The sequence below is a fragment of the Actinomadura sp. HBU206391 genome (genome assembly GCF_014323665.1).
GTDB lineage: Bacteria > Actinomycetota > Actinomycetes > Streptosporangiales > Streptosporangiaceae > Actinomadura_C.
Map to the genome: position 1 here is coordinate 1 of NZ_JABVEB010000047.1, position 40,518 is coordinate 40,518.

Annotated in this window: 38 protein-coding genes; 18 read left to right on the forward strand and 20 right to left on the reverse strand. The window is 70.6% G+C overall.

The window, feature by feature from the left end; genetic code table 11:
- The first annotated feature begins 106 nt into the window (after nucleotides 1-106).
- Complete coding sequence (locus tag HKK72_RS16855) at nucleotides 107-607, forward strand: Rv3654c family TadE-like protein (RefSeq protein WP_187235325.1); 501 nt, start codon at nucleotides 107-109, stop codon at nucleotides 605-607.
- Between the two features lie 239 nt (nucleotides 608-846).
- Nucleotides 847-2,166, forward strand: coding sequence for a hypothetical protein (locus HKK72_RS16860; RefSeq protein WP_187235326.1), 1,320 nt, complete (start codon nucleotides 847-849; stop codon nucleotides 2,164-2,166).
- 80 nt (nucleotides 2,167-2,246) lie between these two features.
- Here HKK72_RS16860 and HKK72_RS16865 read toward each other — a convergent pair whose 3' ends face one another.
- Nucleotides 2,247-2,621 (reverse strand): hypothetical protein, encoded by a 375-nt coding sequence (locus tag HKK72_RS16865; protein ID WP_187235327.1) that lies wholly within the window; start codon nucleotides 2,619-2,621, stop codon nucleotides 2,247-2,249.
- Between the two features lie 132 nt (nucleotides 2,622-2,753).
- Entirely contained in the window at nucleotides 2,754-5,141 is a 2,388-nt protein-coding gene (locus tag HKK72_RS16870) for a DEAD/DEAH box helicase (RefSeq protein WP_315987297.1), read from the reverse strand.
- 215 nt (nucleotides 5,142-5,356) lie between these two features.
- On the opposite strand from HKK72_RS16870, the gene HKK72_RS16875 reads away from it, so the two are divergent.
- The 5 genes from HKK72_RS16875 (at nucleotide 5,357) to HKK72_RS42185 (ending at nucleotide 12,044) form a co-directional block, all read left to right on the forward strand.
- Complete coding sequence (locus HKK72_RS16875) at nucleotides 5,357-5,710, forward strand: STAS domain-containing protein (RefSeq protein ID WP_187235329.1); 354 nt, start codon at nucleotides 5,357-5,359, stop codon at nucleotides 5,708-5,710.
- Nucleotides 5,711-5,746: 36 nt separating this feature from the next.
- On the forward strand, nucleotides 5,747-6,202 hold the full coding sequence (locus HKK72_RS16880; protein ID WP_187235330.1) for an ATP-binding protein: 456 nt from the start codon (nucleotides 5,747-5,749) through the stop codon (nucleotides 6,200-6,202).
- A 323-nt stretch (nucleotides 6,203-6,525) separates the two neighbouring features.
- The gene (locus HKK72_RS16885) at nucleotides 6,526-8,997 is read left to right on the forward strand and encodes a sodium-translocating pyrophosphatase (protein WP_187235331.1); all 2,472 of its coding nucleotides are present in this window, start codon (nucleotides 6,526-6,528) and stop codon (nucleotides 8,995-8,997) included.
- Nucleotides 8,998-9,271: 274 nt separating this feature from the next.
- The gene (locus tag HKK72_RS16890) at nucleotides 9,272-9,745 is read left to right on the forward strand and encodes a SixA phosphatase family protein (protein ID WP_187235332.1); all 474 of its coding nucleotides are present in this window, start codon (nucleotides 9,272-9,274) and stop codon (nucleotides 9,743-9,745) included.
- Between the two features lie 85 nt (nucleotides 9,746-9,830).
- Nucleotides 9,831-12,044: an FUSC family protein gene (locus tag HKK72_RS42185; protein ID WP_187235333.1), complete on the forward strand. Its 2,214-nt coding sequence runs from the start codon at nucleotides 9,831-9,833 to the stop codon at nucleotides 12,042-12,044.
- On the opposite strand, the gene HKK72_RS16900 is transcribed toward HKK72_RS42185, so the two are convergent.
- The 16 genes from HKK72_RS16900 to HKK72_RS16970 form a co-directional block, all read right to left on the reverse strand.
- Nucleotides 12,019-13,233, reverse strand: coding sequence for an ROK family transcriptional regulator (locus HKK72_RS16900; protein WP_187235360.1), 1,215 nt, complete (start codon nucleotides 13,231-13,233; stop codon nucleotides 12,019-12,021). The genes HKK72_RS42185 and HKK72_RS16900 overlap by 26 nt on opposite strands.
- A gap of 34 nt (nucleotides 13,234-13,267) precedes the next feature.
- Entirely contained in the window at nucleotides 13,268-14,518 is a 1,251-nt protein-coding gene (locus tag HKK72_RS16905) for a sugar ABC transporter permease (protein WP_187235334.1), read from the reverse strand.
- A complete protein-coding gene (locus HKK72_RS16910; protein ID WP_187235335.1) occupies nucleotides 14,515-15,300 on the reverse strand; it encodes an ATP-binding cassette domain-containing protein in 786 nt (261 codons plus the stop codon). Before HKK72_RS16910 ends, HKK72_RS16905 begins: the two co-directional genes overlap by 4 nt.
- Before the next feature lie 73 nt (nucleotides 15,301-15,373).
- Complete coding sequence (locus tag HKK72_RS16915; RefSeq protein ID WP_187235336.1) at nucleotides 15,374-16,480, reverse strand: sugar ABC transporter substrate-binding protein; 1,107 nt, start codon at nucleotides 16,478-16,480, stop codon at nucleotides 15,374-15,376.
- A 488-nt stretch (nucleotides 16,481-16,968) separates the two neighbouring features.
- Complete coding sequence (gene serB / locus HKK72_RS16920) at nucleotides 16,969-18,201, reverse strand: phosphoserine phosphatase SerB (protein WP_187235337.1); 1,233 nt, start codon at nucleotides 18,199-18,201, stop codon at nucleotides 16,969-16,971.
- Nucleotides 18,202-18,337: 136 nt separating this feature from the next.
- On the reverse strand, nucleotides 18,338-19,378 hold the full coding sequence (locus tag HKK72_RS16925; protein ID WP_187235338.1) for an S-adenosylmethionine:tRNA ribosyltransferase-isomerase: 1,041 nt from the start codon (nucleotides 19,376-19,378) through the stop codon (nucleotides 18,338-18,340).
- The gene (locus HKK72_RS16930; RefSeq protein WP_187235339.1) at nucleotides 19,371-20,780 is read right to left on the reverse strand and encodes an MFS transporter; all 1,410 of its coding nucleotides are present in this window, start codon (nucleotides 20,778-20,780) and stop codon (nucleotides 19,371-19,373) included. Before HKK72_RS16930 ends, HKK72_RS16925 begins: the two co-directional genes overlap by 8 nt.
- Nucleotides 20,777-21,478, reverse strand: a complete 702-nt coding sequence (locus tag HKK72_RS16935) for an SDR family oxidoreductase (protein WP_187235340.1) — start codon at nucleotides 21,476-21,478, stop codon at nucleotides 20,777-20,779. The genes HKK72_RS16930 and HKK72_RS16935 overlap by 4 nt, the downstream gene beginning before the upstream one ends.
- 141 nt (nucleotides 21,479-21,619) lie before the next feature.
- Nucleotides 21,620-22,201, reverse strand: coding sequence for a Clp protease N-terminal domain-containing protein (locus HKK72_RS16940; protein WP_261986896.1), 582 nt, complete (start codon nucleotides 22,199-22,201; stop codon nucleotides 21,620-21,622).
- A gap of 2 nt (nucleotides 22,202-22,203) precedes the next feature.
- The gene (locus tag HKK72_RS16945) at nucleotides 22,204-22,431 is read right to left on the reverse strand and encodes a hypothetical protein (RefSeq protein WP_187235342.1); all 228 of its coding nucleotides are present in this window, start codon (nucleotides 22,429-22,431) and stop codon (nucleotides 22,204-22,206) included.
- Between the two features lie 65 nt (nucleotides 22,432-22,496).
- Nucleotides 22,497-22,871 carry a hypothetical protein gene (locus HKK72_RS16950; RefSeq protein ID WP_261986893.1) on the reverse strand — a complete coding sequence of 125 codons (375 nt, stop codon included), beginning with the start codon at nucleotides 22,869-22,871 and terminating at the stop codon, nucleotides 22,497-22,499.
- 64 nt (nucleotides 22,872-22,935) lie between these two features.
- A complete protein-coding gene (locus HKK72_RS41045; RefSeq protein WP_261986894.1) occupies nucleotides 22,936-23,094 on the reverse strand; it encodes a hypothetical protein in 159 nt (52 codons plus the stop codon).
- A gap of 127 nt (nucleotides 23,095-23,221) precedes the next feature.
- On the reverse strand, nucleotides 23,222-23,974 hold the full coding sequence (locus tag HKK72_RS16955) for a PP2C family protein-serine/threonine phosphatase (RefSeq protein ID WP_187235344.1): 753 nt from the start codon (nucleotides 23,972-23,974) through the stop codon (nucleotides 23,222-23,224).
- A gap of 36 nt (nucleotides 23,975-24,010) precedes the next feature.
- Nucleotides 24,011-24,655 (reverse strand): response regulator, encoded by a 645-nt coding sequence (locus HKK72_RS16960; protein ID WP_187235345.1) that lies wholly within the window; start codon nucleotides 24,653-24,655, stop codon nucleotides 24,011-24,013.
- Complete coding sequence (locus HKK72_RS16965; RefSeq protein ID WP_315987298.1) at nucleotides 24,652-25,791, reverse strand: GAF domain-containing sensor histidine kinase; 1,140 nt, start codon at nucleotides 25,789-25,791, stop codon at nucleotides 24,652-24,654. Before HKK72_RS16965 ends, HKK72_RS16960 begins: the two co-directional genes overlap by 4 nt.
- Before the next feature lie 76 nt (nucleotides 25,792-25,867).
- Complete coding sequence (locus HKK72_RS16970; protein ID WP_187235346.1) at nucleotides 25,868-26,641, reverse strand: hypothetical protein; 774 nt, start codon at nucleotides 26,639-26,641, stop codon at nucleotides 25,868-25,870.
- Between the two features lie 71 nt (nucleotides 26,642-26,712).
- On the opposite strand from HKK72_RS16970, the gene HKK72_RS16975 reads away from it, so the two are divergent.
- From HKK72_RS16975 to HKK72_RS16995, 5 genes are all read left to right on the forward strand, one after another.
- On the forward strand, nucleotides 26,713-27,501 hold the full coding sequence (locus HKK72_RS16975; RefSeq protein ID WP_187235347.1) for an ABC transporter ATP-binding protein: 789 nt from the start codon (nucleotides 26,713-26,715) through the stop codon (nucleotides 27,499-27,501).
- Nucleotides 27,502-27,630: 129 nt separating this feature from the next.
- Nucleotides 27,631-28,386: a sulfite exporter TauE/SafE family protein gene (locus HKK72_RS16980; RefSeq protein WP_187235348.1), complete on the forward strand. Its 756-nt coding sequence runs from the start codon at nucleotides 27,631-27,633 to the stop codon at nucleotides 28,384-28,386.
- Nucleotides 28,387-28,475: 89 nt separating this feature from the next.
- Nucleotides 28,476-28,733, forward strand: coding sequence for a hypothetical protein (locus HKK72_RS16985; RefSeq protein ID WP_187235349.1), 258 nt, complete (start codon nucleotides 28,476-28,478; stop codon nucleotides 28,731-28,733).
- Between the two features lie 221 nt (nucleotides 28,734-28,954).
- Entirely contained in the window at nucleotides 28,955-29,485 is a 531-nt protein-coding gene (locus tag HKK72_RS16990) for a DivIVA domain-containing protein (protein ID WP_187235350.1), read from the forward strand.
- A 58-nt stretch (nucleotides 29,486-29,543) separates the two neighbouring features.
- Complete coding sequence (locus HKK72_RS16995) at nucleotides 29,544-30,920, forward strand: hypothetical protein (RefSeq protein WP_187235351.1); 1,377 nt, start codon at nucleotides 29,544-29,546, stop codon at nucleotides 30,918-30,920.
- A 103-nt stretch (nucleotides 30,921-31,023) separates the two neighbouring features.
- On the opposite strand, the gene HKK72_RS17000 is transcribed toward HKK72_RS16995, so the two are convergent.
- Nucleotides 31,024-31,956: a Rieske 2Fe-2S domain-containing protein gene (locus HKK72_RS17000; RefSeq protein ID WP_187235352.1), complete on the reverse strand. Its 933-nt coding sequence runs from the start codon at nucleotides 31,954-31,956 to the stop codon at nucleotides 31,024-31,026.
- A gap of 232 nt (nucleotides 31,957-32,188) precedes the next feature.
- Between HKK72_RS17000 and HKK72_RS17005 the strand changes: the two genes are divergently transcribed.
- The 6 genes from HKK72_RS17005 (at nucleotide 32,189) to HKK72_RS17030 (ending at nucleotide 39,792) form a co-directional block, all read left to right on the forward strand.
- A complete protein-coding gene (locus HKK72_RS17005; RefSeq protein ID WP_187235353.1) occupies nucleotides 32,189-34,474 on the forward strand; it encodes a molybdopterin-dependent oxidoreductase in 2,286 nt (761 codons plus the stop codon).
- A gap of 118 nt (nucleotides 34,475-34,592) precedes the next feature.
- Nucleotides 34,593-35,024 (forward strand): NfeD family protein, encoded by a 432-nt coding sequence (locus HKK72_RS17010; protein ID WP_187235354.1) that lies wholly within the window; start codon nucleotides 34,593-34,595, stop codon nucleotides 35,022-35,024.
- A gap of 2 nt (nucleotides 35,025-35,026) precedes the next feature.
- Nucleotides 35,027-36,232 carry an SPFH domain-containing protein gene (locus HKK72_RS17015; protein WP_187235355.1) on the forward strand — a complete coding sequence of 402 codons (1,206 nt, stop codon included), beginning with the start codon at nucleotides 35,027-35,029 and terminating at the stop codon, nucleotides 36,230-36,232.
- 147 nt (nucleotides 36,233-36,379) lie between these two features.
- On the forward strand, nucleotides 36,380-36,868 hold the full coding sequence (locus HKK72_RS17020; protein ID WP_187235356.1) for a Fur family transcriptional regulator: 489 nt from the start codon (nucleotides 36,380-36,382) through the stop codon (nucleotides 36,866-36,868).
- A 19-nt stretch (nucleotides 36,869-36,887) separates the two neighbouring features.
- Nucleotides 36,888-38,330, forward strand: coding sequence for a catalase (locus HKK72_RS17025; RefSeq protein ID WP_187235357.1), 1,443 nt, complete (start codon nucleotides 36,888-36,890; stop codon nucleotides 38,328-38,330).
- Nucleotides 38,331-38,517: 187 nt separating this feature from the next.
- Nucleotides 38,518-39,792 (forward strand): hypothetical protein, encoded by a 1,275-nt coding sequence (locus HKK72_RS17030; protein WP_187235358.1) that lies wholly within the window; start codon nucleotides 38,518-38,520, stop codon nucleotides 39,790-39,792.
- A gap of 42 nt (nucleotides 39,793-39,834) precedes the next feature.
- Here HKK72_RS17030 and HKK72_RS17035 read toward each other — a convergent pair.
- On the reverse strand, nucleotides 39,835-40,518 hold a 684-nt coding region (locus HKK72_RS17035), incomplete at its 5' end, for a CapA family protein (protein ID WP_187235359.1).

The window sequence follows — 40,518 nt, forward strand, 5'->3', positions numbered from 1 at the left end:
CGCGGGTCGAGGTCGCCGTCGCCGTCGAGGCACCCGCCGGTGGTCTGCCGGCGATCACCCTGCGGGCGCACGCGCTGGCCGCGACCGAGCCGGGGGTCGACGGGCCATGACGTACGCCGTCCACGGGACCGGACGTGATCGGGCGACGGCGGGCGCCGGCCCGGCGGACGGCTGGTCTCGTGCGGCCGGCCGCCGGGTCCGGCGAGTGAGGGCCGACCGGGGATCAGGCACGCTGTGGGCAATCGCCCTCATGACGGTGATCTGGGCTGCCGCCGTGCTCGCGATGACGGTGGGCGGGGTGCGGGCGGCCCGCCATCGGGCCCATGCCGCAGCCGATCTCGCCGCTCTCGCGGCGGCCTCCCATGCTGCGGCCGGATCCGGTGCCGATCGGGCGTGCGGCCGGGCGTCGGAGATCGCGGCGGGCTCCGGCGGCCGGCTCTCGGCGTGCGTCCTGCGCGGCCCGGTCGCGGACGTGGCGGTGACGGTGACGATCCGGATTCCCGTGTCATCGCGTCCCTTGCGCCTGGTCGTCCGGTCCCGGGCCGGACCCGCCGGGCCAGGTGGCGTAACCTCTTCGCCCGACAGTCGTTGTACTGAGTGTCAATAGTGCTTCTGGAGGCAGGCGGATGGAGCGTGAGTCCGGACGCGGAGCCAGGGTCGGCCAGGTTCGGCCTCGGTCATTTGCGGATTCTGCATTCATCTGTTTCGTGCGCTACGGAGTGGTTAGATACCCTCCAGTAAGCGCATAGGTACCCATTAACACCTGGATTCAGCGGACCACAGCCTTGCCGGACTCACGACGAAGGGACTGACGCCGTGACGAGGATTCGCAGGCTGGGTGCGGTGATGCTCGCGACACCCATCGCGGTGGGCTTCACGGTGCTCAGCGCGTCCTCGCCGGCCGAGGCCGGGAGCGAGATCAACGGCCCCAGCACCGTCACCAGCGGCTCGAGCGTCACCGTGAGCGCCCAGATCGACAACGTCGTACGGGTCGAGCTTCAGGTCGCCGCTCCGGGCGGCGCCTTTCACGCGATCGACAGCGGCGGGAACCTGATCGGTTCGACCAGGCTCTCCAACAGTGTCGACATCCCGCACAACGGCGTCTACAAGGTGCGTCTCAAGGGCAGTGTCACCGGCAAGATCTACGAGACCAAGAACTTCACCGTCCGCGTTCCGCCGGCCGCTCCGAGCGGGCTGCGCACCAGCGCGTCGGGCGGCAAGGTCGTGGCCAGGTGGACGCGGGGCGCCGAAGACGACCTCGCCGGTTATCAGGTCGCCGCGAGCGGAGTGCGCTCCCGCACCGCCTCGACCTCGGCCCTGTGCGCGGGTGCCGTCTGCTCGACGACGTTCAGCCTCCCGAGCACCGCGCAGGGGCAGGTCGGAGTCACGGTGCGGGCTCTCCGGCCCGACGGCTCCGGTGGCACCGTCAGGTCCGGCGCTTCGTCCTCACACGTCACGGTCCCGGCCCGTTCGGGTGGCACGACCGCAGACGCGAGCCCCAGCGGTAGCGGAATCGGGTCGGGCGCGGGCGTCCCGTCCCTGAACCCGCTGAATCCGTTGAATCCGCTCCAGAACAATTCGTCGCTCAACCTGCCGGCGGCTCCGGGCGGCGGGGCGCCGGGGTTCGAGTACCCGACCCCGGGTCCTGAGGTGGCGGGTCCTGAACAGGCCGACCCGAGTGCCAAGAACGTCTCGGCCACGAGCAGCCTCGAATGGGGCAAGAGCCTGGCGATCGCACTGATCCTGCTGATCGTGGCGGCGCACCTCGGCACGTGGACGCGCCGCACCCGAGTGGCACAGGCGCTGGCCGGTCGCGGCGGCCGCACCGGCGCGGGCCGCGAGCGGGTACGCGCGGCGCGAGAGCGGATCGCCCGGGCCGAGGCGGAGGCGAGGTCGGCCTCGGCCGGCGCCACCGAGGGCGGTGAGCAGAATGGCGCGGCGAGCCATTCGTCCGGCACGCGGCACACCGCCGCCCCCTCGTCGGCCAAACCGCCGATGAGGTCGAAGTCGGCGACCAGCTCCATGTCCGGGTCCAAGCCCACGTCCCGGTCCGGGTCGACCTCCGGGTCGGGGCCCGGCGCCAGGGCCGTCTCGCAGACCGGAGCCACGAAGGCGCCCAGCCGGCACTCCGGCGGAGGTTACCGAGGTCGCCGCCGCGCCCAGTGAACGGCCGCCAGTGAACGGCCGCCCGGGCCGGTGCCACATCCGGGGCCGGCCCCGGTCGGACGTACCGGCCGGGTGACGGCTCAGCTGGAGTGGGGGGCCATCGGCTGCTGGGGGATCGAGCCGATGCCGGCCTCGCGCCGGGCCCGGGCCAGTTCGCGCTGGAGCTGACGCTTCTCCAACTCCATCGTCGTCATCGACTCCTCGTGCTCGTCACGCAGCTCGCGCAGCTCTTTGCGGATGCGGATGGCGCGACCTATGCCCAGTGTCGCGACCGTCATTCCGGCCATGAACACGATCGCCACCGCGGCGCCGGCCAGAAAGACGTGCCACTGGCTGGTCACGCCCGGCACGGTCTCGCCGAAGGCGGTGAGTTCAGATGCCCCGGTGTTGTCCAGGACGACGCTGACGCCCACGACGGTGGCTGCCGCGGCCAGGATGAGCCCCAAAAAGATCATGTGTTGTGTCCTCTCCGGCGTGCGGGTATCCCGAAGATCATGAGATGCGATGGAGACTAGAGGGTCCGTTGGTACGGCGCCATCCAACCGCAAGAATCTGGCGTTACGCATACTTTCCGTACAAATGCGGACTCATAGTGACGCACCGTGCCCAGGTGCCTCCTGGAGCAGCACGGCGAGAAGGTCCAGGGCGCCGTGCTTGTCCAGCGGCTCGTTGCCGTTCCCGCACTTGGGCGACTGGATGCACGACGGGCATCCGGCCTCGCACTCGCACGACTCGATCGCCTCGCGGGTGGCCCGCAGCCACTCGGCGGCTCCGGAGTACCCGCGCTCGGCGAACCCCGCCCCGCCCTCGTGCCCGTCGTACACGAACACCGTGAGCAGCCCGGTGTCCGGATGCTCGGCCGTCGAAACCCCGCCGATGTCCCAGCGGTCACAGGTCGCGAAGAGCGGCAGCAGCCCGATGGATGCGTGCTCGGCCGCGTGGGCCGAACCCGCCAGATCCAGGTCGCCCAGCGACTCGCGCTGGGCGTCCGACAGCGTCCACCAGACCGCCCGGGTGCGCAGCGTGCGAGGCGGCAGGTCCAGCGGCTGCTCGCCGAGAAGCTGCCCGGTCTGCAGCCGGCGCATCTGGTACGCCACGACCTGCCGGGTGACCTCGACGGTTCCGAAGCACAGGGTCGCCCCGCCCCAGGCGGTGGAGCGCAGGGTCTCGAGGATGCGGATGTCGGTGACGTCGCGCGCCGTCGTGGAGTAGTCCGGCTCGGCCGGCTCGACCAGGGCCACCGACGCGTCCAGGTCAAGTTCCCGCACGATGTAGGACTCGCCCTGGTGCAGATAGACCGCGCCGTCGTGGACGGTGGTGTGCGCGGACGGCTCGTCGACCGTGCCGAGCAGCCGCCCGGTCGCCGCCTCGACCACCTGCACTGGTGCGCCGCCTGCGCCGCGGATGTCGGCCAGATCGGCCGCGCGGTCGCGGCGGGTCCAGAACCATCCGGCCGGGCGCCGCCGCAGCATGCCCCGCCGCACCAGGTCGGGCACGAGGTCGGTCGTCGACGGCCCGAACAGTTCCAGGTCCGCCTCGGTCAGCGGCAGCTCGGCCGCCGCCGCGCACAGGTGCGGTTCCAGGATGTACGGGTTGTCCGGATCGAGCACGGTGGCCTCGACCGGTGAGCCGAAGATCGCAGCCGGGTGGTGGACGAGGTAGGTGTCCAGCGGGTCGTCGCGGGCCACGAGCACCGCCACGGCATCCTGCCCCGACCGCCCGGCCCGGCCCGCCTGCTGCCACAGCGAGGCCCGGGTGCCCGGCCAGCCGCAGATGACGACGGCGTCCAGACCGGACACGTCCACACCGAGTTCGAGGGCGTTGGTGCTGGCGAGCCCGATGAGTTCACGGTCGCGCAGTGCCTTCTCGAGCGCTCGCCGCTCCTCGGGCAGGTATCCCGCCCGGTAGGCGGCGACCTGGTCGGCGAGCGCCGGAGCGACCTCGGCGAGAGCCCGCTTGGCCCCGAGCGAGACCGACTCGGCGCCGCGCCGCGAGCGTACGAAGGCCAGCGTCTGCACGCCTTCGACCACCAGGTCGGCGAGCAGGTCACCGGCCTCGGCCGTGGCCGTACGGCGGACCGGCGCGCCGCGTTCGCCGCGCAGGTCGGTCATCGGCGGTTCCCACAGGGCGAACGCGGTGGCGCCACGCGGCGAGTCGTCGTCGGCGACCGCCGTGACATCGAGGCCGGTGAGCCGCCGCGCGGTGACGGCGGGGTCGGCGGTGGTCGCGGAGGCGAGGATGAACACCGGTGACGCGCCGTAGCGCGCGCAGACCCGCCGCAGTCGGCGCAGCACCTGGGAGACGTGCGAGCCGAACACGCCGCGGTATCCGTGCGCCTCATCGATGATCACGTAGCGCAGCCGGCGCAGGAACGACGCCCAGCGGGCGTGTGAGGGCAACAGGGAACGGTGCAGCATGTCCGGGTTGGTGAGCATGTAGTTGGCGTGCTGACGCACCCAGGTCCGCTCGTCGGGCGGCGTGTCGCCGTCGTAGGTCGCCGCGCGGATCTGGGTGAGCCGCAGCGACCGCAGCGACCGCAGTTGATCGGCGGCGAGCGCCTTGGTCGGCGAGAGGTACAGGACCGTGCCGCCCGCGGCCTGCCGGAGCCCGGCGGGCGAGCCGCCCTCGTCGAAGACCGCCGACACCGCGGGCAGGAGATAGGCCAGCGACTTGCCCGAGGCCGTGCCTGTGGCGATGATCACAGATCGTCCGGCGTGGGCGTGCTCGGCGGCCGTGGCCTGGTGCCGCCACGGCGCGTCGATCCCGGCCAGCCGCAACCGGTCGGTGAGCAGCTCCGGCACCCACGACGGCCACTCGGCCCGCCGGCCCGCCCGCGCTGGTACGACCTCGACGTGAGTGATGCGATCACGCCGCGTGGGATCGTTCAGCAGGCGATCTAGCGCGCGGCGGGGCCTGGTGGGGGAGGCGTGGTGGAACCCCCCGGCGACGGCTGGTTCGGAGCTTGGCGAAGACACAGGTTTCCAGTGTTGCATCCTGGGGACAACAAGGGGACACGTCCCGGCGGCGGACGTCCGGCCCCCCATGCCTCAAACGGCGGAGCGGCAGGTCGTGATGGGCGCGAACGGTCGTCTCAGTGGCGATTTCGTGTGAACTCGGCGCCGGAGCGTGGTTGAATCACGGCCGGGGTCCCGTTGCCCCGAACCACTCGCGGCACGGCGCTGGAGGATTTGTGGACCTGAAGGTGAACGACTACACCACCGATGACGGCCTCACGGTCATCAACGTGGAAGGAGAGATCGACGTCTACACTGCGCCGAAGCTCCGTGAGAAGCTCATCGACCTGGTCAATAAGGGCAAGTTCCACCTGCTGGTGGACATGGAGAAGGTCGAGTTCCTGGACTCGACGGGTCTCGGTGTGCTCGTCGGTGGGCTCAAGCGGGTTCGCGCGCACGACGGATCGCTCGAGCTGGTGTGCACGCAAGAGCGCATCCTGAAGATCTTCCGGATCACCGGGCTGACCAAGGTCTTCGGTATTCACAACTCGATCGAGGAAGCCCAGGAGAACCGTAAGAGCCAGAAGTAGCGGCCGGTAGAGGTCGCACCCGAGATGGCCCCCGACATGGCGACTGTTGAGCTTTCTTTCAGTGCACTGCCCGAGCATGTCCGTACGGCACGTCTGATCGTGACGGCGGTGGCCCGGCGCAGCGGCGTTGCCGAAGTGCTCCTGGACGAGGTACGGCTGGCGGTAGGTGAGGCGTGCTCACGGGCCGTGGAGGCCCACCAGCGGCACTGCCCAGACGAGCCGGTACAGCTGGAACTGACCGCCGACGGCCACCGTCGGTTCGAGGTCATCGTGAGTGACACGGTGCCGGGAGAGGATTTGGGCGGCGCGCCGGCCACGTCCTCTCCGGCCGGCCCGGCGGCCTGGACGGACGGAACGGCACCGTCCGGCGCCCTCGGCGACGGCTCTGACGCATTGGGCCTCGCTGTCATCTCCGGACTCGCCGACGAGGTGGAGATCTCCTCGACTCCCAAGGGCATGCAGATCCGGATGAGCTGGCCCACCGGCTCCTAGCCCGGCCGGTCGGCACTTCACCGCGCCGACCGGCCCAGGGCCGGGCCCACGGGCCCGGCACCCCATCGGCGAGCGGCGGCACGTGCTCCTACCTCAGACGACGCGCTCCAGCGGCATTCTCAGGTCAAACCTGGACAAAAAGCGGTTTGCCTTTTTACGTCGACGGTCTTAACGAACCGTCAGACTTCTCATTCGTGCACTCCGTGCGTAGACTCCCCGCACCGCAACGCCCTGCCGAATGTGCTGACCGATCACCTGGATAGGTGCGCGTCATTCACGTGATCGAGTTGGAGGTAGGGCTTGGCCCCTGTCGAGGAGGACGGATGTCTGGGCTTATCGTCTCCAGCCCGGCCGGTGCAGAAGTAGATCTCGTCGGCGGCGACCTCACCCTGGTCGTCGTCGTCGGTGTGATCGCACTTTTGGCGCTGGCCGTGGCCGGAGGACTTGTACGTCAGGTGCTGGCCGCGGGCCAGGGCACCGAGAAGATGCAGGAAATCGCCACTGCCGTGCAAGAGGGGGCGAGCGCTTATCTGAAGCGCCAGTTCCGCACGGTCGCCATCTTCGTGGCCCTGATCCCGTTTCTGCTCCTGTTGCTGCCCGCGGACACCACGAGTGTACGGATCGGACGTTCGGTCTTCTTCGTCGTGGGTGCGCTGTTCTCCGCGATCACCGGGTTCGCCGGAATGTGGCTTGCCGTGCGAGGCAATGTCAGGGTCGCGGCGGCGGCGCGCGAGGCCGGCGAGAAGCCGGCCATGCGGATCGCCTTCCGCACCGGTGGCGTCGCCGGCATGTTCACCGTGGGGCTGGGCCTGTTCGGCGCCGCGGTCGTCGTTTTCATCTTCAAGGGTGATGCGCCCGGCGTGCTGGAGGGCTTCGGTTTCGGTGCGGCGCTCCTCGCCATGTTCATGCGGGTCGGCGGTGGCATCTTCACCAAGGCCGCCGACGTCGGTGCCGACCTGGTCGGCAAGGTCGAGCAGGGCATTCCCGAGGACGACCCCCGCAACGCGGCCACCATCGCCGACAACGTGGGCGACAACGTCGGCGACTGCGCCGGCATGGCGGCCGACCTCTTCGAGTCGTACGCGGTCATGCTGGTCGCCGCGCTCATCCTCGGCAAGGTCGCGTTCGGCACCGAGGGCCTGGTCTTCCCGCTCATCGTGCCCATGATCGGCGTGATCACCGCTGTGATCGGTATCTTCGCTGTGGCGCCGCGGGACAAGGACCGCAACGGCATGGCTGCGATCAACCGCGGCTTCTTCCTCTCCGCGATCATCTCGGCCGTCATGGTCGGCGTGGCCGCCTTCCTCTACCTCCCGTCCTCGTTCTCCGGGCTGCACGGTCTCAGCGACTCGCTCGCGAACGACCCCCAGTTGGCGGACGTCGATCCGCGGCTCGTCGCCATCGGCGCGGTGATCATCGGCATCGTGCTCGCCAGCGCGATCCAGCTGCTCACCGGCTATTTCACCGAGACCAACCGGCGGCCGGTCAAGGACGTCACCGAGAGTGCCAAGACCGGGCCGGCGACCGTGATCCTCTCCGGGATCTCGCTGGGCCTGGAGTCCGCGGTCTACTCGGCGCTGGTGATCGGTGCGGCCGTCTACGGCGCCTTCCTGCTCGGCTTCGGCAACACCACGCTGGCACTGTTCGCGGTGGCGCTGGCCGGCACCGGGCTGCTCACCACCGTCGGCGTCATCGTCTCGATGGACACGTTCGGCCCGGTCTCCGACAACGCTCAGGGCATCGCCGAGATGTCCGGCGATGTGACCGGCGAGGGCGCCAAGGTGCTGGAGAGCCTCGACGCGGTCGGCAACACCACCAAGGCGATCACCAAGGGCATCGCGATCGCCACGGCGGTCCTCGCGGCGACCGCGCTGTTCGGCGCCTTCCGCACCACCGTCGAGACCGCGCTCGGCGACGCCTCGCAGAGCGTGAAGGACTCGCTGGGCGTCTTCCAGCAGTTCAGCCTCTCGGTCGACTCGCCCGACGTGCTGGTGGGGCTCATCATCGGCGCCTCGGTGGTGTTCCTGTTCTCCGGTCTGGCCATCATGGCCGTCGGCCGGGCCGCCGGCCGGGTGGTCATGGAGGTGCGCGAGCAGTTCCGCACCAAGCCCGGGATCATGGACTACACGGAGAAGCCCGACTATCAGCGGGTCGTCGACATCTGCACCCGGGACGCGCAGCGCGAGCTCGCCACCCCGGGCCTGCTGGCGATCATGACCCCGATCGCGGTCGGGTTCGCCCTCGGGTACGCCCCGCTCGGCGCGTTCCTCGCGGGCGCGATCGCGGCGGGCGTCCTCATGGCGGTGTTCCTGTCCAACTCCGGTGGTGCCTGGGACAACGCCAAGAAGCTCGTCGAGGAGGGCAACCTCGGCGGCAAGGGCTCCCCGGCGCACGAGGCGACGATCATCGGCGACACGGTCGGTGACCCGTTCAAGGACACCGCCGGTCCGGCCATCAACCCGCTGATCAAGGTGATGAACCTGGTCTCGCTGCTCATCGCGCAGGCCGTGGTCACGACCGCCGCGAACACGCCGCTGCGGATCGGGATCACCGTGGTCGCGGTGGCCGTCGTGGTGGGCGCGATCGTGATCTCCAAGCGGCGCCCCGCACCGCTCGGCTCGGCCGAGGAGACGCCGAAGGAGGCCATCGAGCCCGGAGACGGCGACCCGGCAGGGAACGCCAAGGAGACCACCTCCGCGGTGGGCGCCAAGGCCGACACGGACGCCGACGGCGCCGGCTCGGCCTCGGACGGCAAGGACGGCAAGGAGGACAAGGAGTCCGCCACCGCGCCGTGACGCCTGCCGCCGCCTGAGTGGCGCCAGTGGGCGTGACCAGTGGGCGTGACCAATGAGTGATCGAGGGTCGGTGATGTTGTCACCGGCCCTCGACCTCGTTCGGAGATCGGTCCCCGTACCCTGGTAGGAGACTGAAGGAGGCGGCACAGTGAGCGGTGAGAGGACCTCGACCTCGGGGGCGAAGGGATTCGCGATCGTCTTCGGCGCGATGATCGGCGTCATCGGGGTGCTGTGGCTGATCGCGGCGCTGGTCGCGCCGCACTAGGAGCGCCCGATGCCGACACTGATCGTGCTGCGGCACGCCAAGGCGGTGACCGAGTTCGGGCTGCCCGACATCGACCGTCCGCTCTCGGGCCGGGGCAGGCGCGACGCGAGCGCGGCCGGAAAGTGGCTCGACAAGGCGGACTTCAAGCCTGATCTGGTGCGCTGTTCACCTGCCAAACGCACCAGGCAGACGCTCAACCGCCTCGCGGTCGACGCCGAGGTGGGGTTCGAGCCCGAGATCTACGCCAATGACGTCGGCGGGCTGTTCGACCTGCTCACGCAGACCGACGAACAGGTCGGCACGCTGCTGCTCATCGGGCACAATCCGTCGCTGCACCATCTGGTGCACGATCTGACCGGAGACGGCGTCGAGTCCTTTCCCACGTGCGCTCTCGCGGTCATCGACATCGAAGGCGGATGGGCCGGCATCCGGCCCGGTGCCGGACGGCTGACCGCAGGCTGGAGTCCCAAGGCCTCGGCCTGACCTGCTGATGGCGGCACCATGCCGCACGTGAAGGCGCGTACGGGGGTACGTCGAACGGGGAGCGCGGACCGGGGGGTGCCGCGAGGTGACGGTTCCACGCTTGGCCAAGTTCGGCGCCGCACGCCATGCCGCACTGGACTACGCGATCACCTCGGCGATCGCCGTGGCCTTCCCTCTGCTGGTGGGCACGCTCACCGGGCACATGGGCGAGGGCGCCGTGGTGGCGTTCGGCGCGTTCCTCGTCACCAACGCGGCCTATCAGGGCCCCTACGGCCTGCGGGCCCGTGCGCTGCTCGCCGCGGTCGCGGTCATCGCCATCGGGGTCACCATCGGCGGCCTGATAAGCGGGCACCAGCTGCTCGCAGTGGTCGTGGTGCCGATCGTCGTCGCCATCGGATCGGTGATCCCGCAGGTCGGCATCACCCTGGGGATCGCCACGCTGCTCGCCGCGGTCAGGCCGCTGCCCGCTCCGCTGCCCGTCGACGTGCTGTTGGAGGCGGGCGGTGGTCTCTGGCTGACGCTGCTCTTCCTGGCCCCGTGGCCGCATCGCAGGATGCGTCCGTTCCTGGTGGCCGTGACGGAGGCCATCGGCGCCCTCGCCGAGCTCCTCGAGGCGGTCATCGAACCCGACGACGTCTGGGAGGAGCGGCGCCGGTCCACCGCCGACGCGCTGAACGCCGTGTGGGCGGCCTGCGGCCTTTATCCGGTGGGGTGCGCGGCCGACGAGGGCTCCGGACTGAAGCCGCTGGTCGATGCCCTCGCCCGGGTGATGCACGAGATCGTGGCGTTGAGGGCTCTTGTGGTGGCGATCCGGCGGCGGTCGCCGGAGACGTCCGGACCCGAGGCGCGGTCGGCCATCACGGCGCTGGCCGCCCGGCTCCGCCGGCTCGCCGTGCTGGCGCAGGTCGCCGGGCCGGCCACACTGATGCGGCAGGCGGCCGAGCCGGAGCCGCACCTCGACCCGCTGCGCCGGCTGGCCGAGCGGGTGGACGAGCTCCGGAGCGATGCCCTGCTCGGCCGTGGCGATCTGACGTCCGCCGCTCTGCTGGACCAGTTCGGCCGTACGGCCGAACGGATCATCGCGGCCGTCGACGCGGCCACCGAGATGGTGACGGGCGGGCTGAGCGTGGGACTCACCGCCCCTCGGCCGCCGGAACCGGGTGGTCTGCGGTCGCTCTGGCAGATCGTGCTCACCGACGTTCGCACCCGGTCACTGCGGTTCCGGCGGCTCACCCGCACGGCCATCGCGACCGCGGTCGCCATGGTGATCTGGGCGGAACTGCCGCTGCGGCACGCCTATTGGCTGCCGATCGCCGTGGTCCTGTGCATGCGTCACACCTATGGCGAGACGGCGTCACGGGTGATCCAGCGAGTGGGCGGTACGGCGACGGGCGCGGCACTCGGCGCGATCCTGCTCGCTCTCGCACCCGGCCGGCCCGCCCTGCTGGCGGCCATCTTCTGCGCCGCGCTGACGGCCTACGCACTGCGTTCGGTGAGCTACACCGTCTGGACGGCGCTGAACACGCCACTGGTCATGATGCTGATCGATTACTCGACTCCGGTCGACTGGCGGGTGGCCGGCGAGCGCATCGGGCTGACCGTCACCGGCGGCCTCCTCGCATTGGTGACGGCGCGGCTGTTCTGGCCGTCCAGTCGCGGCGACGACACCGTCCTGGTGGAGCGGCTGGCCGCCATGTGCGAGGAACACGCCTCTCTCATCCGGGTCGTGGCGGAACGGGTCGCCGGGGCGGATCCGCCGTTGGACGAACGCTTCCTGGCGGCCGAGGAACTGGTGGAACAGCTCGACGAGGCCGTGGGGCGGCTGGCCGAGGAGCCGGCGCCCGACCCCGAGCGGATCGCCCGGCTGCAAGACGCCGTCGCGGCGGCCCGCCGGATCGGCGACCATCTCATCACCCTGAGCAGACTGGGCGGTGCCGAGAGCGTCGATCCGGGCCCCGTCCCGGCGATCCTCGACCGGCTCGCCGACCTGCTGGAGGAGATGGCGGGGGAACTGCGGGAGGGCCGTGCGCCGCAGGTTCCCGCGCCGGACACCGATCAGGCGCTGGGCGTTCTGGACGACTTCCTGTCCGGTGTGACGCGGCGGCGGCGCGCCGAGGTGGCCGCCGGCACCGGTTTGAGCGAGATCACGCCGTTGCGGCGGACGCTCAGGCAGGCCGTCGCCGTACGGGATGTACTGCACGCGCTCCGCGGCGACATCGAGGCCCTCGGCCACGCGCTGCGGGCGGTCTCTCCGCTTCCGGCGCGCACGCCGGTCAGCCGGCCTCCGTCGCCTTGGTGAGAACCTCGAGGGGGCTGGTCAGCACCTCGGTGAAGGCCAGCTCGGCGGCGCCTACCAGGGGCGCGTCGTCGCCGAGATCGGAGGTGCGCAGCCGCAGCCCTTCACGAGAGGCCGCCATCGTGTTGATCTTGAGTCGGCTGCGCACCTGTGCGGCCGAACTCAGATAGATCTCGCGCAGGATGCCACCGAAGATCACCATCTCCGGATTGAAGATGTTGACCAGGTTCGCGACACCGAACCCGAGCCAGTCACCGACGCGGTGCAGGGCGTCGCGGGCGAGGGCGTCACCCCTCTCGGCGGCGTCGACGATGGCGCGGATCGCGTCGCGGCCGATGAGGTCTCCCGACACCTCGCGCCCGGCCGCGGACAGCAGGGCCCGCTCGCCGACCTCGGCCTCCAGGCAGCCTGCGGAGCCGCAGCCACAGGCACGCCCGTACGGGTTGATGATCATGTGGCCGACCTCGCCGCCGTACCCGCCCTCACCGCCGAGGAGCCGCCCGCCGACGATGATCCCGCCGCCGATTCCGACGTCACCGTGCAGGTAGATGAGGTCCTGGCAGCGAGTGCCGATCCCTCGCTGATGCTCGGCGAGCGCACCCAGGTTGGCGTCGTTGGCCACAGAGACGGTCAGATCGAGATCGAGCTCCCGGGTGAGGGCGGCGCCGAACGGCACCTCCGTCTGCCCGATGTTGGGACCGAAGCGGACCAGGCCGTCGCCCCGGCGAACCACCCCGCAGAACGCCGCGCCCGCCCCGACACAGATCGTGCCCGGGTCGGCCTTGCGCAGCATCTCCCGGGCGAAGCCGGCCAGCGAGGCGACCACCTCGTCGACGTCGAAGCCGCTGCGATCGCGGACCGCCTCGCGGCGGTCGAGGATCGTCCCGCCCAGGCCGACGCGGGCCGCCGCGATCCGGTCCACGCCGACGTCGAAGGCCAGCACGTAGACCCGGGTGGACTCGGGCCGGACGACCAGTGAGGGCCGTCCGGCCCGGCCGGTCTCGCTGGGCAGTTCCTCGCGGACCAGACCGGCGGCCGTCAGTTCCGCGGTGAGCGCCATGATGGTGCTCCGGTTGAGACCGAGCCGGTCCGCGAGGACGGTCCGTGAGGTGGGGCCGTGTAGGTGGATGTAGCGAAGCAGTATGCCGAGGTTGTGGCGGCGGATCTCCTCTTGTGAGGGACCGGCTCGCATCATTCGGTAAGCCTCATCTGCATCCCGTGCGGTGTCATCTCAATCCCGTCGCGGCGGCCCGCTTCCTGGAAAGGGCGTCCACCCCGGCTGCGAGCAGCAGGACGAGGCCGGTGACGACGTACTTGACGCCGGCGCTGTAGCCCATCAGGCCCATGCCGTTGTCGATGACGGCGACCACGGCGCCACCGAGAACGGCGTCCAGCACCCTGCCCTTGCCGCCGAACAGACTAGTGCCGCCGATCACCGCGGCGCCCACCGCATAGAGAAGGACGTTGCTGCCACCGGTGTTCGGGTCCACCGAGTTGGCCCGGGAGGCCGCGATGATGCCGCCCACGGCCGCCATCGTCGAACAGATGACGAAGGCGGAGATGCGGATACGGTCGACGTTGATGCCGGCCCGCCGGGATGCCTCCCTGTTGCCGCCCACGGCGTAGAGGTGCCGTCCGTACGCGGTGCGGCGCAGCACGAAGGTCCAGCCGATCAGCAGCACCACGATGATCGGTACGACGATCGGAACGCCCTTCAGGGACACCACGATGGCGTTGCGGCTGCGCTCCTGGTTGAGCACGTAGACGGCGACCCCGGCGATGACCGCCACGGCCCCGACCCGCACCGCGATGAGCGACATCGGGTCGGCGGTGAGCCCCCGGCTCACCCGCCCGCGCGCCCGCCACACCTGTACGGCGGCGTATCCGACGACGCCGACGGCCACCATCAGCCACCCGAGCACCGGCGCCACGTTCTTGTTCGCGATCGCCAGGATGGTTTCGTCCCGGATGGAGATGTTGGAGCCCTCGTTCATGAGCATGAGGACGACGCCCTGGAACGCCAGGAAGGCGGCGAGCGTCACGACGAACGACGGGACACCGAGTTTGGCGACGAGCGCGCCGATCACGAGCCCGATCACCGCGCCGGTCACCACCGCGCCGAGGACCGCCACGTACCACGGCCAGCCGTGGTTGGTCAGCAGCACGGCCAGCACGGCCGCGCACACGCCGCTGGCGAACCCGGCGGACAGGTCGATCTCCCCGATCAGGAGCACGAAGACGAGCCCCATGGCGATGACCGTGACGGCGGCGCCCTGGGTGAACAGGTTCGCGAAGTTGCCTTCCGACAGGAACGCGGGGCGCAAGATCGAGAAGATCGCGCACAGCACGACCAGACCGAGGATCGCGGGCAGCGCGCCCACCTCGCCTCCGCGTACCCGGTCCACATAGCCGCGCACATGGGTGCTGATGGGGACGGAGCCGGTCTCCTGGGCCCCCTTCGAAACGATCACGCTCATGCCTTTGCTCCGTTCACGCCATCCCCGTTCACCAGGCCGAGTTCGCCACTGCGCCCTGCGGTGATCAATTCGACGACCTGTGCGTGAGTGACGTCGGAGGTCCGCACCTCGGCGGCCATCCGGCCCAGGTAGAGGGCGGATATGCGGTCGGACACCGCGAAGACGTCGTTCAGGTTGTGCGAGATGAGGACGACGGCGAGGCCCTTGTCGGCCAGCCGCCGGACGAGTTCCAGCACCTGCTGGGTCTGGGCGACGCCCAGTGCCGCAGTCGGCTCGTCGAGTACCACGACCTTGCTGTTCCACAGCACGGCCTTGGCGATCGCGACCGTCTGCCGCTGGCCGCCCGACAGGCTCGAGACCTGCTGACGGACGGAGTGGACGGTTCGGACCGACAGCCCGGTGAGGGTCGTGGCGGCCATCTCCTCCATCGTCGCCTCGTCGAGGACCAGACCGCGTTTGCGCTCCCGGCCGAGGAACATGTTCTGCACGATGTCGAGGTTGTCGGCCAGCGCCAGGTCCTGATAGACGATCTCTACTCCGAGGGCGGCGGCGTCGCGCGGACTGCTCACGTGGACCGGCTTGCCGTCGAAGAAGTAGTCACCCGAGTCGATCGGGTGGATGCCGCCGATGCATTTGACCAGCGTGGACTTGCCGGCTCCGTTGTCGCCGACCAGGGCGGTCACCTCTCCCGCGTGGGCGGAGAAGAAGACGTCGTACAGGACCTGGACGGGGCCGAAGCTCTTGTTGAGGTTGCGCAGCTCCAGGACAGGTGTCGCGGGCATGCTGAGTGGCTCCTTCTGTGCTGCGACCGCGTGCCCCGGCGCGGGTCGAGCGCCAGGGCACGCGGTCTGCGTGCTACTTGATTCCGGCCTCGTCGCACTTCGCGGCGAACGAGCCCTTGCACAGCTGGTCCTTGGTGACGTAGCCGTCGTCGACGACGTCCTTCACGTTCTCCTTGAAGATCGCCTTCGGCTGCAGCAGCACGGAGGGCACGTCGCGCTTGCCCTCGGGGTCGTTCACGGTGCCGTTCGTCTCGCCCTTCTGGCCGTTGGCCAGTGCGATCGCGAGCTTGGCGGTGGCGTCGGCCTCCTGCTTGATCGCCTTGTAGACGGTCATGCACTGGTCGCCGTTGAGGATGTTCTGGAGCCCGGGAACGCTCGCGTCCTGACCGGTGACCGGCACCTTGCCGTTCAGCTTGTTCTTCTTCAGCACGGAGATGGCGGCGTTGCCGAGGTCATCGTTCGCGGCCAGCACGCCGGCGATCTTCGAGTTGCTGGTCAGCATCTGCTCGAAGATGGTGTTCGCCTGGGCGGGGTCCCAGTCCGGCACGGACTGGTCCGGGCCCTTGACGAACTCCCCGGACTCGTACTTCGGCTTCAGCACCCCGTCATAGCCGTTCTTGAACAGCGTGGCGTTGTTGTCGGTCGGCGATCCGTTGAGCTCCGCGATGACCGGCTTGGTGACCTTCTTGTCGGCCAGGCACTTGGCCAGACCCTCGCCCTGCAGCTTGCCGACCGCGGTGTTGTCGAAGCTCACGTAGTACTGAGCACTGCCGCCCAGCGTCAGCCGGTCGTAGTCGATGGTCGCGACGCCCTGCGACTTGGCCTTGTTGAGCACGGCCTTGCCGGTCCCGCTGTCCAGGTTCACGATGATGAGCACGGTCACGCCGTTCGTGATCATCTGGTCGGCGATGGTCTGGAAGTTGGTCTTGTTGTTCTGGGCGTTCTGGATGTCGACGGGGATGCCCGCGGCCTTGAACGCCTCCCCGAGGTACTTGCGGTCCGCCGTCTCCCAGCGGGGGGATGACTTGCTGTCCGGCAGAATCACGCCGACCTTGCCCTTGGGCTTGGCCGCGGACGTCTCGGAGCCTGCGGTGGTGCCGCTGTCATCGCTTCCGCAGGCGGTGAGGCCGGCCAGCAGCGCCACCGATACGGCGGCCGTGCTGAGGATCCCCTTGCGCATGTGCACGGGTCCTTTCCGTACGTGCCGCGCGTCGGCGCGGCGATGGGGGTTGGGTGGTACCAGCGCGCTGGATGGTGAGCCGGGTCGCGGTACACCACATTTTGAATGTTGTGTCCGGCAACGTATGTCGGAAATCGCGCGGGCGCTAGAGGTGACGAGCGTGTTATTCGTTGTGCCGCGTAACAATCAGACAACGGGCCCGAAACCAGCGTGAAACTCTTGGGGTCGGTGGTGCCCGGCCGCAAAAGATCAAATCACTGCAGGTCGGCGGCCTGTGGGGCTGCAGCGCCGCGGTTCGGGGCCGGTCAGGGGACGAGCGTCCGGAATGGAACGGTCCGTCGAACGCTCCGTCGAACGGTCACGGTCCGTCGTCGCCGTGTCCGCGCGGCACGGGGACTCCGTACGGGCTCGTGCGGGACCGGTGGGGACTCTTCGCGACTCGTTCAGAGGCGTTCGGGACTGCTGCGGGACGCGCTGCGCGTCCCGGCTCACCGCTCGGTGCGGCCCGATCCTTCGGCGAAGGTGGGGTCCTCCGCGTCGGCGGCCTCGACCTCGTCGCGGGAGATGCCCAGCAGGAACAGGATGGCGTCCAGGTAGGGCACGCTGACCGCCGTGTCCGCGGCCCGCCGCACGACCGGCTTGGCGTTGTAGGCCACTCCGAGGCCCGCGGCCTGGATCATGTCGAGGTCGTTGGCGCCGTCACCGATCGCCACGGTCTGGCTGATCGGCACCCCGGCCTCGTGGGCGAACCGCTCCAGCGCCGCGGCCTTGCCCGCCCGGTCGATGATGGGCCCGACCAGCCGTCCGGTGAGACGGCCGTCGATGATCTCCAGCGTGTTGGCCGCGGAGTAGTCGATGCCGAGTTCGGCGGCGAGCCCGTCCGTGACCTGGGTGAATCCGCCGCTCACGATCGCGAACTTGTAGTCCAGCCGCTTGAGGGTGCGGACCAGCGTACGAGCGCCCGCGGCCAGCTGCACGCGGTCGCGTACGTCGTCGATCGCGGCGGTGTCGAGACCGGCGAGCAGGGCGACGCGCTCGCGCAGCGACCCCTCGAAGTCGAGCTCGCCGCGCATCGCGGCCTCGGTGATCGCGGCCACCTTGCCGATCTGCCCGGACCGCTCGGCGAGCAGCTCGATGACCTCGCCCTGGATGAGCGTCGAGTCGACGTCCATCACGATCAGCCGCTTGGCCTTGCGGTGCAGGCCGGCCCGCTGGACGGCCACGTCGACCTGCTGCTCCACGGCCTCGATCGCCAGCGCCGCGCGCAGTGCCTCGGGATCGGCGCCTGAGACCTCCAGCTCGATGCAGGTCACGGGATAGTGCGAGAGCCGTTGTATCCGGTCGATGTTGGCGCCGCCCACCGCGATGCGCCCGGCGATCCCGGCCATGGCGGCCGGTCGCAGCGGGCTGCCGAGCACGGTGACGTGCAGCCTGCCCCGGCGCCGGGCGAGCGGAACGTCCTTGTCGCGCCCGGTGGACAGCTCGATCTCCATGTCGAGGTCGGCGGCGACCTTCTCGGCCGCCGTCCAGACCTGCCCCACGTCGGTGCCGGAGCCGTACGACACCAGGACGCCGAGCACCAGTTGCCCGCGGATCACGACCTGCTCGACATCGCTGACGGTGAGCGGGAACGCGGCGAGGGTGCCGAACAACCGCGAGGTGACCCCCGGGCGGTCTCGACCGGTGAGCGTGATGAGCAGCGTGCGCTGTGAGCCGTCCATACCGCTCACCAAAATACTGCCCGCGGATGAACGCCGGGTGACCGGTCCACCATGCGGACAGCCGTCTCAGCGGACAGGGTCACGGCCGGGCGCCGCACACCGGATCGCCGGGGCGGCGGGTCGTCAGGCGGCGGTCTCAGGGGAGCAGGAGATTGAGATCACCGAACTCGTGCCAGAGATAGCGCTCCTCGATCGCAGCGCCGTAGACCTTCCCCAGCAGATCGGGGCCGGCGATTGCCGTGAGCATCATCAGGTGCGACGATCTCGGCTCGTGCAGGCCGGTGAGCAGCCCGTCGACGATCCTCACGCCCTTCTCCGGGGTGACGACGTGCTCGGTCCAGCCACGACTCGGCCGCAGCCGGCCGTCGTCGCCGGCGGCGGTCTCGAGCGCGCGCACCACGGTCGTGCCGACGGCGATCACCCGGCCGCCGCGGCCCCGCACGTGGTCGACCAGAGCGGCGGTCGGCGCGGGTACGTCGAACCGCTCGGCGTACGGCGGCTCATGCGCCTCGGGCGAGGCCACCCCGGTGTGGAGGCTCAGCGGCGCGATCGTCACGCCACGGGAGACCAGCCGGGTCACCAGTTCGGGCGTGAACGGCCGGCCGGCGCTCGGCATCTCGGCGCTGCCGTCCCGCCGGTCCCACGCGAACGCGGTCTGGTAGGCGGAGGTGGGGAACTCCCCGCGTACGTAGCCGTACCGGATAGGCACGCCATGGCCCCGCAGGTAGGGGACCACTTCGCGATCCAGGCGGGCCCGCCACAACCGGCCGGTCTGCCGAGCGATCAGGGTGAGCGTGGCTCCGCCCGGCATCGGGATCCATTCGCCGGGCACGCCCCCGCCGTAGGGCAAGGTGGCCTTGCCGGTGCGGCGCCGGAGTTCCACCAGCCACACCCCCGGGGAATCTGGCAGGGGGGTGGAGAAGTGGATCGTCAGCCGGTCGAGCGGCACGGCCGCGGGCAGGGTGGCGGAGGTGTTCACGACCAGCAGGTCGCCGGGAAGCAGCAGGTCCGGCAGCTCACCGAACCGGTGGTGGGTCACCGCTCCGTCGCCGCGCCTGCCGACGAGCAGTCGTACGGAGTCGCGGGACCTGCCGAGGGCACCCGGACGCTCTTCCGGGGGCTCGTGGGCCTCGAGCGCGGGCGGGAGCGTGAAGTCGTACACGGCGGAATCAGGCATCGAGAGCCTCCCGCCCGTCTCTGACCCGAAGCGCCGCCACGACCGCGACGGCGGCGATCAACATGGTCAGCGCACCCGCCGCGGCGAGGCCCGGCCCGAGCCGGTCGGCGCCGAAGCCGGTGACGAGTGCGCCCGCGAGGCCGATGCCGAGCGCGCCGCCGAGGGTGTCGCTGATCTGCAGGGCCGCGGAGTTGGTGCCCTGGTCGAGGGGGGCGGAGAGATTGAGCACCAGGACGCTCAGGCCGCCGTAGGTCAGCCCCATGCCGGAGCCGGCGATGATCCAGGACGGTACGGCCGACCATGCGTACACGGGCGTGCCGATCGCGATGCCGGCGACGCCGATCGCGGTGAGGACGCCGCCGAGCACGATCAGGGAGCGGTGCGGCCGGTCCATCCGTCCCTGGACCCATGATGACGCCGACCAGCCGAGCGCGCCGAACGTGAGGACCACGCCGGCCTGGGTCGGGGTGAAGCCGTGCGCCGACGTGAGCGCGAGCGGGATGAACGCCTCGGTGGCGAAGAAGGCTCCGGACATCAGCCCGCGCATGGTCACCGCCGCGGGCACGCCGCGCCGGAGCACGAGTGCACCCGGCGGCAGCAGCCGCGGCAGTCCGAACGCCAGTCCGGCGAGACCGAGGGCCGCCACGGGCAGCATCGGCAGGGCGGGGTGGTCGATGGCGAACAGCAGCGCTCCGGCTCCACCGGCCAGCGCGACGGCGGCGGCACCGCGTGCGGGCCAGACCGCCCGCGCACCGCCGCGGGAGGCGCCGGCGGAGAGTTCATCGGAGCCGCCGCCGGCGTCTCGCAGCGAGGGGATCAGCATCACCATCGCGGGCACCACGAGCGGGATCAGCCCGAGGAAGACCCCTCGCCAGTGGAAGTGCTCGGCCACCAGGCCGGCGAGGGCGGGCCCGACCAGCGACGGCACCACCCACGCGGCCGAGAGCGCGAAGAACGCCCGCGGCCGCAGGTGCTCGGGGTAGACCCGGGCGACGAGGACATAGATCGCGACGCCCGCAGCCCCGGCGCCGAGACCCTGCACCGCCCGGCCGGCGACGAACACCCACATGGCCGGTGCCGTACCGGCGATGACCAGGCCCGTCACGAAGGTCACGAGACCGGCCATCAGCGGCCGGCCGGGACCGGTGCGGTCCGCCCAGCCACCCGCGACGACGTTGGCGAGCAGGCTGGCGATGAGGAAGGCGCTGAAGACCCAGGCGTAGAGCGACAGGCCGTGGAGCTCCCGCGCGGTCACCGGCATCACCGTGCCCACCGCCATCGCCTCGAAGGCGAGCAGTGTCACGACGAGGACGATGCCGACGGTGGGGATGCGATAGCGCCCGGTCAGGATCGATTTCGATGGCTCGCTTGGAACATCCTTCTCGAGCATGGTGGCCGTCATCGTAGAAGCTCCCCGGCCGTGTACCGGCCGCTGGGCAGGCGTCCATCGATCAACTTCAGGAGGGCCGGGACCACCGACTCCGGCGGCGGCGTCTCGGACAGGTCCTCCTCCGGCATCGCCTCCCGCAGCATCTCGGTGCCCATCTCGCCGGGATCGACCCACCAGACGGCGAGCTCGGGCTCCTCGACCGAAAGCACGTGCGAGATCTGGTCGAACGCCGCCTTGGTGGCGCCGTAACCACCCCAGCCCTCATAGGCCTCGACCGCCGCATCCGAACTGATGCCGAGGACGGCGCCGCGGCGGTGGGTCAGCGCGGGCAGCAGGCCCTGGATGAGCGCGAGCGGGGCGATCGTGTTGGTCTGGAAGGCCTGTTCGAGCTCTTTGAGCGGATAGGCGGCCAGCCGGGGCAGCGGAGCCGCGCCGAGCGTGCTCGCGTTGTTGACGAGCAGATCGAGGCCGCCGGCCTCCTCGACGGCGTCGATGAGCGCGGCCCGGTGCCGCGAGTCGCGGACATCGCCGGCGAAGGCCCGCGCCTGTCCCGGCAGCTCAGCCGTGACCGCGGCGAGGGCGTCCTCGCCTCGGGCGTCGATGATCAGTTGCCAGCCGGTCCGGGCGAGCGCCCGGGAAAGCGCACGCCCGAGGCCGCGTGACGCCCCGGTGATGAGCGCGGTTCTTTCGGTCGTGATCCTGTCGGTCATGTTCTCGACGCTAGAACCGGGCGGCCGGCCCGGCATCGGCCATCGGACCGTACCCGCGTCCGTAGATGGTCCTACGCCCGCCCGTCGAGTGAGCGCCCATGGGTCGCGACCGGTCGCCGGCCGGAGGCGACCCGCCGGTGGTCAGGCGGCCGCGTGGCCGTCCTGCAGCCCGGTCCAGAGTCGGCGGACGTCGATGTCGAGCGAGCGCAGGATCCGCACCGACTCGCTCCCGCCGTCGGCGAGCAGTCCCCAGAGCAGGTCATCGCGGTCCGCGAGCCCGCGGCCGGCGCGTCGGGCGGCCCAGATCGCCACCTCGGCCACCTTCCTGCCGCCCTCGTCGAGCACGATGTCGGTGGCCGGGCCGGTGAGCGTGACGCGCAGCGGGCGAAGGGGCGAACGGCGCAGCCGCCAGAGCGCCGGATCGCCCGGCCGGGTCGACGTGGCGGCCGCCAGGCGCCGCCGGACCTCTTCCAGGTCGATGCCGAGGGCGGCGAGCAGTTCCGCGTCCGGCCGCCGCGTCACGCCGTCGTGCCGTCGCTCGATCTCGGTGCGCACCTCGGCGGCGGTGACGCCCAGATCTTCGAGACGCGGGCCGACCGGCCGTGCCTCGGCGAGGGCCAGCAGCAGAAAGCCCGTGCCGAGCCGGTCGCGTCCGGCCTCCGCCGCCAGACGCCCGGCCCTGATCATGGTCTCGCGCGCGGCGGGAGTGAATCTCGCGAGCATCGTCACCGCAGGCCCCCCGCGATGCGTCCGGCGTGCTTCTTGTGCGCCGACTGCCGGCGTACGCCCAGTGCGGAGGCGATCGCCTCCCAAGACCAGCCGTGGGCGCGGGCGTTGGTGACGTGCACCGCTTCCAGCTCCTCGACCAGCCTGCGCAGGGCGGCCACCGCCGCCAGTCCCGTCGCCGGATCACGACTGTCCACGGCGGCGGCCAGTTCCGTCATCGATGTCATGGTGTCAGTCTAGGCTGACATCCCTCAGTATGTCATCCCAGACTGACAAAATCTCTACCGGCGGGTCACCGGGCCAGCGAGGCGGCGAACCAGCCGGCCTTGCCCGGACCGCCCACGTTCGCCGAGCCGAAGGCGCGGGCCCCGCTGGTGGTGACGCCGCTGCCCGTTCCGTTGAGCAGCACGAACATGCCGTCCCAGGCGTTCTCGCCCGGCGCTCCGATGGCGAGGTCCCACCGGTCGTCGCCGTTCAGGTCGTTGAAGGCCACCTCGCGGCCGAACCGGTCGCCCGCCTCGCCGGCGTGCACGAAGTCGACGAGGCCGTCGCGATTGAGGTCCCCGGGGGCCACGGAGCCCCCGACGAGGGTGTCGGGCGAATCGCCTGAGAAGTCGACGCGAGCCGAGCCGAGGCTCGTCGCACTGCCCAGCAGCATCGTCACCACGCCCGCGTCCCGGTAGGACCCGAGGTTCTCGCCAGGTGCGCCGATGACGAGGTCGGCGTACCCGTCACCGTTGTAGTCCCCGGCCGCGGTAGCCGTCGCCGTTGAAGTCGCTGGAGATGCCCAGCGGCGCGGCCGAGGCCGGCGGGGCGGGCGCCGCGACAAGCGCGGCGGCGGCCAGCGCCGTGGTGAATCCGGCCACGATGGAACGACGCTTGGGATGCATGGAGGGCCTCTCGCCGTTAGATGATCAAGAAGGTGGCGAGAACTCTAAGGCCCGTTACTAAGCGGCGAAAGTGCTTTTAGTCCCTATTTGTCAGGGTTGGCCACAACCGGCTGCCGCCCCGGTCGCGTCATGAGTGGTTGGCGGCGGCGCCCACGATCACCGGCGGTCCGGGCTCGGCCGTGCCCTCGACCACGTCGGCGAGGACGCAGGTGATGTTGTCCGGACCGCCGCCCTGGTTGGCCAGCTCGATCAGGCGCCGTACGGCCTCGTCGAGATCATCGGTGGAGGTCAGCACCTCGTAGATCTGCTGCGGCCCCACGACACCGGTCAGCCCGTCGGAGCACAGCAGATAGCGGTCGCCGACCTTGGCCTCGCGCGGCGTCATGTCCGGCTCGCCCTCGCTGCGGCCGTCGAGGACGCGGAACAGCACGTTCGACAGCCGTGACGCCCCCGCGCCCTCTTCGAGCAGTTGGTCCAGCGTGTGGTCCTCGGTGATCTGGAACAGCTCTCCCGCACGGAGCAGGTAACCGCGCGAGTCGCCGATGTGGGCCAGCGCCATGTACGGACCCGACCACAGGACGGCGGTGAGCGTGGTGCCCATGCGGTCCAGCTCCGGGTGCTCCGCGATCACATGGCGCAGCGTCTCGTGGGCCCGCTCAACCGCCTCGCCGAGCGTGTCGACCAGCCGGTCGGGCGGCACCTCGGCGTCGACGGACCGGAGAGATTCGATGACCGTCGAGCTTGCGACCTCACCACCGGCGTATCCGCCCATGCCGTCGGCGACCGCGAGCAGGAAGGAGCCCGCGTACGCGGAGTCCTCGTTGTTCTGGCGGCTGACTCCGACGTCCGAGCCTGCGGTGTACCTGATTGCGACGTTCATACTGGTTTCTGATGTCGATCTCGTGAGTAGGGTTCGCTAGCCCTCGACGAGTCCGTGCCGGACGGCGTGCAGAGCCGCCTGGGTACGGTCGGCGAGGCCGAGCTTCATCAGGATATTGGAAACATGGGTCTTGATCGTCTTCTCTGAGACAACGAGCTCGCGGGCGATCTCCCGATTGGACCGGCCGAGGGAGATCTGGACGAGCACTTCGCGCTCCCGGTCGGTCAGCGCGGCCAGTCCCGGGTCCTGCTCCGCCGCACCGCCCGGGGGCGGCTGGCTGAGCATCGCGTCGGCAGCGTCGGGTGCGAAGAGCACATGCCCATCGTGCACCGCCCGGATGGCCTGCACGAGCGCGTGCGGGTCCACGTCCTTGTACAGGTAGCCGGCCGCGCCCGCGCGTACGGCCGGCAGTACGTGGCCGCGTTCGCTCATGCTGGTCAGCACGAGCACCCGGGCCGTGACCCCGCGGGCGCGCAGCTCGCTCAGCGCCGCCTGGCCGCCCACCCCCGGCATGTTCAGATCGAGCAGCACCACGTCCGGATCGAGCGACTCGGCCAGCGTCACCGCGTCGGCGCCGTCCACGGCCTCGCCCACGACCTCGATGTCCTCCTGCACGCCGAGAAAGGTCCGCAGGCCCTGCCGTACGACCGGGTGGTCGTCGGCGATCAGAACCCGGATCACAGCGGCACCTCCAGCCGGACGAGTGCGCCTCCGCCGGGCCCGGACCCGATGGTCAGGGACCCCCCGACGGACATGGCCCGGTCTCGCATCGATGTCAGCCCCAGTCCGTCGCGGCCGCTCTCGGCCGCGGCGTCGAATCCGCCGCCGTCGTCTTGGACCTCCAGGATCACATGGTGAACCGACGCTGACAGCGTTACGGCGATCCTCGTCGCCCGGGCGTGTCGCAACGCGTTGTACAACGCCTCCTGGGCGACACGGAACACCACCGCCTCGCGCTCGCCGGTCAGCGCGATCGACTGGTCGGCCGAGAACGTCAGCTCGGCGCCGTACGCCCGATCGAGCACTTCGACGTGCTTGCGCAGGGACGCGAGGAGGCCGTCGGCCAGATCGGCCGGGCGGAGTTCGAAGATCACGGCGCGCAGCTCGGCCAGCGCCTCGCCGGCGAGCCGTTCGACCTGCTCGAGTTCCGCGATCGTACGGACCGGATCGTGTTCCGCCAAGGCCGCGGCGGCACGCGCGGTCAGCCGGAGCGAGAAGAGCTTCTGCGCCACCGCGTCGTGCAGCTCGCGGGCGAGCCGGTTGCGCTCCTCGACGACGGTCAGCTCACGTGCGCGCTCGTGCAGCCGCGCGTTCGTGAGGGCCATGGCCGCGTGCGCCGCGAACAGCGTGAGCAGTTCCTCGTCGTCCTCGGTGAAGCCGCCCGGGGTGCGCTTGTTGGCCAGGAAGATGATGCCGACCGTCTGGTCGCCGTCGCGGATCGGCACCCCGAGGAAGTCCTTGAGGATGGGGTGAGCGGTCGGCCAGCCGTCGAAATCGGGCTCCTTGCGGATGTCGGCGAGGCGGTGCGCCCGGGGCTCCCGGAGCATGACGGCCAGCATGCCGTGCTGGCGGGGCAACGGCCCGATCGCGTCCCACTCCTCGTCGGAGACGCCTTCGACGACGAACTCGGCGAAGGACCCCTCGTCATCGGGTACGCCCAACGCGGCATAGCGGGCGTCCAGCAGCTGGGCCGCCGCCCGCACGATCACCTGGAACACCTCGTGCACGGACAGGTGCCGTGTGACGGCGAGTACCGCCGCGCTCACCGCGTGCAGAGCGACTCCCCGATCGGCGCAGGCGCCGCAATGAGTGCTCACGGCTCAGACCGTACTCTGCGGCCCCGCTTCGCGGACTCGTGAATCCGGCCCGGCTTCGGTGGCGGGGGCGGCGCGATCAGGGCACCGGGTCGAAAGCGCTGTTGTGCGCGGCGACCCTTGCACGCCGTACGGCACGGTCGAGCAGGCGCAGGGCGTCGGCGCGCCGGCGCATCTGATCGGCGGTGAGGCCCTCGCTCTCCACGCGCCGGGCCAGGTCGACGACCATCGCGAGCCGGCCGGCGAGCGCGGCCACGCGGTGCGCCCGCGCCGGATATCCCGGCGCCAGTTCGCCCGTCGGCTCACCGCGATGGGACTCCCTGACCTGGGTGAGGGCCTCGGCCATCTCCGGCCGCCAGTCCGACACGTCCTCGACCAGCAGGAGCGCGTCCGTGGCGTCCCGCAGGGCGAGGGACAGTTGGTGGTCGGCCTCCGGCAACGACGGCACGTCGGCGATGCCCGGCCGGGCGCAGAGAACGTTCCAGCGGACGCCGATGTAGGACGAGCCACGGCGGTCCTCGGCCGGCACCAGCCCGACCGGTCCCGTGGCGAGGGTCACAAGGGCGGCCCCGCCCGCCTCCAGAGCGGCCGTGTTGAGCTCCGGCGGGCCGGTGAGCCCCAGGAGGTCGCCGGGGGCCGGAAGGGCCAGTTTGAGCGCGCTCATCCCCGCCACCCGCAGGCAGCCGAGCCCGCGCCGCAGCGGCACCTCGCCGCTCTCGCCGGGAATGCCGGTCACCACGTGCTGCCCGTTCACCCGTTCGATTGCATCGGTGGCCTCGTCCAGCCCCACGTGGCCGCTCAACCAGGCGTTGCCCCAGGCGACGAGTGCAGGGGAGGCTTGTGCGACGTGCATGCCGACCACCATAAGTGCTCCAGATGGCATAAGTTCGTCCACGGAGATGGGATTCCTTGGGGAAGGGCGCGATGACCGGAGAGGTACTGCAACTTCACGGTGTCGGGGTCCGACGCGACGGGGCGGCACTGCTCCGGAACATCGACTGGACGGTCAACGAGAACGAGCGCTGGGTCATCATCGGCCCCAACGGGGCGGGCAAGACGACGCTCCTGCAGGTCGCGGCCACCACGCTGCATCCGAGCGAGGGTGAGGTCTCGGTGCTCGGCGAGCGGCTGGGCCAGACCGACGTCTTCGACCTGCGGCCGCGCATCGGTTTCACCAGCGCCGCCGTCGCCGAGAAGGTGCCCGCGAGCGAGAAGGTCATCGACCTGGTGCTGACGGCGTCGTACGCCATCATCGGGCGGTGGAAGGAGGAGTACGACTCCACCGACCTCACCCGGGCGGTCGAACTGCTCGACGCGCTCGGGTGCGCGAGCCTGATCCGGCGTCGTTTCTCGACGCTCTCGGAGGGCGAGCGCAAGCGGGTGCTGATCGCGCGGGCGCTGATGCCCGATCCCGAGCTGCTGCTGCTGGACGAGCCCGCCGCCGGTCTCGACCTGGGCGGCCGCGAGGGTCTGCTGGCCCGGCTCAGCCGGCTCGCCGACGACCCGATGGCGCCCGCGATGGTGCTGGTGACGCACCACGTGGAGGAGGTGCCCGAGGGGTTCACGCACGCGCTGCTGATCCGGCGCGGCTCGGTGATCGCCATGGGGAAGGTCGACGAGGTGTTCACCGGCCAGCACCTGTCGAAGTGCTTCGGTCTGCCGCTGACCGTCGAGCGCCAGAACGGCCGCTGGTACGCGCGCGCCGCTCCCTGACCGCCTCCTGCGGCCCGGGGGCCTCGCCGTCCCTCGGCGCGACTGTGACGTCGACCCGCCGTTCACGGGGGTACGGGGTCTCTCTACGATCGGGCTGGTGAACAGCCGGTCGTGCCGAGGAGTGCCAGCGTGAACGTGCTGGACGCGACCGCCGTACTCGGCGCCGGCATCGCGGCCGGCGGGATCAACGCGGTGGTGGGCTCGGGCTCGCTCATCACCTTCCCGGTGCTCATCGCCCTCGGCTACCCGCCGGTCGTCGCCAACGTGTCGAACAACGTGGGTCTGGTCCCGGGGTCGGCGACGGGCATCTTCGGTTACCGCAAGGAACTCGACGGGCAGCGCGGCCGGCTGCTCCGGCTCGGGATCGCCTCCGTGCTCGGGTCGCTGCTCGGCGGCGCGCTGCTGCTCGGTGCGCTCAGAGGCGCGTTCGACTTCATCGTCCCGGTGCTGATCATCATCGCGTTGGTGCTGGTCGTCGTCCAGCCGCGGTTGAACGCGTGGCTGGCGGCGCGCCGCCAGAAGCACCACCCGCACGGCGGGCCGTGGCTCTGGGCCGGCGTCTTCGGCGCGGGCGTCTACGGGGGTTATTTCGGCGCGGCCCAGGGCATCGTGCTGATCGCGCTGCTCGGCATCTTCCTCGACGACGACCTGCAACGGACCGTCGGCACCAAGAACGTGTTGACGGGTCTGGTCAACGCGTCCGCCGCCGTGCTCTTCGTCGCGGTGGCCGACGTGAACTGGGCCGTGGCGGGCCTCATCGCCGCCGGATCGGCGGTCGGCGGGCTGCTCGGCGCGTCGTTCGGGCGCAGGTTGCCCGCGCCGGTGCTGCGCGGCTTCATCGTCGTCATCGGTCTCGTCGCGGTCGTCAAGCTCTTGCTCGGCTGACCAGCCATTCTGTATGCCTGTGGCCGGTTCAAGTGATCCGCCGGAGGGTATAAGTCGAATATACGTTCGATGAGGCGGAGGGTCACGCCATGAAGGGCGACTGGGTCGAGATCGTCATCGATGCCGGAGGGGTGACGCGGACGTACGAGGTGGTGGCCACCCGGGCGGGACGCCGGGTCGATATCACCAACAGGCGGGGCGTGGTGGAGGTCAGCGAGGTGACGCGCACGGGCACTCCCGTGCGCACGGCGCGATTCATGGCCAGCAGGGTCCTCGCCCTGGTGGAGCACCCGGTGGGGGACGGCGAGCGCCCCCGGCTCGAGGGCGAGAGCCCCACCGATCAGTGAGGCCCGATGACCGAGGGGGCTGCTCGCTCAGGGCCGACCGCTGAGGGGTCTGCTCACTGAGGGGTCCGCCGGCCGGTGGCTTCGGCCCCGGCCGGCGCGGCTCCGATTTTCTTTACCCGCGAACCCGGGGTCGGCGACCCAAGAGAGTGATTACTCAGAGCAATGAAAGGGTAGCGTTGTGTGTGGATCGCTCCTGCGGCCTGACCGAGAAGGGTTCCCCCATGACGCAGCTCGACGACGTTGTCACCCACGCGGATACTCCCGCCGGGAACCCGGGCGCCGCTGACGGGCCCCCCGCGGCCGAGCCGGGCGGCCCCGCCGTCGGCGCCGAGGCCGGCTGGCTGACCCCGGCCGACGTGCACAACAAGGTGTTCGCCACGGTGCGGTTCCGCGAGGGCTACGACCTGGGCCAGGTGGACACGTTCCTGTACGAGGTCGAGACCACGTTGAGCGGAATCCTCCGCGAGAACGCGGCGCTGAGGGCCCGGCTCGACTCTTCGCGGCATGGCCCGGGGTCGGCGGCCGACAGCGCGTCGCGGATCGTCGCGCTGGCCCAGCAGACGGCCGACCGGGCGATCGTGGAGGCCCAGGGAGAGGCGAGGGAGATCATCGCGGCGGCCAGGGTGCGGGCCGAGGCCGTCAAACGCGAGGCCCTCGCCTATGGCAGCCGGCTGCGGGAGAGCCTGGAGAGCCAGATCGGTCAGCTGCGGGGCCTGCTCGTCGAGATCGACGAGCGGGACGAGACCTACTGACACGTGTCCGGATCGGCGGATCGGTCAGTGGTGCCGGCTCGCCAGGGAGGTGTCGAGCATGCCGCTCAGTCACTGGATGTCCGCCGCGCACCCCGTGCTCGGGGAGGGGGAGCCCTCTGGCGGCAGGGTGTGGGCGGCGGTGCTGCTGGTCTCGATCTCCACCGTCGCCGGGGCATGGCTGGCTCGCCGCAGGCCCAGGCATGTGGTGGCATGGCTCGCCATCGCGTCCGCGACGATGCTGGTGGTGACGCTCACCGACCTGCTCCCCGACGCGTGGCGGGACGCGGTCGAGACCGGGGTCCCCCTGTGGGTGGTGGGCGCCGCGGTGGCGGCCGGCTTCCTCGCCATCGCCCTCTTCACCCGTGAGGGCCATGGCCTCGAGATCGCCTCCGACGAGAACGTCATCGCCGGACATGCGCCGGGGCGTCACCGGCGGTTGAAGGAGGCCGTCGGAGCCGCGTTGTTCGGCGGCATGGGCACCGCCACGGCTCTGACGACGCACCGCGCGATCGAGGGCGCCACGCTGGCGCTCAGCACCTCCGCCGTGGTCGTCATGGCCCTCGTCGTGCACTCCGCCAGTGAAGGTCTGGCGCTGGCGGCGCTGCTGGACATGGCGGACCAGCGGCTCGGCCCGTGGCTCGCAGTGGCGTGCGGCAGCCCGGTGCTCGGCGTCGTCATCGCGATGGTCGGCCCGTTGCCGGGGCGGCTGGTGCCGGTGCTGCTCGGGATGGTGGCGGGCGTGCTGCTGCGCACTGCCGTGGTCGGTCTGCGGCTCGCGATCCGCAAGCGGGAGGGCGATCGGCTGGTGACGCGGCAACTCGCGGTCGCCGCGGTCGTCGCGCTCACGGTCAGTGCGCTGCTGGCGATGGGCCATGAGGTCCAGCGCCGAATGGGACGGGATCAGAGCACCCGGTACATCGAGACGTTCGGCCACGCCGCCCGGCCGCCGCGCCGCACCATCCGGCCCGGTGAGCTGGGCCCGCACAGAAGGTCGCCCGCCGGCTCGAAGTCGAGCCAGGGGCAGGGGCGGCGCCAGTCCCAGGCTTCCAGGCCGGGGCCGGCGCGGCCGACCGCGCGGCCGACCGCCGCCAGGTCGCCGAGCTCGAGTGCATCGACGCCGGGTACGCGGGCGCCGCGAACACGGGCGCCGCGAACACGAGCGCCGCGAACACGGGCCGGGCGAGACCGGGCGGCGATACTGGCATCGGTCAGGTCCGGCCGCGCCAGCGTGGCCGAGGTGTTCGAGCGCAGGGACGCCGCCGCCAAGCGCCTGCGAGTGTCGCGGCTCCTGCGTGCGGTGCCCGGGTATGACGCGTCCAGGGCCGCGGCGCTGATGGCGCGCGGCGGAGTCGACCAGAAACGCCGTGTGGGCGGGCTGAGCAAGCGGCAGCGCCGCGGCCTGCTGAGGGCCCTCGCCTGTCGCTGTCCCCGGTGACCGGAGCCGGTGCAGCCGTCGCCCAGAGGCTGTCACGCAGAGCCCGTCGCCCAGGAGCCGCCGCCCAGCACTCGTTGCCCGGCCTTGACTCTCAGCTTGTCGCTCAGACCTTCGGGCGGACCTGGACGGTTCCGTTCTCGGTGACGCGGGTCTCGAACGCGGGCTGCCGGCCGGTGGCGGGCCCGTGCACCACCGAGCCGTCGCGTACCCGGAACGTACTGCCGTGCCACGGGCACACGACGCAGAGGGCGGTGTCCCCTGTGAGGTCGGTCTCGGTGACGATCCGGCCCTGGTGCAGCGGCCCCGCCAGGTGCGCGCACCGGTCGGCCAGCACGTGAATGCCGTCCTGCGTCCGCAGCACGAACAGGCTGATGTAGCCGAGCCGGCGGTGCACCGGCCAGCCGTCCGGCAGCTCGTCGGCGGTGCACAGGTCGTGCCAGCCGAGCGGGACGAGGTGCGAGACCGGCTCGGCGTGACTGGCCCCGGCGCCCTGCCGGAACGCGAGGTGCCCGCCGAGATAGGCGCCCGCCATCAGGAAGGTGAAGCCGGCGTAGCCGAAGGCCTTGCCGGCGGCGGTGTGGCCGCGGTGCCGGGTGAACAGCGACAACAGGTAGAGGGCGCTCGCGGTGGTCGTGCCGAGGGCGTGGACGAGGCCGACCCGCTGCTGTTCGGGATGCAGCGCCGACCAGTCGGCCAGCCCGGTCAGCGCGGTGGGGATCGCTCCCGCCAGCCCCGCGCCGATGAGGATCTTCGACGCCTGCTCGGTACCGGGCAGCAGATCGAGGACGCCGGCCGACATCCAGCAGCCGACCGAGACATCGGTCAGCGGCGGGTGTGCGGGGTGACCCGCGGGCACACCGTGCAGGGTGTCCTTGACGGGGCCGGGACGGAGGACCTCCCTGATCGCCCTGGAGATCGTCCGGGCGGGACGATCCAGGCCGCGGGCGTGTTCCAGCCCCTCGGCGAGATCTACCGGATGGGGCCGCGGCAGTGGCCGGGATCCTCGCCGGAAGATCTTGCTGACTCTTTGGTTCACGATCCCGATCCCCCTTTTACCGGTAACGGAGGTCCGTAATCGACAGTAGCTCCCAGGTATATCCAGGGGCCACCCGCGGGTCGGACGGCCGCTGATCGGTGTGTGATTCCCTTCCCGGCGACGGCGGTGGCGAACCCCGGCCGCGTCCCTATGGGCCGGAGTGGGGCGCCGAGGGCAGAATGTCGGTGACCGCTGCCATCCTTGTGGGGCATTCCGGTGAAGGAGCATGGCGATGAGCCGTACGGCATACCGCACCTGCCCACTCTGCGAGGCCCTGTGCGGGCTCGAGCTCACCGTCGAGGGGCACCGGGTGACCCGGGTGCGCGGAGACGCAAAGGACCCGTTCAGCAAGGGCTTCATCTGTCCCAAGGGCGCCACGCTGGGCGTTCTCGACGGCGACCCGGACCGGCTCCAGGAGCCGCTCGTCCGTTCCGGGGACGAGCATGCGAAGGCCGACTGGGAGCATTCGTTCGCGGTCGTCCAACGCCGGCTGCGCGAGATCATCACAGCACACGGCGCGAACGCCGTCGCGATCTACCTGGGCAATCCGAGCGCGCACACCATCGCCGGTCCGCTCTACGGTGCCGCCGTCGTCAAGGCGATCGGCACCAGGAACCTCTACACCGCGAGCACCTCCGACCAGATGCCCAAGCACGTGAGCAGCGGCCGGATGTTCGGTGATCCCATGGCGGTCCCGGTGCCCGATCTCGATCGCACCGACCATCTGCTCATGCTCGGCGCCAACCCGCTCGAGTCCAATGGCAGCCTCTGCTCGGCGCCGGACTTCCCCGGCCGGCTCAAGGCCATCCGCAGGCGCGGCGGCACGATCACCGTGGTCGATCCGCGCCGCACCCGCACCGCCGCCCTCGCCGACCGGCATGTCTTCATCCGCCCCGGAGCGGACGCCTACCTGCTCCTCGCGCTGGTGCACACGCTGTTCGCCGAGGACCTCGTCCGGCTGCGCCATCTCGCGCCGGCCGGCCCGGCGGCCTCGGCCGGGCCGTCCGCTCCGAGCCCCGCCGTGAACGGCCTCGACGATCTCCGCGCGCTGGCCGTGGGGTTCTCTCCTGAGACGGTGGCCGAGACGACGGGCATCCAGGCGGCCGAGATCCGGCGGATGGCGAGGGAGCTGGCCGCCGCCGACCGCGCCGCCGTCTACGGCCGGCTCGGCACCTGCACGCAGGAGTTCGGCACCCTCGCCAGCTGGTTGGTCGACGTCCTCAACGTGCTGACCGGCAATCTCGATCGCGAGGGCGGGGCGATGTTCCCACGGGCCGCCCATGTGCCGGTCTACCGGAAGAAGCGGCCGTTCACGAGCGGCCGCTGGCAGAGCCGGGTGCGCGGCCTCCCCGAGATGAACGGCGAGCTCCCGGCGGCGACTCTCGCGGACGAGATCCTGACCCCAGGGGTCGGACAGGTCCGGGCGCTCATCACGATCGGGGGCAACCCGGTGCTGTCCACCGCCAACGGCGCCCGGCTCGACGAGGCCCTCGCCGGCCTCGACTTCATGGTCAGCGTCGATCCCTATCTCAACGAGACCACCCGGCACGCCGACGTGATCCTGCCACCGCCCCGGCCGGCTCAGACCGGGCACTTCGACCTCGCCCTCACCGGCTTCGCCGTCCGCAACTACGTCCGCTACTCCCCGCCGGCCATTCCGCCGCCGGACGGCCGGCCCACGGAGAGCGACATCCTGGCGAGGCTCGCGACCATCGCCTCGGGCCAGGACGCCGATCCCGCCCTGCTCGACGAGTTCATCATCGGCTCGACGCTGGCGAAGGCGACGGCCGCCGAGGGCTCGCCCGTACAGGGCCGGGATCCGGCCGAACTCCGTGACCTGCTGCGCGGGGACTCCGGAGCGGAGCGGCGGCTGGACATGATGCTGCGGCTCGGCCCGTACGGTGACGGCTTCGGCGCCGAGCCGGACGGGCTCACGCTCACCGGGCTCCGTGACGACCACCCCCACGGCCTCGACCTGGGCGCCCTCACCCCACGCCTGGGGGAGGTCCTCTGCACCGCGTCCGGCCGGGTCGAGCTCTGCCCACCGCCCTTCGCCGCCGATGTGGAGCGGCTGCGCGCCGGCCTTCGCACGGGTCCGGCCACCGAAGCGGAGCCCTACGTCCTCATCGGCCGCAGGCACCTGCGGTCCAACAACAGCTGGCTGCACAACGTGCCCGAGCTGGTCGGCGGCTCGAACCGCTGCACGCTCCAGCTGAACCACGACGACGCGGCCCGTCTCGGTGTCGGGGCGGGCGACCTCGTCCGGGTCATCTCGCGCACCGGGGCCGTCGAGGCCGTGGCCGAGCCGACCGAGTCACTGATGGCGGGCGTGGTGAGCCTGCCGCACGGGTGGGGGCACGATCGGCCGGGCACGCGTATGCGCACCGCGGACGGGCACGCGGGGCAGAACGTCAACGCGATCACCGATGAGCGGGAGATCGACCCGCTGTCGGGCAATTCGGTCTTCAACGGGGTCCCGGTCCGGCTGGAACCGCTCGGTCATCAGATCCCGGTCTGACTCCCGCGTCGAGGCGCCCGCGAGCCGCCGAGCCAATAAAACGCACCAGGCATGGCAGTCTCGGCGATCGCGGGGTTACGGTGAATCCAGGACAAGCGGCCGCCTCTGAGGAGATGCGATGGAGGCCTGGGTCGTCTGGATGATCATTGCGGCCGTGCTCGGCGTGGCGGAGCTGGTCAGCTTGACGCTGTCACTCGGCCTGCTCGCGGTCGCGGCGCTGGCCGCCGGGGTCGTCGGAGTTCTCGGCCTGCCCCTTGCGGCTCAGGTGGGGGTGTTCGCCGCCGCCTCGGTCGCGGGACTCGTCGTCGTACGTCCGGTGGTCACCCGGCACATCCGGCAGCCGCCCCCGTTGCGGTCCGGAACGGCCGCCCTCGTCGGCCGCGAGGCGCTCGCGCTCACCGAGGTCTCCAGACGGGCGGGGCGGGTCCGGATCGGCGGCGAGGAGTGGACCGCCCGGCCGTACGACCCCGACGTCGTCATCCCCGAAGGCGCCGCAGTGGACGTTCTCGCGATCGAGGGCGTGACCGCTCTCGTTTATCCCCGGGAGTAGCCATGACCGACATCGCCGTCGCCGTGCTCATCGCTCTGATCGGTGCGATGGTCGTGCTGACCACCGCGGTGATGCGGGCCGTATGGATCATTCCGCAGGCGCGCGCCCGCAACGTCGAACGCCTGGGCCGCTACCATCGCACGCTCGAACCGGGCATCAGCTTCATCGTCCCGTTCGTCGACCGGGTCAAACCGCTGATCGATCTGCGCGAGCAGGTGGTCTCGTTCAAGGCCCAGCCGGTCATCACCGAGGACAACCTCGTCGTCTACATCGACACCGTGCTCTTCTTCCAGGTCACCGACCCGCGGGCGGCCGACTACGAGATCGTCGACTACATCAAGGCCATAGAGCAGCTCACCGCGACGACGTTGCGCAACGTCATCGGCACCCTGGACCTCGAGGAGAGCCTCACCTCGCGTGACCGGATCAACACCGCGCTGCGCGGCGTCATCGACGACGCCTCGGGCAAGTGGGGCATCCGGGTGACCCGGGTGGAGATCAAGGCGATCGAGCCGCCGCCGTCCATCAAGGACGCCATGGAGAAGCAGATGCGCGCGGAACGCGAGAAGCGCGCCGCCATCCTCACCGCCGAAGGACAGCGGCAATCCAAGATTCTCACTGCCGAAGGCGAGAAGCAGAGCGCGATCCTCAAGGCCGAGGGCAAGAAGCGGTCCCTGATCCTCGAAGCCGAGGGACAGTCCCAGGCGATCGAGGAGGTCTTCAGCGCGATCCACGACAACGACCCCGATCCGAAACTGCTGGCCTACCAGTACCTTCAGACGCTGCCGCAACTCGCGCAGGGCGAGGGCAACACGTTCTGGGTGATCCCGGGCGAGGTCACCTCGGCGCTGCGCGCGGTGTCGCAGGCCTTCGGCGGCTCGGGCGACGAGGCGCCCGAGGCGTCCGCCGAGCGGGTGGGGAGCAGGGGCGGGGCCGGCGGCCGCAGCCGCGCACGCGAGCGGGAGCAGGAGCGCGAGCGCGCCTCGGTCGAGTCGGGCGGCGGCCCGCAGGGGCTGGAGGCCGAGCAGGTCCACACCCCGCCGTTCGAGCTGGCTCCCGGCCTTTCGCCCGTGCAGCCGCCCGTGCAGCCGCCCGTCCGCGGCGAGGCCGCCGCGGACGCCCCCGCCGAACCGGCGGGGGAGGGTCTGGCCGAGCCCGCGGGGAACAGCGGATCGTCGAGAGAATCGGGGAAGAGACGCCCGACATAGGGAGGCAGGCGAGATCCGGCGGAGGCTGCGACAGGCCGCTGACCTGCGCGAACCTTTGCCTACTGTAACTAAGATGTATAAATCGTTTTCTTGACTCATTCGTGTTTAGGTGAGTACGTTGACTGCTGTGACCAGGAGGCCGTACCGATGACGCCCCTCGCAGCCCAGGAGCTGCGCGGTGCGGGGCTTCGGGTCACCGCCGCCCGCGTCGCGATCCTTGAAACCGTGCGGGCCGGCGACCACCTCGATGTGGAGGCCATCGCCGTCGGCGTACGCGACAAGGTGGGGCACGTCTCCACCCAGGCCGTCTACGAGGCGTTGCACGCGCTCACGGCGGCGGGTCTCCTGCAGCGGATCGAGCCGGCCGGAAGCCCGGCCCGATACGAGGGACGCGTCGGCGACAACCATCATCACCTGGTGTGCCGCCAGTGCGGAAGGATCAGCGACGTCGACTGCGCGGTGGGACACGCGCCGTGCCTGGAACCGATCAGCAACGCCGGTTACCAGGTCGAGCAGGCCGACGTCATGTACTGGGGCATCTGCCCGGACTGCCAAGGGGCAACGCGCGAATCCGAGCCGGCCGCGAAGCGGGCCCTGCCACGCTCCCCGCGACCCCGGCAGAGCGGAAACGAATGAGGCAAGGAGAAGTCGCACCATGACTGAACGCCCCGTGACCACGACCGACGCCGGTATCTCGGCGCCGAGCGACGAATTCTCGCAGTCCGTCGGGCCGAACGGCCCGCTGCTGCTGCAGGACCATTACGTCATCCAGAAGATGGCGCAGTTCAACCGCGAGCGCGTGCCCGAGCGCGTGGTGCACGCCAAGGGCGGTGGCGCCTACGGTGTTCTGGAGATCACCGAGGACGTCTCGCAGTTCACCAAGGCCGGCCTGTTCCAGCGGGGCAAGCAGACCGATCTGCTCCTGCGCTTCTCGTCCGTCGCCGGAGAGCTCGGCAGCCCGGACAGCGGCCGTGACCCGCGTGGCTTCGCGCTGAAGTTCTACACCGAAGAGGGCAACTACGACCTCGTCGGCAACAACACCCCGGTCTTCTTCATCCGCGACCCGCAGAAGTTCTCGGACTTCATCCACTCGCAGAAGCGCCGCGCCGACACCCATCTGCGCGACAACAACATGCAGTGGGACTTCTGGTCGCTGTCCCCGGAGTCGGCGCACCAGGTGACGCTCCTGATGTCCGACCGCGGCACCCCGTACAGCTGGCGGCACGTCAACGGCTACGGCTCGCACACCTTCCTCTGGTACAACGAGGCCGGCGCGAAGTTCTGGGTGAAGTACCACTTCAAGACCGACCAGGGCATCAAGAACTTCACGGGCGCCGAGGCCGACGCCATGGCCGGCAGCGACCCCGACCACCACATCCGCGACCTGCACACCGCCATCAAGAACGGTGAGTTCCCGTCCTGGACCGTGCAGGTCCAGATCATGCCGTTCGAAGAGGCCGCGGACTACCGGTTCAACCCGTTCGACCTGACCAAGGTGTGGCCGCACGGGGACTACCCGCCGATCACCATCGGCAGGTTCACGCTGAACCGGAACCCGCGGAACTACTTCGCCGAGATCGAGCAGGCCGCGTTCGAGCCGGCCAACATGGTTTCCGGCATCGCCGCCTCGCCGGACAAGATGCTGCAGGGTCGGCTGTTCTCCTACCCGGACACCCACCGGTACCGGATCGGCCCGAACTACCTGCAGCTCCCGGTCAACCGGCCGAAGTCGCCCGTCCACTCGTACAACAAGGACGGCGCCATGCGGTACGAGAACCCGAGCGACCCGGTGTACGCCCCGAACTCGGTAGGCGGCCCGGCGGCCGACCCGCAGCTGTGGGCGGGCGAGAGCTACGAGATCGCGGGTGAGATCATCCGCAGCGCCTACCGGCTGCACCCCGAGGACGACGACTTCGGCCAGCCGCGCGCGCTGTGGGAGAACGTCATGAACGACGTGGACCGCGACCACCTGGTGAGCAACATCGTCGATCACGCGTCGGCGCCCGAGGTCACGGCCGAGATGAAGCCGCGCGTCGTGGAGTACTGGCGCAACGTTCAGAAGGACCTCGGCGACCGCGTCGCCAAGGGCCTCGGCTGAGGCGGCGGCTGACACCGGCATCGCCGAGTATCGCCGAATGACGCGGTGACCACCTGACACCGCCTCCCGAGAGGGCGGCCGGACCCAGTGCCGGCCGCCCTTTGGCGTCTCGGACCCGCCTTGGGCCCGGCGCCCCAGGGCCCGCAGGCCCTGTTGACCCCGAACGCTCGTGCATAACGTCCGGGTCGTGACTGCCGCGCCGGGCGCACCCGGAACAGACCGTCACCGTGCGTCCGCTCCACCCGGCGACAGCGGTGAGGGGCCGGTGTCGTACGTGGTCGTCGTGGCACTGGTCGCGACCCTCGTCGGCGCCCTCGTCGCCCATGGACTTCCCGCCGTTCCCGATCGGATCAGCGCCGCCGTCTGTTCGGTGACCGGTGGACGGGACTGCGCTGCCACCAGCGGTGTCGCCGCACCGGGGGACACCGCCTCGCCAAGGGATCCCGCGGCCGCACCGGGCGATCGGGGCCGTCCGACCGGGCTCCCGGCGGATCCGGGGCCCGCCGCCGGCGACGGTGCCGACGATCGTCTGCAGAAGAACGACGGCAACTGCCGGCCCATTTTCGACAACTTCTGCGGGGCGGTCGACGGTGTCCGACTCGGTATCTGGGACGCGTCCAAGGACGTGTGGGGGTCGGTGACCCTCAACATCTGTCTCGCCGGGCTTTGCGGTTTCGAAAAGCTCCAAGAGAAGCAGTTGGCGATCCTTCAGTTGGTGACCCATCCCATCGACAGCGGCAAGGCCATGTGGAAGGACACGACCGAGCCGATCCGACACGATTGGGAGACCGGCCACGAGTACCGCGCCGTCAACCGGACCGTACCCACGATTCTCGGCATGGTCTTCGGCAGCCGTGGCCTCGGCGCGATCGGCAAGCTCGGCAAGGTACCGGACCCCGAAGGGGGCAAGGTGGATGGTCCCAAGGGGAAGGGCGACGAGGACGCGTCCGACAAGGGTGGTGCGCCGTCGGTGCGGCAGGTCGACCTGAAGAGTCCGGAGATGACAGAGCGCTTCCTGGCGGCTCCGGTCTTCCAGAAGAAGGCGATCGTCACGGTCGATACGGCCAAGGGCGGCGAAGAGATCACCACCTTCCGCCCTGACGGGTCGGTCGAGACCGTCAACATCGCGAAACCCGCAGACAAGATCATCACTAATCCGCCGCGCGATGGCCGTCCGGGTGAGCGTTACATCACCACGGCCGAGAACCTGAGCAAGCGCTATGACGACATCGGCGGCGGTCGCTACCGCGCCAAGGGCGTGCTGCGCGCCGTCCGCAACCCGTACGGCCAGGATGTCGAGATCGTCGCTCCGTGGGGTGAGCGGATGTCCGGTGAGCCGGACTGCTGGTTCGTCGCGCAGGTCGACCCGGCACATCCCGACGTGCTCACCGCCGACAGGTACATCATCTTCCCGAAGGCCTTCGCGGACGACTTCGAACCCTGGGCCGGTCCCACATCGTGAGCCGCTCGTACGAGGGCCGGTACGAGGACATGGGCGGCGGGCTCAGGAGGACGGCTTCGCGGGCTGGGCAGTGACGTCGGCGCAGCGACGCAGGCCCTCCCACTCGGTCTGCGCCTGCCGGGCCGCGGCGCCGGTCAGCGGCTGCGGTATCCCGCCCGAGATCACGGCGGGCGCCCAGTCGGCCTTGGTCACCTTCCCGCCGTCGAACGTGAGCGTGAGCACGCCGCTCTGCGCGGTGCGGCCGCTGGAGTTGTAGAACAGGAAGTTGCCCAGCCCGTAATGGACGTACTTGCCGTTGCGGAAGCCGCCGGCCTGCAGCACGTGCGCGTGGCTGCCGACGACCGCGTCGGCTCCCGCCTCGATGAGCCGCCCGGCGAGGTCGCGCTGCGCCGGGGTGGCGCAACCGTTCAGCTCCTGCCCCCAGTGCAGGTTCACGATCACGGTGTCGGTGGATTCGCCCGCCTGCCGCACGGCCCGCACCAGGCGGGGCACGTCCTTGGCCGAGGCCAGCCCCGCCTTGGCGTCGGTGGCGGTCCACGCCTGGATGAGGTTGTCGTCCAGCACCTGGGTGGCGCCGATGACGGCGACCTTGTTGCCCTTCACCGTCGCGACGTACGGCCGGTACGCCTCGGTGGCGTTGCCCCCGATGCCGACGGTCGGCAGGCCGGCCTGCCGACCCGCGGCGACCGAGTCGCGCAGCCCGGCCTCGCCGTAGTCCATCCCGTG

Excerpts from the sequence above, each read along its gene's own strand:
- HKK72_RS16935 (WP_187235340.1), bottom strand. The coding sequence starts at position 21,478 with ATGACCGACAGGATCACGACCGAAAGAACCGCGCTCATCACCGGGGCG.
- HKK72_RS17020 (WP_187235356.1), top strand. The coding sequence starts at position 36,380 with ATGACGCCCCTCGCAGCCCAGGAGCTGCGCGGTGCGGGGCTTCGGGTC.
- HKK72_RS17010 (WP_187235354.1), top strand. The coding sequence starts at position 34,593 with ATGGAGGCCTGGGTCGTCTGGATGATCATTGCGGCCGTGCTCGGCGTG.
- HKK72_RS17005 (WP_187235353.1), top strand. The coding sequence starts at position 32,189 with ATGAGCCGTACGGCATACCGCACCTGCCCACTCTGCGAGGCCCTGTGC.
- HKK72_RS16990 (WP_187235350.1), top strand. The coding sequence starts at position 28,955 with ATGACGCAGCTCGACGACGTTGTCACCCACGCGGATACTCCCGCCGGG.
- HKK72_RS16995 (WP_187235351.1), top strand. The coding sequence starts at position 29,544 with ATGCCGCTCAGTCACTGGATGTCCGCCGCGCACCCCGTGCTCGGGGAG.
- HKK72_RS16985 (WP_187235349.1), top strand. The coding sequence starts at position 28,476 with ATGAAGGGCGACTGGGTCGAGATCGTCATCGATGCCGGAGGGGTGACG.
- HKK72_RS16910 (WP_187235335.1), bottom strand. The coding sequence starts at position 15,300 with ATGCCCGCGACACCTGTCCTGGAGCTGCGCAACCTCAACAAGAGCTTC.
- HKK72_RS16975 (WP_187235347.1), top strand. The coding sequence starts at position 26,713 with ATGACCGGAGAGGTACTGCAACTTCACGGTGTCGGGGTCCGACGCGAC.
- HKK72_RS16865 (WP_187235327.1), bottom strand. The coding sequence starts at position 2,621 with ATGATCTTTTTGGGGCTCATCCTGGCCGCGGCAGCCACCGTCGTGGGC.
- serB (WP_187235337.1), bottom strand. The coding sequence starts at position 18,201 with ATGGACGGCTCACAGCGCACGCTGCTCATCACGCTCACCGGTCGAGAC.
- HKK72_RS16915 (WP_187235336.1), bottom strand. The coding sequence starts at position 16,480 with ATGCGCAAGGGGATCCTCAGCACGGCCGCCGTATCGGTGGCGCTGCTG.
- HKK72_RS16930 (WP_187235339.1), bottom strand. The coding sequence starts at position 20,780 with ATGACGGCCACCATGCTCGAGAAGGATGTTCCAAGCGAGCCATCGAAA.
- HKK72_RS16860 (WP_187235326.1), top strand. The coding sequence starts at position 847 with ATGCTCGCGACACCCATCGCGGTGGGCTTCACGGTGCTCAGCGCGTCC.
- HKK72_RS16855 (WP_187235325.1), top strand. The coding sequence starts at position 107 with ATGACGTACGCCGTCCACGGGACCGGACGTGATCGGGCGACGGCGGGC.
- HKK72_RS16955 (WP_187235344.1), bottom strand. The coding sequence starts at position 23,974 with ATGAACGTCGCAATCAGGTACACCGCAGGCTCGGACGTCGGAGTCAGC.
- HKK72_RS16880 (WP_187235330.1), top strand. The coding sequence starts at position 5,747 with ATGGCGACTGTTGAGCTTTCTTTCAGTGCACTGCCCGAGCATGTCCGT.
- HKK72_RS41045 (WP_261986894.1), bottom strand. The coding sequence starts at position 23,094 with ATGCATCCCAAGCGTCGTTCCATCGTGGCCGGATTCACCACGGCGCTG.
- HKK72_RS16945 (WP_187235342.1), bottom strand. The coding sequence starts at position 22,431 with ATGACATCGATGACGGAACTGGCCGCCGCCGTGGACAGTCGTGATCCG.
- HKK72_RS16885 (WP_187235331.1), top strand. The coding sequence starts at position 6,526 with ATGTCTGGGCTTATCGTCTCCAGCCCGGCCGGTGCAGAAGTAGATCTC.
- HKK72_RS16890 (WP_187235332.1), top strand. The coding sequence starts at position 9,272 with ATGCCGACACTGATCGTGCTGCGGCACGCCAAGGCGGTGACCGAGTTC.
- HKK72_RS16905 (WP_187235334.1), bottom strand. The coding sequence starts at position 14,518 with ATGAGCGTGATCGTTTCGAAGGGGGCCCAGGAGACCGGCTCCGTCCCC.
- HKK72_RS16925 (WP_187235338.1), bottom strand. The coding sequence starts at position 19,378 with ATGCCTGATTCCGCCGTGTACGACTTCACGCTCCCGCCCGCGCTCGAG.
- HKK72_RS16940 (WP_261986896.1), bottom strand. The coding sequence starts at position 22,201 with ATGCTCGCGAGATTCACTCCCGCCGCGCGCGAGACCATGATCAGGGCC.
- HKK72_RS17015 (WP_187235355.1), top strand. The coding sequence starts at position 35,027 with ATGACCGACATCGCCGTCGCCGTGCTCATCGCTCTGATCGGTGCGATG.
- HKK72_RS16970 (WP_187235346.1), bottom strand. The coding sequence starts at position 26,641 with ATGCACGTCGCACAAGCCTCCCCTGCACTCGTCGCCTGGGGCAACGCC.
- HKK72_RS16900 (WP_187235360.1), bottom strand. The coding sequence starts at position 13,233 with ATGCGAGCCGGTCCCTCACAAGAGGAGATCCGCCGCCACAACCTCGGC.
- HKK72_RS17025 (WP_187235357.1), top strand. The coding sequence starts at position 36,888 with ATGACTGAACGCCCCGTGACCACGACCGACGCCGGTATCTCGGCGCCG.